Source organism: Shewanella algidipiscicola, from assembly GCF_003605125.1.
Lineage (GTDB): Bacteria > Pseudomonadota > Gammaproteobacteria > Enterobacterales > Shewanellaceae > Shewanella > Shewanella algidipiscicola.
Map to the genome: position 1 here is coordinate 1 of NZ_QPQT01000021.1, position 57671 is coordinate 57671.

Sequence of the window (57671 nt, forward strand, 5' to 3'; positions counted from 1 at the left end):
TGGTAGTGTGGGGTCTCCCCATGTGAGAGTAGGTCATTTCCAGACGCCTAATACGACAAAGCCCGTTGCTAATGCAACGGGCTTTTTTCGTTTAACCGCTATTGAAATTATCACTCGAAAATGGGGAAATAAAAGTCCGAACGTGGTGAGGCTCAAAACCATGTGGAGGTCGATAAATGTTCCAGACAATATCGACACTTCCGTCATCCTTGGCGGTCGTAGGGGGCAGCGTCTGCGCTTATTATACCAATTGAAGTAAATATATGATCTAATTGGTGCCCCATTATCAATTAGGTATCTATATGTCTGTAGCTGAATTAGAGCACTTAGCAAAAAAAGAAAAACGCAGTCGTATTAAAGTTCGCTATCTTGCCATCTGCCATTTTCTTGAAGGCAAATCACGAACTGAGATTGCAAGGTACCTAAGGGTAGCGAGAGGCAGTGTAAATAAGTGGGTCACCCTCTACTTGACGGACGGAATTGATAGTTTGAAGGATACGCCTAATCCTGGTCGGCCATCTAGATTAACACCGCAACAGCTAGAATCTGTCGCAGCTTTTGTGAAGGAAAGAAGTTCTTCTACTTATGGCGGACGGCTTCAAGCAAAAGACGTTGGTGAGTTTATACACACTCAATTTGGTGTTGAATATGAGGGCAGAAATGTCTATAGGCTGCTTCATCAATTAGGCTTTTCGTGGATAACAAGCCGCTCTAAGCATCCGAAACAAAATGAAGAGGCTCAACGCCTTTTTAAAAACCTTCCTCATGGAAACGATCCTTAACACCCCAGGCCATTTACCGCTTGATAGGATCGATGTGTGGTTCCAAGATGAGGCCAGATTTGGCCAGCAAAACACGACGACTCGAGTTTGGGCGCTAAAAGGCTCAAGACCAAGAGCAATTAAGCAACAACAATTCGAATATGCCTACTTGTTCGGCGCAGTCTGTCCCAGCAACGGTAAAACAGAGGCATTGATCACGCCATGTAGTAACAAAGAAGTCATGATAGAGCACTTGTCATTGATCTCTCAAACAACTCCTTTAGGGCGACATGCAGTCGTTATTATGGATGGAGCAGGCTGGCACCAACTGTCTTTAGCTGACGAGTTTGACAACCTTACCATTATCAAGTTGCCACCGTATTCCCCAGAACTCAATCCTGTCGAGCAAGTATGGCAATGGATGAGACAAAATGAGCTAGCCAACCGTTGTTTTGATGGATATGACGATATAGTGAATCAATGTACTAAAGCATGGAATAGTTTTAGGAGCGAGCGAAGCCGCGTAAAAAGAATATGTGATAGAGATTGGATTAACCTGGTCAGTTAATTAATTAATTCAATTGGTATTAAGCGCAGCTTGATGCTGGAGCTGAACGCGGAGAGCTAGCTCGAAGCTGACCATGACAAGTGCCTAATACTTTTCGTAAAGAGTCATGGATAAGCCACCAGAAGCTATGCCTACTCCCGATGTCGCTCCGCCGCTGAGCAGGCTTCAGCTTAGTGATAAAGAAGCTGAACGCTAGGGATCCAAGACGCTACTCTTCCGTCCTCGTACGTTCCAATTGGGTATAATAAGAGTAGGCGACATGGTCAAAAGTTGTTTTAGGCTGTTGCTATATTCCCTATACCCAGGTGGATCAGCGCGCAATTGACCATGACATTCGAAATAAAGTCGAACGCCTATCGTCTTTTTAGTTTGTGTCGCTTAACCATATGACGCTTGGGCGTTCAGACATCATTTAGTTTTTGATACACAATCTGAATCGCACTGTGATCTTAATGACTAACATGCTACGTAAATAGAGGTATAATGCCGTATGAATTGTCGTTTAGGATGTGGTGCATGCTGTATTGCGCCTTCTATAACCAGCCCAATACCAGGAATGCCTCACGGTAAGCCTGCTGGTGTGCGTTGTATCCAACTCAATGATGATAATCTTTGTCAAATTTTCGGTCAGGCTGAGCGGCCTGAGCTTTGCGCTCGGTTTGCGGCAACGGAAGATGTCTGCGGCAATACAAACGAAGAGGCTCTTTGGCTTATCACTTCATTAGAAGCAGCGACACAATCGTAGAAGGTTATTTATGCAGTTAACTCGTTATACAGATTTTGGTATCCGCACTTTGATGTACCTGGCTTTGTCTCCAGAAAGAGAGCAACTGTTTAGGATAGCTGAAATTACAGAGGTGTTTGATCTCTCACCTAATCATGTATCAAAGATTGTGCATCACTTAGGTAAAGAAGGTTATTTGCATACCATTCGAGGCAAGAGTGGTGGTTTTAGGTTAGGTAAACCAGCTGAAGACATTAATATTGGTCAGTTGGTTAGGGTGTTAGAAAACTCTTTAGCCCCAATTGATTGTAGCAAACCCTATTGTCTTTTTAGTCCCTCATGCCAATTAAAAGGCGTACTAGCCGAAGCTGTCGCGGCTTACCTTGCAGTGTTAGATCGTTACACACTCGCTGATATTGTGAGCAATCGTCAAGAGCTAAAGGCCTTGTTATCTGACGTCTCCATCCCTGTATTAGAATTATAAAGCCGCTAATATATCGGCCTTATCAGGCTCATATTCATTATCTTAAGTGTGTAGAGCTTGTGGTTGATTTCATGTCGGGTTGCTGTGCCAAACGGTAAGGAAGCAACGCCGATGTTGATACTAGGCTAATACCTTCCCGTTGTAGTCTACGCAAATTGTGCTGCAAAAAATGAATCGTTTCCGGGTAAGGGTGTGCAATTGCAACCAAGCTTCCTTGGCTATTAGCTAGTTGGATAAGCTGTTGAAATTGATTTTCTAATGCTCTGTCACTGACATCATTATCGAGAAACAGTTGCCTTCTTAGCAGTGGGATGCCGAGTTTGTTAGCATTATTAGCAGCCTTACTGTAGCGGGTTGTTACACTATCAACAAAGTAGTTATCTTGTTCTTTTAAGCTTTCCATTAGCCATAACATGGGCTTATCCATCTGGGTTAGCAAGCTGCCCATATGATTATTAACCCCTTTTACGTGGGGAACACTGCTAAAAGCGGTGGCTATTGTCTGTTTAAAAGTTCGCTCATCCATATCGTTTGTTAATCCCCCCGGGCCAAGCCTTTTGCCATTGAGTGCCTGCATCGGAATGTGCAGCATGATCTCGTGGCCTTTGTGGTGGGCGGCAATGGCAATTTTTTTGCCTAACGGGGTGTTAGGCAATACTGATAGGGTGATCTCTTTGGGCAGAGATAGTACGGCCTCATCGGTTTGACGATATCCAATATCGTCAATGATGATAGAAACTTGAGCTGCTTTGGCAGAGTTAGCGATAAAGGTAACTAACAATAAAAGTAATAAGCGCACTAGGGTTTTATGCTTTTTAGCTGTTGGTTTTTATCCATGTGACAGCCGAATATATGACTCTGTCCTGAGCAATATCATCATGGGGCGATAACTCAGCGATTATAGGCATACTTTTTATCTCAGTCATAGCATCTGTCGTGATATTTATATCAGGTTCAATACCAATCGTATTGATATCTCTACCTTTTGGGGTTGTGTAATGGCCAATGGTAAGTTTGATAGCATGACCATCGATAAGGGTTGGAATAAGGCTTTGAACCGTGCCTTTACCAAAACTTTTTTTACCGATCAAAATCGCTCGTTGGTTTTCTTGTAGTGCGGCAGCTAAAACCTCAGATGCAGATGCAGAACCTTTATTGATGAGTACTATTATGGGAAGTTTGGAAAACATATTTTGCGGCGAGGCGAAGTAGTCACTATTGGCATCAAAAAATCGTCCTCGAGTCGATACTATGCGGCCTTTAGCTAAAAACAGGTCGGCTATTTTTATCGCTTGATCCAGTAAGCCACCAGGGTTGTTACGCACATCTAAAATTAACCCTCTCATAGGCAGGTCCTGCCATTGGTTGAGCTGGTTAACCATATCGCGAGTAGAATCATCTTGAAAGCTGCTGAGCTTGATGTACCCAATACCCCCATCGAGTAGCGTAGCGCTAACGGAGTTTACGTCAATAATTGAAGGCTTGAGGGTGACGTTGACTAGGTTTTCTGAATTTTGTCGACGTAATGACAAGTGGATAGCCAGATTATGTTTGCTATGGTGTTTTATCTGCCGTAGCACCTTATCTAGTTGCCTGGGATCGATTGCTTGATCATTTACTTTAATTATTTTGTCGCCAGGTAATATGCCAGCCGCCGCAGCTGGAGAATGGGGGAAGGGGCTGATAATGGTGACTTGATCTTCCTCGGTAGCGATTTCGATACCAAAGCCAAAGTATTCCCCACTATTGGCATTTTTTATATCAGAGAAAGCTTCTGCGTCGAGAAAATTAGAATAAGAGTCCAGCGAATTAAATACCCCATCAATAGCTGCCTGTATTAAAGTTTCTTGGGGGATCTTGTCGATATAATAGCTTTCTATGGTACTAATAACGTCGATCAGCAATGGATAATTGAGCTTCGGCTGATGCTGTGCTGTGTGCTCTGTGCCTGATAGGGTGATGGATAAGCCGAGAGTTAATCCTAAGATAACGCAGGCAAAGTAACGAATAAATTTAATCATAAACAACCCTCTATGAAAGGGTTGCTCTTGCTCTAGCGCTTACAGTAGAGTGCCGGATCGATAGCTTGCCCTTTGTGCCTTACCTCAAAGTATAGGCCAGGTTCGGTTTGTCCACCCGAGCGCCCAACTAGGGCTATGGTTTCGCCTTTGTCGACCGTATCACCGGCGTTTTTGAGTAAGGTCTGGGCATGACCATATAGGCTCATATAGCCTTTGCCATGGTCAACGACCATCACCATACCAAAGCCACGTAACCAGTCGGCATAGATCACTTTACCAGGAGCAATAGCACTAACAGATTGCCCTTCTGGAGCGGCTACTATCACCCCTTTCCATTTGACTTCACCCGAACGTTGGCTACCAAAGCCTGAGCGAATGCGGCCTTGGGTAGGCCAGTTGAGCTTATGTTGGCGTGATAACCCTTCCATTACAGGGCTGTCTTTCATCGCCTTTAACGCTTGTTCTACCACACGCTTTAAACTGGCTTCTTCAATTTGTAACTGTTCAAGTTTGGCGCCATGAGAGTTAAGCGTGCGCTGCAGTTGTGTGAGCGTTTGTTGCCGTTGAGCTTGCTCTTGAGTTAGATTTTTGGCTTGCAGCTGTTGTTCGAGCACCAGTTGATTGAGACGGATTTGTTTTTGCTTTTGCTCTGCTTCAACGCTGTCTAATTCGGTGATAGTTTGCTGCAACTTATTGATCGAGTCGATGCGAGCCTTATTCAGGTATTGGTAGTAAGCCAGCAGGCGCTCTATGGTTGCTGGGCTCTGCTGATTAAGTAGCATTTTGGTGTAATCATGATTGCCAGCAAGGTAGGCACTGGCCAACTGATTTGATAGGGTTTGCTGTTGAATTTTTTTCAGTTTATCGAGTGTGACTCGGCGAGATTCTAGCGCTGCGAGTTGTTTATCGGTTGTCGCCAAGGAGGCCTTAGTGTTATTGACCTTTTTAGCCGCATTTGCGATAGCCTGCTCATCTTTTTTTAGCAGTTTGATCAGTTTTTCATGTTGCGAGCTAGTATCTTTGAGCGCCGACTGTTGGCTGCTGATCTGCTGTTGTATTGCCTCTAACTGCGATTGACGCTGTGTCAGATCGGAAGCCTGCACAGTAAAAGACAACATGATAAAGCCAGCAATTATGCTGGCTTTATGAAAACCGTATCGCTTAAGCAATGAATCGTTACTCGCTTAGTTGGTTGTTAGGGTGATGAGAGAGCGTCCTGTCATCTCGGGTGGAACCGTCTGATTCATCAAGGTTAACATGGTTGGTGCTATATCGCTTAATCTTCCGTTGCCGGCGATTGTTGCTGGACGGCCCACATAGATAAATGGCACTAACTCGCTGGTATGTGCGGTATGTGCTTGACCGGTTTGCTCGTCGGTCATCTGTTCGGCATTACCATGGTCGGCAGTAATTAAACACTCGCCATCCACTTTAGCTAAGGCTTCGACCACGCGGCCAATACAAGCATCTACCGCCTCACAGGCCTTAACGGCGGCTTCAAAGTTACCCGTATGCCCTACCATGTCACCATTTGGGTAGTTACAGATAATCACGTCATACTTCGTTGACTCAATAGCTGCGACCAATTTATCGGTTAACTCGGCAGAATTCATCTCTGGCTGTAGATCATAGGTGGCCACTTTAGGTGATTGCACCAAAATACGGTCTTCACCTTCAAATGGTTCCTCTTTTCCGCCATTGAAGAAGAAGGTGACATGAGCATATTTTTCGGTTTCAGAGATACGTAACTGGGTTTTACCGCTGTTTTGTAACACTTCACCTAAGGTATTGACCAAGTCTACCGAAGGGTAAGCGATAGGCGCCTTAATGTCGGCGGCGTATTCAGTCAGGGTGACAAAGTTGACCTTAGGCATGACCTCGCGGGTAAAGCCATCAAAATCAGCATTGATAAAGCTGCGAGTAATTTGGCGGGCACGATCGGCGCGGAAATTCATGAAGATCAATGCATCGTCGTCGTTAAGGGTTGCCACTTGCCCCTGCGCGTCGGTGATCGCCGAACTGGCGACAAACTCATCATTTTCATCACGCGCATAAGCGGCGGCCAAGGCATCGACAGCATCTGCAAACTGGTATTGTGCTTTACCTTGAGTGATCAACTCATAAGCCTGAGAGACTCTATCCCAGCGGTTGTCTCTGTCCATGGCGTAGTAGCGACCAATGATAGAGGCGATACGGCCAGCGCCTAAGGTGTTAAACAGTTCATTGAAATGGGCAAGGCTCGATTTTGCGCTGCGTGGTGGGGTGTCGCGGCCATCGAGAAAAGCATGTAAATAAACATGTTTTGCGCCGCGCTTAACCGCCATCTTACACATGGCTTCGATATGACTTTCGTGGCTGTGCACACCACCTGGTGATAATAGCCCCATGATATGCACCGCCCCATTGGCCGCGATAGCTTTATCTACGGCTTCGACGAGGGCTGGGTTGGTGTCAAACTTACCGTCTTCGATAGCCTTGCCGATACGGGTCAATTCTTGATAAACCACACGGCCAGAGCCGATATTGATATGGCCCACTTCCGAGTTACCCATTTGGCCATCGGGTAGCCCGACATCTAGGCCTGAGCCTGAAATTAAGCTGTTTGGATATTGCTGATAAAGTCTGTCGAGCACTGGAGTGTTGGCGTGATAAACCGCATTGTTATGGGTGTCTTCACGATAACCCCAGCCATCAAGGATCAGCAGTGCCAGAGGGCGTTTGCGTGTCGTCATGGTGGTACCTTTAAGTTTAAGAAACAAAGATTACAATCCGAAATTGGTTAAATATTACTACGTACGCAGGCGATCAAAAAGCGATTTACTCCGATAAGGGTTATCGAACACTTGGTAAAGGGCGCGTTTGTCGCTGTCTGCCCGCCCATCATGGGTTAACAACTTGCTGCAATCTGCAGTGACAATCGGTTATACTCTTGGCCCTGACAGAACCTCAAGCCACAGAAGTAGGCCGTAAACTATGCAAGAATATATCGAATTTTTAAAAGCCAATCCTATGCTTAGCCTTGCTTGGATTGGTTTACTTGTTGCGCTTTTAGTGAGCGTTTTTAAGTCTAGTTTTTCTAAAGTGAAAACCGTTGATCATCAACAAGCAACCTTATTAATCAATAAGCAAAATGCCAAAGTTGTCGACGTGCGCTCTAAAGAAGAGTTCAAAAAAGGTCATATTGTTGATGCAGTTAACATCCCGTTAGCTGAAATTAAAAATAATCAGTTAAGTGCACTTGAAAACGCTAAAGCCAGTCCCATTATATTAATATGCAACGCAGGAATGACCTCGTCGCAAGCGGCTCAGTTGATGATAAAAGCAGGTTTTGAGTCTGTGTATAATCTCAAAGGTGGTATGAGCGAATGGCAACAAAGTAATTTACCCGTTGTCAAAAGTAAGCGATAAACCCCATGCAAGATTTGCTTTTTTAAAGCAACTTTGATTAGAGTGTCATCTCTTAAAAAAATGGCCTGAGGGATCACCGAGTAATGCCTCAGGGAAAACGAAAACCGGGATGGTGGCTGAGGTCTTATTGGGACTCGAGTAACAAAAGCCCTAAAGATGATTCTTCCGTTTGGAAAATCACATCAATTGATTAGGTAGGAAATTATGGCTGAAGTAGCAAACAACGAACAACAGGGTCCACAGTTCAACATTCAACGTGTTTACACTAAAGATATCTCTTTTGAAACTCCAAACAGCCCAGCTGTTTTCCAAAAAGAGTGGAGCCCTGAAGTTAAGCTAGATCTAGATACTCGCAGCGCTAAATTGGCTGACGACGTTTATGAAGTGGTACTTTCGCTAACCGTTACCGCTAAAAACGGTGAAGAAACCGCTTTCTTATGTGAAGTGCAGCAAGCGGGTATTTTTGCTATCAGCGGCCTGACAGAGCAGCAGCTGGCTCACTCTCTAGGTGCATACTGCCCTAACGTACTATTTCCATACGCGCGTGAAACCGTTGGCAGCCTAGTGGCTCGTGGTACTTTCCCACAGCTAAACCTAGCACCAGTTAACTTTGATGCGCTATTTGCACAATATGTGCAACAGCGTCAAGCCGCTGCAGAAGCCGCTCCTGAAGCAGCAGAAGAAGCGAACGCTTAATCACGCATGAAAAATACTGCCGATATTACGGTACTGGGGGCGGGCTCTTATGGCACCGCCCTTGCTATTTCTTTAGCCAGTAACGGTCATAAAACATTGCTTTGGGGTCATGATCCTGAACATATAGAAAACCTTAAGCGCGATCGCGCCAATGAAGCGTTTTTGCCCGGTATTGCATTACCCGATTTACTCATTCCCGAGTCTGATTTAGCCACGGCGTTAGCCGCGTCTAACAATGTGTTAGTGGTTGTTCCAAGCCATGTATTTGGTCAAGTGTTGAAGCAGGCTAAACCTTTACTGCGCCATGATGCGCGTATTGTTTGGGCGACTAAAGGCTTAGAGCCTGAAACTGGCCGCTTGCTACAAGAAGTCGCACGTGAAGTCTTGGGTGAGCAATATCCGCTGGCAGTGTTGTCTGGGCCTACATTTGCTAAAGAGCTCGCTGCGGGCATGCCTACAGCCATTTCAGTGGCGGGCACAGATGACACCTTTACTAACGATCTGGTCGAACTGCTTCACAGCCCGAGTCGTTTGCGTGTCTATGCCAACGATGACTTTATCGGGTTGCAGTTGGGGGGGGCGGTTAAAAACGTGATCGCCATCAGCGCTGGTATGTCTGACGGTATCGGTTTTGGTGCCAACGCCCGAACCGCGCTTATTACGCGCGGGCTTGTTGAGCTCACGCGCCTAGGCGAAGCCATAGGGGCCCAAGGTTCAACCTTTATGGGGATGGCGGGCCTTGGTGACTTAGTGTTGACCTGTACCGATAACCAGTCGCGTAATCGTCGCTTTGGCTTGGCATTAGGCCAAGGTAAAGATGTCGACACGGCGCAAGCTGAGATTGGCCAAGTGGTTGAAGGCTACCGCAATACGAAAGAGGTCTACACCTTAGCGAAACGCTTAGGGGTTGAAATGCCAATCACCGAGCAAGTCTATCGCGTCTTGTATCAGGGTGGCACTCCTCACGAAGCGGCAAAAGCTTTGCTGGGTAGAGAGAAAAAATCAGAGACGGCAGAAAGCGATTAAAGCCTAGGCTGTGTGATACTAAATAATAAAAGGGTGCTAAAATAGCGCCCTTTTTTATGCAGTAAGTATTTACCCCCGAAACGCATGGATGGCCGTGAAGGGAGTGATGATGGGGCAAAAATGATTCATACATTTTTGCCATTTATGCCCCATGCAACTCGTAACCATGACTCAAAGTAAGAGGTAATCTAAGTGGAACATCATGATGTGATCATTATCGGCGCAGGCGCAGCGGGGCTTATGTGTGCGGCTACTGCAGGATATCGAGGTCGTGATGTCTTAGTTATCGATAATGCTAAGCAGGCGGGACGTAAAATTCTGATCAGTGGCGGTGGGCGCTGCAATTTCACCAATCAAAAGGTTGAGCCCGCTAACTTTATCTGCCGAAATCCACATTTTGTAAAATCGGCATTGGCTCGCTATCGCTCGCAAGACTTTATTGAGCTAGTTGAACGTCATGGCATTGAATACCATGAGCGCGATCATGGTCAGCTATTTTGCAACGATTCGGCTAAAGAGATAGTCACCATGCTACTGACCGAGTGTGAATGGGCCGGCGCGCGCATCCAGCTGCGTACCGACATCATCTCTGTAAGCAAAAATGACAGCGGCCTATTTGTATTACACACCTCTAAAGGCGAATACAGTTGTGACTCGTTAGTCGTGGCCACCGGCGGATTGTCTATGCCTAAATTGGGCGCGACGCCATTGGGTTATCAGCTGGCCGAACAGTTTGGCCTTAAAGTACTCCCTACCTGCGCAGGGTTGGTGCCTTTTACTTGGCACAGTGAGCAAAAGCAAAAGTTTGAGCCATTATCTGGCATCGCAGTGCCATCTACCATCACCGCTCAGGATGGCACACAATTTAGTGAAGCGTTGCTGTTTACCCATCGGGGGCTTTCAGGGCCTGCAGTGCTGCAAATATCGAATTACTGGAGGCCGGGCGAAACCATTTCTATCAATCTGTTACCGCACATGGATGCGGCGCAGGGTTTGTCTGAGGCCCTCGAGCTGCACCCGAAACAAAGTCTGCGCAATACCTTAAGCCAGTGGTTACCTAAACGTCTGATCGAGGTGTTATTCGATGAGGCGTTACTCAATATGGCACTAAATCAATTGGTGCATGCTCAGCGTGATAAAGTGGTTGCCGACTTGCATCGCTGGGAATTGTTGATGAACGGGACCGAAGGTTACCGCACGGCAGAAGTGACCCTTGGCGGTGTCGATACCGACGAGTTATCGTCTAAAGATATGCAAAGTAAAAAGGTCGCAGGGTTATTTTTTGTCGGTGAAGTCATGGACGTCAGCGGCTGGCTCGGTGGGTTTAATTTCCAGTGGGCATGGTCATCTGGGGTGGCCGCCGGTCTTGCGGTGTAATGGTATTTTGGGTGATATCAGCTGGTAGCTAGGCCTGCGACTAAGGCCTAGCGGTATTGGAACATTTAGCGGTTTAAAAGGGGCAAGGGCATTGACCATGGCAGGGTTCGCCACGAGTTGGATGCTCAAAATACAGGTCACTGGCGTGTAATTGTAAGCGCTCTGCCAGTTGTTCACTTTGGTTGCTGTTATACAGATCGCACCCAAGAATGGGGTGGCCCATGGTCAAGCTGTGTATTCGCAGTTGGTGCGTACGGCCAGTAACTGGGGTAAATTGCACTAAGGTGCGACAGGGCTGCTCAAGGCGCTGTAAGACAATGTATTCACTGATGGCCGCCTTGCCTGTGGTGGAGCAAATTTTGACTCGTGGAAAGTAGTTCCTATCTTTTGCTATTGGCGCGGTGATCTGGCCATTATCATCTGTAACCCAACCTTGTAGTAGTGCCATGTAGCGCTTGTGAATGGTGTGCGCTTGAAACTGTTTATTGAGGTGTCGGGTCGACTCTGCATGCAGCCCCACAACCATGATGCCTGACGTGCCAAAGTCTAATCTATGTGGCAATTTGGCCTCAGGAAATGCCGGGCTGACTCCTGCTTGACCATGGACTAAGCGGTAGTGTACTGAATCTTGGTTAAGAGGGTGCTTGCCTGACAAACTCAGTAAACCACTGGGCTTATTGATCAATAAGATATCATCGTCTTGATATAAAATCGTGACCACATCATCGCACTTAGGGGCGATAAAATCGTCAACGCGGGTATCAGTCGGCGAGCCGATATTGGGCATGGGACGTTCCTGTGATTGATATAGATATTGCCTGCTTATTATGCTCGAGCCTGCGTTGCATCACGATAATCATCTTGTATTATACGCGGCTATCTTGCTGGCAGCGGTGGACAAGGGCGCTAGTTTACACGGTTTCTCACTCCAAATTGTCTCAGGTACCATTTAAATTGATTTTAAGGTGATTGCCATCGGGTAATATGGGGGCTGATTGTTGTTTTATTTGCACTTTTTTATCTCTAACTTTGAATGATAGCGCATCTGCTACACTGTTAAATTGAGGCTATCCATTTGAATAGTCTACTGGTGAAGGCTAGGTGAAAGTATGGAAGCGCTTTCTGTTGTGCTAGTGGTAGATGATGTAAAAACGAATGTGCTCATCATGAGGCAATGTTTAAAAGGACAGCATCAAGTGTGGGCCGCGGCAAGTGGCAAAGAGTGTTTAGCTTTGGCTAAGCAACAGCCGGACTTGATCTTGTTAGCGACAGACATGCCCGATATGAATGGTTATGAGGTGTGTCAGCAGTTGAAGATGGATACCGAGACGGCGCACATTCCGGTTATTCTCGTTACCGCTAAAGATGCCAATGACGACGAGCAAAAAGGCCTTGCATTGGGCGCTGTCGACTACATTACTAAACCCATCCGCCCCGCGATTGTACGTGCTCGGGTTGCGACTCATCTGCAATTAAAATCTCACCGCAGTAAATTACAATTTATGGCGCTGCACGATCAATTGACCGGACTCTACAATCGTCACTTTTTGGCCGAATGGGCCGCTCAACATTTATCGAGTATGGCTCGCCATCAAACTGAGCTGTCAGTGGTGATGTTAGATTTGGATGATTTCAAAAAAATTAATGACTTTAATGGTCACCATGTTGGCGACAAAATCTTGCAGGCTGTGTCTAAGTGTCTACAAGACAGCTTTCGCAAGGAGGACATGGTGGCACGGATAGGGGGGGAAGAGTTTATTATTTTGATGGAATCAGGCATGACGGAGGCTCGTGAGAAAGCAGAAGGTGTTCGCCAACGTCTACAGCAGTTAAAACCTATGGGAATTACTGTGACGGGGAGCTTTGGTTTATTGGTCGCCAATGCGCAAATGACCGACTTTTCTCACCTATTGGTATTAGCCGAAGAGGCCGTGTATAAAGCCAAGGCCGATGGGCGTAACTGCCTCGTTTATTATGATAACGGGCAATACATTACCGTCGGGTAAGGAGTTTAGCGTATTGGATTCAGGTGCTAGCATTCGGAGTCTCAATTTGATGCAATAGATGCCAAGGGCTACCTAAAATATGTTATTTTAGCTGGTAAACGAGAGTGGTTAGCATTCTCTCAATAGACTGCGCTAAAAGAGGAAAGTGTAATGGCAATAGCAAAAATTGGCATAGTGACCGTAAGTGACCGAGCGAGTGCGGGCGTGTATGAAGATATTTCTGGTAAGGCCATTATTGAGGTGCTAAACCAATACCTGACCTCTGAGTGGGAACCGGTTTATGAGGTGATCCCCGACGAGCAGGATGTGATTGAAGCGACCCTAATTAAGATGGCCGATGAGCAAAATTGTAGCCTTATCGTCACCACTGGCGGTACTGGCCCAGCAAAGCGCGATGTGACGCCAGAAGCCACCGAAGCTGTGTGTGATCGCATGATGCCAGGCTTTGGTGAGTTGATGCGCGCCGAATCATTAAAATTTGTGCCCACCGCGATTTTATCGCGTCAAACCGCCGGCCTGCGCGGTGATTCATTGATAGTTAATTTACCCGGCAAGCCAAAATCGATTCGTGAATGTCTCGATGCGGTATTCCCCGCTATCCCTTATTGTATCGATTTGATGGACGGGCCTTTCTTAGAGTGTGATGAAACTGTGATTAAGCCATTTAGACCCAAAGCCAAATAAGCCATATCGGTCGTCCCTCCCACAGAGGTAAAAAGAGCGCATATTAGGCGCTCTTTTTAATTACTCTGTATTTTTCATTCCACGTATCCTTACCTATTAAAAAATATAATTTTTTATTTATAAGCTTATATTTCATAGGGTTGTTTTATAGTTTTTTATAATGTTTTTGGCCAATCTTGTGATTTAAGCTTATTTAATTATCAACTGTGGGCTTATTCTGTTGTGCCAAAGTTAGCCACACTTGTATGTGGCTTGGCATTGAAAAAACATATTAAGGTAAGCAATGAAATTTCTTTCTTCAATAACGATTAGGCATAAATTAATGGCGGCCATGGCGGTGTTTTGCCTCTCAGGCTTCATTATTATTGTAACAGTATTGGTCAGTACTGACATAGTTGAGGATAGGTTTGTTGAATATGATCAGGCGGGTGTTAATGGGCAAAAATATATTCTGTCTATTAATCGAGATATGAATTACTGTTCACGGCTCACTAGAAATATCATGTTGGGTGACGATTATGACAAAAACTTTACCTTATTAGAGCAGCGCGTTAAGACGATTTATACTCATTTTGATAACCTCGATATGGCCATCAATTTGATTACAGATGCCAAGGTAAAAGCGGATTTACTCCGCCTTAGCCAAGAGTCAAAAGTGACGACCCAAGACTTTCTGGAAGATAGTAAGGGACGCATGGCCGCCTTAGGTAATCAACAGCGCTCGCCACAAATGCTGCAACAAGCGTGGACCGAATATAGTCAACAATCCTCTCCGTTTGCGAATAAAGCTCGAATCAGCTTTAACGCGTTAATTAAAGCAGAGCAACAAGCTCGAGCAGATATACAAGATAGCGCTATTGATGCTATGTCATCAATGAAGCGTGAGTTGGTGTTGATAAGCGCTGCGTCAGTATTGCTGGTGGGGTTATTATTATTTTTGGTGACGCGCTCGATTATGTTGGGCGTCAATGCGTTGCAATTGTCGATTAATCAAATTGAGCAAGATGCAGATTTAACGCAACGAATAACCATAGTGGCGAATGATGAGTTGGGGCGCGTATCGGGTTCGTTCAACGTAATGTTGGATAAGTTTCAAAGCAGTATTCAAGGTGTTTTCGACACCGCCACTCAATTAACTTCATCGGCAAATAAAGTGGCCAGCGTGACGGCTCATGCCGCCGAGTCGGTGCAAACACAGCGTCACGAGCTCGACATGGTATCGACGGCTATGAATGAGATGACAGCGACAGTCGTTGAAGTGGCTAAAAATGCAAATGAGGCCGCCGATGCCGCGAATCAAACCGATCGTCAATCTCAAACCGGCTTAGTGGTCGTTAATGAAACGGTAAAGAGTATCGAAGGCTTTGCTTATGAAATTAAGCGTGCCGCAGAGGTGATTAATGCCGTAGAGGCTGACAGTAATGAGATCGGCTCGATTTTGGGGGTGATTAAAGATATTGCCGAGCAAACCAATTTACTGGCACTTAATGCTGCGATTGAAGCGGCTCGTGCTGGAGAGCAAGGCCGAGGTTTTGCCGTAGTTGCTGATGAGGTCAGAACATTAGCGAGTCGGACTCAGGCGTCAACCGAACAGATTCAAATGATGATTGATAAGCTGCAAGGGGGAGCCAAAGAGGCGGTTGAAGTGATGATGCAAAGCAGTCGTGATGCCGATAACTGTGTCAATCATGCAAATTCAACTGGTGAAGCGCTGCAAGTTATTGCCGCCGCTGTTGCAACGATAACGGATATGAATGCCCAAATTGCCGCCGCTGCAGAAGAGCAAAGTGCTGTATCGGAAGAGATTAATAACAATATCGTTAATATTAGTCATGCAGCAGAAGCGACGGCCGAAGGGGCGAAAACCACTTCAAATGAAAGCGAAAACTTGGCTAGGATGGCGCACCAACTTTCACAATTAGTACAAGCCTTTAAAATATGAGGCATCATAAGTGTGAGACTTTTTCGTCTAGTATCCTGCTAAATTCTATTTAGCTAAAATGAGGCTCTCTGTATTTAATCAGAGAGCCTTTTTGCATTATAAGCCAAAGACGATTTTTTCACTCTTGAGTGAGCGCTCCATGCCAAACATGAGAGCCAGGGTGATAGCTAAGGTCGTAGCACTCGACAGTAGCAGCTGCATTTGCGGTATCTCTTTGCCTTTAATAAAGGCGATAAGCGCCTGCATCTGTCCCGACACGGGTAGCCACTGCAAGGTGTCTGGCGCTATGTTGTAACTGGCCGCCATCGACAGCATCATGGGCACGATGAGCACTATCGTTAGATAAGACTGAGCCTCTTTAAATGACTTTGCCATAAATGACACAAACAATTGTAATGAGGCGGCCATAAGCGCGATAGGTAAGCCGATAACTAGCATTAACCCAATAAAGTCAGGGGTGATATTGACGCTAAAGCCCAGCTCTTGCCAAGGCACAAAGCCGTAAGCAATTTTAGAGATGATTAAGGTCAATATTAATCCCAGCATGGCAAAAATGGTGACCGCGGTGACTTTGGCTAACACTATGTCACGGGTCGACACCGGATGACTCAGCAGCAACGCCAGTGAGTTGCGTTCGCGCTCTCCGGCACTGGTGTCGATGGCTAGGTTCATGCCCGAAATAAATACAGCATAGACCATCATAAATATCGCAATGCCTAAGATCATGCCACCTTTTGAATCGCTGGTGGCTTGATCTTCTATCGTGACCTTAATTGGCTGCACCACTTTAGGGTCAATCCCGCGGGCAATCAGGCGTAGACTCCCCATTTCGGCGCTGTATTGTTGCAGGCTTTTTTCGATGCGCCGAATAGATGATTGCAACTTTTCGTTGGAATTATCGGCAATAAGGGTTAATTCGGCCGCGCGGCTTTTGGCCATGTTGCTGGCGTAATCTTGACTAATTATCAGCTCTATCTCTTTGCGATCGGCTTTATCGCCTTGGCTGATATCGTCACTGGCAAGAAACTTAACCAGATCGGGGGCGCGTTCGCCATGGGTGATCGTAATGTTAAGCGCTTCGGGGCTAGTGATCTGGCCTATTAGCAGCATAAACATGCCGCACATCATCAGCGGTGCGCCGATGGCATAATAGAGGCCGGCCATGACCGAGCGTTTATCGCGGGCGGCGTCGATCAGCTCTTTTCGAACCATAGCAATAATGGTATTGATCATGCTGCAATCCCCTCGTCGGTGCCGATTAGTTCGATAAAGGCATCTTCTAATGATGCCTTGCCTGTTTGTTGGCACAGCTGTTCTGGACTGCCAATGGCAACTACCTTGCCTTGCGCCATCACTATCACCCTGTCGCACAGGGCCGCGACCTCTTGCATCACGTGGCTAGAAAACAATACGCAGTGGCCGGCCGCTTTCAGGTCTTTCAGCAGATCGCGCAGCACTCGCGTGCTCATCACATCTAGGCCTCGGGTAGGCTCATCGAGAATGATGTTGGTGGGTTCGTGCACTATGGCCTGCGCTAAGGCGGTTTTCATTCGTTGTCCCTGAGAAAAGCCTTTGCATTTACGGTCGGCAATATCATCCATATGTAACTTGTTGAGCACGCTGGCCGCCGCTGCTTTAGCCTGTGCACGCGGTAACCCGTTGAGCTCGGCAAAATAGCTCACGTATTCTCTGGGGGTTAGGCGTTCATACAAGCCAAAGGGATCGGGAAATAACCCCAGTTGCTGCTTGGCTTCAACCGGAAATTTAGCCACATCGATACCGTCAATTTCGGCGGTGCCGTTATCGGGTTTGAGTAAACCAAATACTGTGCGTAAACAGGTGGTTTTACCCGCACCATTGGGGCCGAGCAGTCCGGTTATCTGGCCATCGAGCGCCTCAAAACTCAGGTCATTAAGCGCCTGTACATCACCAATACGCTTAGATAGATTAGCGACTTTAATCATGATTCACTCCTTGTGCCTCGGTATGGGATGTCGATGAAAGGGCTTGTTTGGCTGCAGGGAGCGCTTCGACAGTGTTCGCGTTGAGGTAAAAATTACGCCTAACATCTTTGCTTAGGCAATCATCAGATAAACCATCAAGGCTGTTGTTGCTGACCAGTTGGGCGATGAGATCGTTGCCACAGGATTGATAGGCCACTCCATGGGTGGCATAGGGGGCAATAAAATGTTTGGCATTACTCAGTTGCGCCATCGCCATCTCACCCCAACTCGGAGGCGTGGCGGGATCTAACTGTCCCGATAACACTAAGGTGGGGATGTTGCTGGTAATCGGGGCCGAAAACTCGGCATCAACCGCGGGTACGTTCCAAATTGGGCAGGAGAGATCGAAGGCATCGACCATTTCGCGAGTGAAGTAGTTTTGTTCGGCTTGCTGACGCTCGACTTGGCTAAAGCGCTGCCAATCTTCACCACACACTACAGATGAGTGCATGCCAGCAGCAATGCCTGTGCTGTCTATCGTCAGAGCATATAAGCCCATAATGGCTTGGAAGTTATCTTGCGCGGCTTGATGAATAGCGTGGGGCAGTAGCGCTCTGATATTAGGGGTGTACATGGCCATACGCAGTGCCCCCATAAACTTAGCGCGGGTCATCACTAGTGTGAGTGGCTCGTTGGTTAACGGGTCGCGAACTTGGCTACTCACTGGGGCTTGGGCGAGACGAGTATTCACCTGCTGCAAGTCTTGTTCAAGGTCGGCAAACTGCCCATGGCATAAGGCATTACTGCTGCAGTCATCGAGCAGTAAGCCGATGGCTCTGTCTATCGCATCACCAATATGCAACACACTTTGCTGCATCGGCACTACGCCGTCTAATGTGACTGTGGCCAAGACTTGCGGGTAATGACGCATGTACAGTTGCGCCATACGCGTACCGTATGAAATGCCATAGACATGGAGTTTGTCGTAACCTAAGTGGGCTCGAACTGCTTCGAAATCTTTTAACGCGATTTCGCTGCCATATTGGCTGACATCGGCATCGAGTCCGTCGAGGCACTTTTGAGTTTCGCTCGCAATATCTAAATCATCCTCGTTGAGTGATAACGCTCCTTCAAAGCCTTCGCCCTCGCATTGTAATAGGTTGGACTGCCCTGTACCTCTTTGGTCTATCAGCAGAATATCGCGCTGCTGGCGGACTTTACTTAACATGCGATCGAACGTCGGCGCGTTTTCAATTGCCGATTGCCCTGGGCCGCCGGCAATGGCGAGCAAGGCTTCTTTAGTAAAGCTCGGTTTTATTGCTGGCAGTACCGCGTAATGAATGTTGAGCTGCCGACCTTCGGGGTGAGCGTAATTTTCAGGCACTGTGACAAAGCCGCAGCGCAGCCTATCTGGCAGACCGTCGACATAACAAGTGTCGTTGGTGGGGGCGGTATCTGTCTCGGCGTGGCCGGCAAGAGAAAATAGCATGGCAGCCAGCGGCAGTAGCAGCCAGAGCGCTAACTGAGTCTGACGTTCCTTATCGCTTGCCGTGTGCATAATGTTGGCTTGTGGCATGATATTCATCCCTTGAATGCGCATATTGCGACAATGTTAATTCAGTTTTTTATCAATGGGTTAATAAGCTGTTAAGAGGCTAATGCGAGAACGATATTATGTCAACAGATGGATAAGTTGTCGCGACTAGCACTCTGCATGAAGTCGACACAAAGGATTTTATTAATAGGTGGTCTGATGAGTTGGGGTTTTCTCTTTAATTTACTGTAACCAAAGATAAATATAATAACTTTAGTCGCTGATTCCTACGTCATGCCACGCGGTTTTGTGCGCCAATTAACAGTGTTGGAGCAAAAGCTCTTATTTTTTAGGCAAGGTTAAAGTAAAATGCGCTAAAAGAGGTACACCTGTACGCTAAAAAGGTTATAAAACTTATGTCGCTCGAGCAATATCATCCAATACGCCTGATCCAGGAGCAGAGCCTTAAACGGGGCGATGCCATTGCGCTTGAGGGCTATGGTAGTGCAGCACCTTGGCATCAGATCAGCTGGTCTGCATTTGATAATATCAGTGATGCTATCGCTAAGGCGCTGATCCGTTTCGATTTAGCGTTACAAGATAGAGTCGTTATCTTGTCACAAAACTCTCCACAATGGGCCTGCGCCGATGTCGGGGCCTTAAAAGCCAAAACGGTTGTGGTGCCTATATATCCCACTAGCACCATAGATCAGGCGGCTTACATCATAGATGATGCGCAGGCAAAGCTGATTTTTGTGGGCGATGCGGCGCAATACCTGATGGCTTGCGAGCTCACCAAGCGCTGCGCCACGCTGACTCAGATTGTGGTATTTGATTCAGATGTGACCCTGATTGACCAAGCACACTATCATTTCGACAGCTTGCTCAATCCTATGGTGGATCCCGCGATTGAAGCCGAGTTGTTGCAGCGACTGAGCCAGACCTCTCTTGATGATCTGTTAACCCTTATCTATACCTCTGGCACCACGGGTGACCCTAAAGGGGTGATGCTCGATTATCGCAATATCGCCTCGGTTATCCGCCAACATGACGCCATCTTACCTTTTACTCCTGGGGATGTGTCACTGGCATTTTTACCATTGAGTCATGTATTTGAACGCGGCTGGAGCTTCTACGTGTTGTGCCGTGGCGGTCACAACGTTTACCTGCAAAACCCCATGATGGTCAAAGAGGCCATTGCCGATGTGAAGCCCCATACCCTGTGTGTGGTGCCGCGTTTCCTCGAAAAAGTCTATAGCGCAGTACAAGACAAAGTGGCGAAAGCTCCAGCGGCAAGGCAAAAACTGTTTGCGTGGGCGATGTCAGTCGGTGAGCGTCAGTTTGAAGTCAGCCAAGGGCGCGCTAAAGGCTCGATGTGGTTAGGTTTACAGCATAAACTGGCGCAAAAATTAGTGTTTAGCAAGTTGCAGCAAGTACTGGGTGGGCGCTTAAAGTTTATGCCTTGTGGGGGCGCAGCGCTCGACAAAACGGTAACGAGCTTTTTCCATGCTATTGATATTCCTGTTTTATGTGGCTATGGCATGACAGAAACCACGGCAACCGTTACCTGTAATACCTTAGCTAATCGCTTGGCGGGCTCTAACGGTAAGGTGCTGCCTGAAGTGGAGATCAAGTTAGGTAAAGATGATGAGATCTTAGTTCGCGGCGATACTGTGATGCGTGGCTATTACAATCGCCCGCAAGAGACTGAAGCCAGTTTTGAAGATGGTTGGTTAAAAACCGGAGATGCAGGTTATATCGACGAGCAAGGTAATCTGTTTATTACCGATCGCATTAAAGAGTTGATGAAAACCTCAAATGGTAAATATATTGCGCCGCAACGTGTCGAAGGCAAGGTGGGTTGTTGTCCTTATATCGAACAGGTGGCCATTATTGCCGATGCTAAAAACTATGTGACCGCCTTAATTGTGCCGGCATTTGCCTCGCTCGAAGCTTGGGCCAAAGACAAAGGGCTGCATTATGAGTCGCCTATTGAGCTGTTGCGTCATAGTCATGTGATTGAGCATTTTGAACAACGCTTAAAGCATTTGCAGGTTGAGTTGGCAGGGTTTGAGCAGATCAAAAAGTTTACTCTGTTACCCGAGGCATTTTCTATGGAAGCAGGGCTTATCACCCCCACCATGAAACTACGCCGTAAGATGATTTATCATAAATACTCCACCGAAATTAATGCCATGTACGGTAAATAATCACTGCTCACAATAGGCGCGATCAACACTTTATTGTGTCTTGATTGCGAGAGACCAATCACCAACTCAAAAAAGTTGGTGATTTTTTTTGCTTATCGTCATGTGTTAAACATCTGTCGCTGCTGCTTATCAGGGTTTAGGTATATAATCGCCGGCTTTCTTGCCTCACATGGGGCGCGTTGTTGGAAGTATTTATCTATGTCGGGTGTATTGCCTAAAAAGTTTCGTTATGACATTAACGGGCTGAGAGCTTGGGCTGTTGTTGCAGTCATTCTATTTCATTTCGGTGTGCCAGGTTTTGCTGGTGGATTTGCGGGAGTCGATATCTTTTTTGTGATTTCGGGACTCCTAATGACACAGATTATTGTGACCGGTTTAGAAAGTAATAGCTTCTCGTTTGGCCGTTTTATGTTCGCGAGAGCTAAACGAATCTTCCCTACGTTAGCCGCATTATGTTTAGTGTTATTGGTTTTTGGTTGGTTCTGGTTACCCACACTCGATTATCAAAAATTGGGTACCCATATTGTTGGTGCTGCATTATTTATCTCTAATCATAAGTTTTATAGTGAAGCTGGTTATTTCGATGCGGCTTCCTATGAAAAATGGTTGCTACACAGCTGGTCATTGTCGGTTGAGTGGCAGTTTTATCTGTTATTGCCGCTGGTATTGATGTTGGCCTGGCGTTGGCGTGGTAAACAGGCTGTATTATTCTCTCTGCTGGCCATTGCTTTCGTTTCCTTCGTGTTATCTGTGTATGCCGTTGAGACTAACCCTAGTGCGGCATTCTATCTGTTGCCCTTTAGGGCATGGGAGATGGTATCGGGTGGGCTTGTTTGGTGGGTGATGAGGCATCAAAGGCTGAGTCAGACGGCCAGTAAAGTCATCGAGTTGTGCGGGTTTGGGTTAATATTAACGGCTATTTTTGGTTTTAATGGCGCAACGCCCTGGCCGGGTGGGTATGCTTTAGTGCCTGTGCTTGGTGCTATATTGGTGCTCGCAGCTAACCGTCAAGTTTCTCCTCTAACGGCAAATCCACTGCTTGCCCGTGTGGGATTGATCTCTTATTCACTCTATTTATGGCACTGGCCTATCGTTGTGTTTCTTGCCTATGCGGGTGAGCAAAGCAATCCTATCTGGATCGTTGCCGGCATCTTGCTTACGTTGATATTGGGTGAGTTATCGTATCGGTTTATCGAGATGCGTTGCAGCAATTGGCTGGGCCAATTTAGCCTTAAAAAGGCGGCATGGGTATTATTTGGCATGCTGTTATTCGTTGAGTTATCGGCGGTGGCCACGCGGCATATGGATATTGAGGGGCGATTACCTCAGGTCGTAGAGCAAGCTAGCCAAGAGTCGTTTGACCGTCACCCGAGATTGGAGGAGTGCCTTTTAAGTTCTGAACGAAATGTTACAGATCCAAGCTGTATACATGGTAATGGAGAGGTACAAGCTGTGGTTGTGGGTGATAGCCATGCTAATGCGGTGATATCGAGTGTGGCGTTAGCCGCGGCCGATAAAGGTAGCGTGGTGGAGATGACCTATAATGGTTGCTCCACCGTAATCGGTGCTAAGAGCCGCGTTCATGCTTCTCAGTGTGAGCAGTTTAATCAACACGTGCTTGATACTTTATCGACGCCAAGTGAGATACCCGTTATTTTAATCTCTCGGTTAACGGGTAGCGTTTTTGGCTATAACGAACCGCATGCTTTTCATAACACACCAGTGATCTACTTTGGCGAAAACACGGAGCAAACTCGTGACGATGTTTATCGAGATTTTGTGATAAAGCAGACAGAGACTGTGTGTCAATTAAGCCAATATCGGCCCGTTTACCTAGTGCGTCCCTTCCCTGAGATGGATGTTGATGTGCCCAAGGTTCGCGCTCGACATTTAATGTTTGCTAAGTCAGAGCGAGATATTTTTATTACCGAGCAAGCCTATATGCGGCGCCACGCCCCTATTTGGCAAGCGCAGGACCAAGCGGCGGTCGCTTGCGGTGCTAAGGTGCTTAATCCATTGCCTTATCTTTGCTCCAATGGGCAATGTATGGGGACTAAGGATGGGCATTCGCTTTATTATGATTCTAATCATATAAGTGAATACGGTAATAAGTTACTGACCCCGATGTTTAAACCCTTATTTCAATAATAAGGTCAATTCATCGCCCCTAGTTGGAATACACATGGGCTAGAATGAGATTAAGCGCATTATATCTATTTGATGTCATGCGCTTTTCACATTGTGGCCATTGGCTGGTAAGGTATGCGCTATCTATGATGACATAATAAGGATATTTTTGTGGCTGAGACATTTTTTAGCGCAACCCTCAACCCACGTTTCAATGAAACCGATGGTTTGGGGCATATCAACAATACTGTGATCCCCATTTGGTTTGAGGTGGGGCGTGAGCCTATTTTTAGCTTGTTTAATCCTAGCTTGAATCTTGAAGAGTGGAACTTGATTGTGGCGGGCTTCACCATAGCGTATACCTTGCCTACCTTCTTCGGTCAGCCTGTTGAGGTAAAAACATGGGTGAGCCGTATTGGTAACAGTAGTTTTGAGGTGACACAGCAGTGCTGGCAGGCGGGGAAAATGACCGCTGAAGCTCAAACCACCTTGGTGCATTATGATTATGGTGCTAATCAGAGCGTGCCGATCCCCGACATGGTTAAGCAGGCCTTAGCGCAGCGCAGCGGAGATTAAGCGATTTTAATCGCCGTTGCGATCAACGAGTGTGCTGGGGGATGTGGTCACGACGGCAATGTATCATCAGTAGGTTAGCGCAAGAATTTTTGTACATACCAGCAACTGGCACTGATGGTGAGCTGTTGTGCCTTGGCCCATTTTAGCCCATGGCGCACTAAACGTTCGGCTAGTCCTCGCCCTCTCAACGCGTCGGGTACGTAAGTACGATTAAAATCAATATGCTCGTCCTCAATCTGGTATTCAAGCAGTGCTTGCTGGTCATCGATTAAAATCACAAATCTCTGTTTGTCGGCCTGATGTAAAATGGTTGACTGGCTCATGTGTATTCCCTTGATATCTTGGCTCTGCTGACGTTAGCACGTTTAGTGCTGTGATGCCTGCGTTGTGCTTATCAATCTGTGTCATGGGAGCCTTGGTTGTATTTATCGATCGGGCTATGTAATCTGAACTTGGGATAGCCAAGGTATCTCTAATCGCCGTTATAAATTTTAAGTTTTTGTATTAAAAATAAATACATAGTTTCTGTGCGTGAGTTCGTCTCGTTAGTCGCATCAAGGATAAATGTGAGATGTCATCACTGTGCTGCGGCTACTTTATCTAAGGTTATGCTATCTCTTACCATGGTGCTGGTTCATTAAGCAGGCGCCTGAGAGCAACATCTCATCAATGGAAAGTGATATGGCGTTGGATGTTGACGAGGTGCAATTGATTCATCGATGGTTAATTGGGGGCATTATGTTGCGTTGCTTAACGACGCTCGGTTTGGTTTTGATCGGATGGAGTCTCTCGGCATCGGAGGTTGAGGAGGCTGTGCGCAGGGTTGTCGAGGCGAAGGTGAGTGGCGATGTGACGAGTGCGATTGTACTCACGGATGCGAACTTGATCACCTTAGGTATTGTCGACTTTGATCCTAATGCATTTATCGATGTAGGGGCGATTGGCGATATTAATGTCGGTGATGCCGATTCTTTGCGTCGGCGCAGTCAGTTACGCAACTATTCTTTGCCCTGGGAAAGTCAGCCCCGTGAGCTCGATCGCGACTGGCTGGTATCGAGTGCTGTGCAGTTCTCCTATGTTCATTCCAATGACAATATCATAGGTATTGATGATCCGTCGTTGATCAGCCCAATAGAAGATACTATTTATCTGTTAGCGGCTGAGTATCGCTGGCGCTATCATCTCTCGCCTCGTTGGCAGGTGGTTTTTGGCGCTGGTGGGCAGCTGTTGTGGCTAGAAAATAACTTAGAATATCGCGACCCTATCTTGGCTTCGCAGCGGGCGCTGCTAGATGGCATCATAGTGAATACTCGTTATGGTGCGGTGATGGTCGATCCCAATGTTGAATTTACCTATACCAGTGAGCTGTTTGGCCACAAATGGGAATTTATCAGCGCGTTTCGTTATGCCTATGGCCGCACAGTGTTGACCGATAATGGTGCGCAGTCTGTTTCACCCGAGGTGAGTCGCTTTAGCAATACACTGATATTTCATTACGGGCTACCCAGCGTATGGTCTCGACGTAATGAGTTAATTTTACAGGTTAAGCGAGTCGATTTAAGTGGTGATGTGGTCGACCCGATGGGGACGCGTTATTACTATGAGTTGGGGGCTGGCTGGATAATCGAAACTCCTTCATTGGCCGCTTGGATAGAGAATATTGGCCTAGGCATTACACTCAACATTAACAGTGGCTTAAGTGGTGGTGGTTTGGTATTGCTGTTTAACGAGCCGTTATAAAGTTTGCATATCGATTATCGGGTCATGCTTGATGGCTAACAATGGGCCTGTATTGTGGCCAATGTTATTAGCCTGACTCATTATCGTTCCTGTCACCTTGTGCTAACTCATACTGTTGGCCTCACACTGACCAAATTGGATGAGCATCAACGGCTCATTTAATCCCGGGGCACCTAATTCAACATCGTGACCAAGGCGCCTGTGGTTATGTTATGCGTCTTGTTGGTGCTCACGCAACACAGCAAGTAACTCAGGGGCTCGCTTAACTTGAGCTCGGCTTTAGTTTGTGAAAATGAAACTAACGTTGCGACCGAGGCGCCTGTGGTTATGTTATGCGTCTTGTTGGTGCTCACGCAACACGGCAAGTAACTCAGGGGCTCGCTTAACTTGAGCTCGGCTTTAGTTTGTGAAAATGAAACGAACGTTGCGACCGAGGCGCCTGTGGTTATGTTATGCGTCTTGTTGGTGCTCATGCAATACAGCAAGTAACTCAGGGGCTCGCTTAACTTGAGCTCGGCTTTAGTTTGTGAAAATGAAACTAACGTTGCGACCGAGGCGCCTGTGGTTATGTTATGCGTCTTGTTGATGTTCATGCAATACAGCAAGTAACTCAGGGGTTAGCTCGGCTTTAGTTTGACTATGAAAATTAAACATCACAGCGACTGAAGATCCCGTAGTCGTAATCGCTTGTTGTTGCTCGCTGTAAATATGGTAATGCATGGTAAACCTATCGCTTTGTATATCGCTAATGCTCACACCAACATGCAAGGTGTCGGGAAAGGTCACCGGCCGCTTATAGCGTGCGCTATTGTCGCTGATCACAGGTCCAACACCCGATTTATACATCTCATCGAGCGGGAAAAAGCGATTAAAAAAGTTGATTCGAGCGATTTCGAAATAGCGGAAATAAACCACATTATTAACGTGTTGCAGTGCATCCATCTCTCCCCAGGCGACATTGATTTGGCTGCGAATGGGGTACCGCTTGATAAATTGTTCCACTTGGCTTACTTCCTGTTGCTGTTATTGGGACTCAAATTAAAACGCATGTTTAATTGAGCATAACAGTATGTTTCGTCAGCAACAAGGGGGGATGAATGGATCAAAAAAGGCATCGTTAACGATGCCTTTTGCTGGGTAAAATCACTGTTTAGTCTTGCAGTTTTAGCTCGGAAAAGCTGGTGATTTGTGGGTATTCACCAGTGCGCTGGGTAGTGTCGCGTACCATCTGTACCGTGCGCAGCCCCGCTTGTTCGGCGGCTTTTAACTCCTCTAACAAATCAGAGATAAACAGCACTTGCTTGGGTTTTAAGCTGATGGTGTTGATGATATTGCTATAGGCCTGCTTAAAGAGCTTATGGCCTGTACGAGTGTCGAAATGGCCATTGAAATATTCGGTCAAATCGCCGCCATCACTATGACTAAAAAGCAATTTTTGTGCATCTACCGAGGCAGAGGAGAAGCTGTAAACGCGCAGGTTTTCGGCTTTAAATTGCTTAATGGCATCGATAAAGTCAGGAAATATATGGCCCTTAAACTCGCCTTTATCGTAACCCTGTTTCCAGATTAAGCCTTGCAGGGTTTTGAGCGGCGTTGCTTTACGGTCTTCATCTATCCATTGCTGTAAAATTTCGACGACACGATCCAGAGATGCTTCTGGTTCTAGGGCGATATCTTTTACATCGCTAATGCAGTTATCAACTAACACATTGTTTTGATTTTCTTTAATAAAATCGGGAAGCGCCTTCGCAGAATAAGAGAAAAGGATGTCTTTAATAAAGTTAAGATCGGTTGTTGTACCCGCGGTATCTACAACTATGGCTCTAATACCCATAATGTTGGCTTACTCCACATTGCATTAAAATTAATCGCCTCAATAGCTACCCCGATCCTAAGCTGATTTCCCCAATTTGGCTAGCTTATTTGGCCAGCGCTGCGAGTCCAAGAGGTAAAATCAGCTTGCAGTGTAAGTCATTGACCCACTTAGTTCGCAGCGACAAAACCTTTGGGCTGTGCTCGGCGTCAATTGCTCATTTTTCTCTTAGTGGTCAGCGAGGCTGCATCTATTAATGATGCCCCACTTTGGTGCGAACGAGCTCAGTCGGTGCGTTTCGATGAGTGGTATAGCCGTTATTAGTGGGGGGTTGATGAGAGGCCGCGCTTTGGCTAGCGTCGACCCAATCGGAGATTATGGCCGCTGCTTTGTCATTGGCGTCATAGTTGCAAGGCCTTGCTTATGGGCATTATTGGAGCAAGCTATGGCAGCCATGAGCTATTTGAGTGTAATAGAGCGATACCATGAACATGAACAGCTGGTGAAAGAGCTGCTGGAATCGATTTTAGTGGGGATTAGCGATCCTGTGATGCTGTCGGACCCAGGGATGCGGGTGCGGGCTATGGCCGAAATGGCCAACAGCTACCCCTTTATCGAGTTGCTGTATATCTTAGATGCCGATGGAGTGCAGATCAGTGATAACGTCGCCATTGTTAATCGAGTCGTGCAGGCTATTCCCGTGGGGCGTAACTTAAACCGCAGTCATCGGCCCTATTTTTCAAAGGCGCAACCACTCCAGACGTTGAATATCACCCATCCTTACTTGTCGAATGCCAGTGGTAAATTATGTTTGTCGGCCTCCTACCGAATTGGCGATAATGGCGAGCAAGGTTATATCGTGGTCGATGTGAATCTGACTCAATTGATCGAATTTATGATGGGCGATAGCGCTCGTCGTAAGGCGACCCCTTTATTTAAAAGTGTCTACTGCGCCTTGGTGCTGGGACTGTTTATTATGGTGATGGTGCTGATCAGTATGGCTGCGGTGGACATTGCCTCGCTGTTAGCTGACGGGCGAGTGCCCAGTGGCTCAATTAAACCCTTTGGCATTATTATCTTTATCACCTTGGCGCTGGCGGTATTTGATTTGGGCAAAACCATATTGGAAGAGGAGGTGTTGATGCACAAAGATATCTTCCGTCATAGCTCGACGCGGCGCACCATCACCCGTTTTATCTCCACCATCTTAATTGCTATTTCTATCGAGGCCTTGCTGACCATGTTTAAGGCATCGTTGGGTGAGATGAAATATGTTCAACCCGCTATCTGGATGATGTTTGCTGTGGTTGGTTTGCTGGTGGGGCTGGGGATTTATGTGTACCTAGGGGCTAAGGCCGAGCTATTGCTCAAGCAAGGTAGCGCTAAGCCTTAAGCGTTGTTAACGTTAAGCTGGCAACACATAGTGTTTAGTGAGTTGGGGACTTGCCGCCCACGCAGGCTTTGTTAAGCTGACGTGGGCGGCGAGCTTGGTTTAGCACAGGGTGCCCGTGTGCGTTATGGGCATTATCCAGTAGCGGCATGGATTGTGTTTGCATACCAAGGTAATAGCCGCCAATAGTGCCTCTTGTTGCTCGTTGGGATGCATAATTTCAAACTTACAAAACTCCCGATAACCTTCCACCTGCTCCTTAATATTAAAGTGGCTGTGTTCGCGACTAAAACCGCAGATAGTGCCCAAACTAAAACCGGATAAAAAATCGAGTTCAATCAAGGTATCAACGATATCGTCTTTTATCTCGTTTTGGGCGATCAGCACTAACATCTGCTTCGGGCTCATTGACGTTTCTCCAGCCAGTAATAGAGGATTGGTAATAGGTATAAGGTGGTGATCGTCGAGGTGAGCAAGCCACCAATCACCACTATGGCTAAGGGTTTTTGAATTTCAGCGCCGGGCCCAGAGGCAAACACTAATGGCATTAAGCCAAACATAGCAGTCGTTGCCGTCATCAAGATCGGGCGTAAGCGCCGCGCTGCGCCTTGCTCTACTCGCACTAACAGACTGCTAAATTGGTGTTTGGTTTGCTCATAATAACTGACCATCACGACCCCGTTGAGCACCGCCACCCCCAGCAGCGCGATAAAGCCAACCGAGGCGGGTACCGACAGGTATTCCCCCGACAGATACAGGCTGACAATACCGCCCATCATGGCAAACGGCACGTTAGCGAGGATCAAGCCCGATTTTGCCAATGAGCCAAAGGTGGTAAATAAAATTAAGGTGATCAAGGCGATTGCAATGGGGATCACCAGTAATAAGTTGTTGGTGGCACGTTGCTGGTTTTCAAACTCACCACCAAAGCTGACGCTGTAGCCGCTGGGAAGTTTAACCTGTTCGGCGATTTTAGCGTCCAGCTCTTCGACAAAGCTGACAATATCGCGACCTTGTACATTGGTGGTGATCACCGAAAAGCGATCGCCTTGCTCGCGTTCAATTAAAATGGGCCCCTCTTTGTAACTTAGTGTCGCCACATCGGTCAGGCGTCTAAGCGAATGATCTGGCATCACCAATAGCTGATTTTGCAACTCATTAATGCTGCTTAAACTGCTTTGATTATTGGCCATCAACACTGGAGTGCGTTTTTTACCTTGCAGCACTTCGGTCACGATAACCCCCTCGAGCTGGCTCTTAAGGTAGCGCGCAAACTCCATGGTGCTCATGCCGAAGCCTCGGGCCAATTCGTTGTCTAAGGTCAGGTTGATAAAGGGGCTGCCCTCAATCATCGACATTTTGACATCTATGCTGCCGTTGGTGGCGCTGACTAACTGCTCAATTTGACCGGTTAGCTGGCCAAGTGTGTCGATATCACTGCCAAAGACCTTAATTGCCACATCGCCAATGCTGCCGGTCAGCATTTCAGATACCCGCATCTGAATGGGCTGGGTAAAGTTAAAGTTTACCCCGGGGTAATTGAGTAGTTCGCTGCGAATAGCATCAATAAGTTGCTCTTTGGTGTCAAAGCGCCACTCGCTGCGCGGCGCTAGCTCTAAAAACACATCGGTCTCGTTAAGCCCCATAGGGTCCAAACCTATCTCATCGGCACCAGTACGGGCCACCATCTGCTTGATCTCGGGTACCTTGGCTAGCAGGGTGTGCTCTATCTGTTTATCGATATTGATAGAGGCCTCGAGCGAAATCGACGGTGATTTTTCTAACTGTAAGATGATGTCACCCTCATCTAGGGTCGGCATAAAGGTTTTACCAACCAGACTAAACAGACCTAGGCTGATGATGAGTAAGCTAAAAGCGACAATCATAAAGGGCTTTTGGTAGACAATCGTGCTCTTAAGGCTGGCAAGATAAGCCGCTTTGAGCTTTTCGATCGCCTTGGGCTCCTGCGCCGCTTTTTCGTTAACTAAGTAAGAGGCGATAACCGGGATCACTGTGAGCGACAAGACCAGCGCCGAGAGCATGGCAAACACTATGGTGACAGCCACTGGAGTGAAGAGTTTACCTTCAAGCCCCGTAAGAGTGAGCAGCGGCGAGAAGACGATCATCACGATAACCGTTCCTGACACCACTGGGATCGCCACATCTTTGGTGGCACGAAAGATGAGGTGCAGCCGAGGTAAACGCTGTTTGGTGGCGATAAGGTTGACCATGTTTTCGACCACCACCACAGAGGAGTCGACTAACATACCGATGGCGATCACTAAGCCGCCTAAGCTCATTAGGTTGGCTGATAGGTTGAAAAAGTCCATCATCAAGAAGGTCATTAAAGCCGCAAGTGGCAAAGATAGCGACACGACAAGCGCGGCGCGCACATTACCTAAAAATAGCGCCAGCAACACAATCACTAAAATGACCGCCTCGAACAGTGCGTTAGAAATGGTATCGATAGCGGTGTTGATCAGGTTGGCGCGATCATAGAAGGTGTTGATCTCGCTCCCTTCGGGCAAACTGGCACTGATCTGCTCCAGCTTAGCTTTGATATTGTTGACCACGTCGGCGGTGTTAGTGTCTTTTAGTGCGATGATCAGCGCTTCTGCCGTTTCTTCACCATCTTTGGTCACTGCGCCATAGCGGGCAAGGTGACCTATCTGAATATCGGCTAAATCCTGTAGGCGATAAACCTTGGCATCGTCGGCCTTAATCACCAGTTGTGCCAGTTCGTCGATATCGTCGATACGCCCTTCGGCACGCACAATAATGGTGTCTGTGCCTATGGTAAGCTTACCCGCACCTTCATTATGGTTGTTATCGATAATCGCCTGCTGCAGGGCGGCAAAGCTGACTCCTGCTGCTGCCATCGCCGCAGGATTGGGGTTGACGCTAAAGCTTTTAGCATATCCGCCCAGAATATTCACATCGGCCACGCCTGCCACAGTGCGCAGTAGCGGACGCACTTCCCACTCAAGCAGTTGTCGGCGTTCCATCAGCGACAGATTCGGATTTTCTAGCGAGAACATAAAAATCTCGCTCAGCGGGGTGCTCATAGGCGCTACGCCGCCAGAGACGCCTTCGGGAAAGCTGTCCCATACCGCGGCAAGGCGCTCGCTCACCTGTTGGCGTGCCCAGTAGATATCGGTACCTTCGGTGAAATCTAGGGTGATATCGCTGATGGCATATTTGGTGGTCGAACGTAAGATCGCCTGATTAGGAATACCCAATAACTCGGTTTCAATGGGCACGGTGATCTGCGCTTCTATCTCCTCAGGTGTCATGCCTGGCGCTTTGAGGATAATTTTGACCTGGGTCGGCGAGATATCGGGAAAAGCATCGAGCGGAATGGCAAACCAGGCGCGAGCACCGGCTAACATTAAGATCAGCGCCACAATCAGCACAAACAGGCGCTGAGTCAGCGAAAAACGGATCACAGAGGTCAGCATATTATTCGCCTCCTAGGCCGAGCATTATGCCTTTTACTGCGGCAACCGACTGAGATAACACTTGGATTTGGCTCAAGTCTTGGTCGCTGGCGACTATGTATTGCTGTGGGGTTGAGCCTAATATATCGATATTGATGGCCGTGAGTGTCTCTGCCGTTTGGGTAAACACTTGGGTCTCTTGCTGCCAGCTAAATACGCTGTTTTTCGGCAGTAAATATACCGCTTTTTGATACTCGGGTATCACAGTGATTTGTTGGCCTAACAGCAGGTTACACTCTTTTGGTACCGGCATTGACCATGCGCCCACAAATGCACCGTCGGCGATGGCTGACATCGAATCGATGGCGATATGGCACTGGTTAATATTGATGGCCGAGAGTGACGTCGACTGGCTCATCGGTACATTAACTTGTACACGAATGCTGTCTGCTGGCACCAGTGAAAACAGCTGTGAGTCAGCCATATAGGGACTGTTGAGTGTGTTTAGTTTAACGATACCGGCCACGGGGGCGCTGATCACTAACGACTCGGTAGTGGCATCTTTACTGTGCACCATCTCCATAAAGTGTTGCATATGCTCAAATTCGAGGTGGCTGCTAAAGTAATCTTGGCTGATCTCACGCCACTTTTCGGCGCTGATACTGCCATTTTTTAATAGCGGCTTATTACGGTCATAGCGCTGCTTAGCCAACTGATACAGACTGCTGGTGGCCTCAAATTGTGCAAGATAATGAAACACTTCTGGCCCTGTTAACCTGACAATCTCTTGTCCTTTGGTGACAATCTGTCCCTGACCGACCAAGAAAGTGACCTGCTGGATATTTTCAGGGGTGCTCACCCAGTAATCGTTACCCGGTAAACGGTCAACTTGTGCGGGTAGTGGGCTACCTTCATAGCTCGCGACCTTTTGCGGTTGGGTATAGCTCAGTTCTAAGTTGCCTAAAGCCGCTAGGGCTAACGATTCGGCTTGTACCAAGCTGGTGGATAGGCAGGCAGATAAACATAACAGGCTTGCGCCATACTTGGCGATCATAATGAAATTCCTAAGGCTTGCAGTTGCTGAGAATGAAGTTGTTGTTGCATCACTTGGTTGAGCGTTAAGCGTGACTCAGTATCGAGAGCGTCCACATAACGGCGCAGCCAGATCTCGTAGCTCACCTGATCTTGGTCTTTTACTTTGGCGAGCTCTTCGGTAATGGTGCGGCTTAATGACAAGCCACGGCTTAAAAGGGCGTGTTGCTGTTGTAAATTACCTTGCTGCTGGGTGAGCTTGTCGATTTGGGTCGTTAACTCTAGGTAGGTGCGATCGCGAGCCAGATTTTGCTCTGTGTGTGCTTGCTGCCATTGTGATAGCTCACCTTGTGACAGCGCCGAACTAAAGCCCAGTGGCACTGTAATACCTAACCCCAATTGCTGGTCATCGACTTGATCGTCAGACGTGTTTTTTGCCGTAAGCGACACAGTCCAAGGGTCTTGTTCACCCGCTTGCTGGCTTTTGATGATCAACAGCTGTTGCTGCTGTTGTAACGTTTGCAGTTGCCATAGAGGATGCTGGGCTAAATCTGAATTGCCATTGGCTAGTGGGCGCTGGCTTTCGGCTATCTGGGTGGGAACCTCATCTTGTCCTGTCAGTTGGCGATAGAGGGCATGGGCTTCATCTTGTTGCTGCTGAATATCAATTTGCTCAAGCTCAATATCAACCAGCTCGCGCTCAAGCAGTAGCAGATTCGCCAGCGGTAACTCGCCCACATCGGTAAGCCGTTTTTGCTGGGCGTGTAACTTTTGCAGTAAGTTTGTTTTTCGCGCTAACTGCTTAAGCTTTACAGAGGCAATGCGATGCGCCCACAGGCTTTGCCTGAGTAATCCCGATAGGTACAAACTTTGTAAGGCTGATTGCTGGCTCTGAATCGCTTGGCTCAGCTGCGTTAAGCGTTTATCACTTCCGTGTTGGCCCGGTGATTTAAGGGGTAAGTTGAGCGACACTTCTTGCTCGTAACTGTTACCATTATCTAGGCTGCCCAAGTGGCTCAAGCTGATGCTAGGTAGGCCGCTTAGCCAAGAAGATGCGCTTAATTCAAGTGCGCGCTCATCATTAAGCGTTGTGCTATTGAGCTGTGACGCTTGTAATCTGGTTTGGCTTAACTGGAGCAGAGGAGACAATGGGCGCTCAGGTGGGGTATCGCCTGTGGCCGCATGGCCGAGAATACTCGTGCAACTTAACACGCTTAACAGACATATCTTGATACAAGACTTTACAACAGACATACGCGATTTCTTTGCTTTTAAAGTGTGCTGTTAGTCTAAGGCTTGGTACACTGATGTCTTGGGGGAGATGTATCATAAAAATGCTTATGGTACATATGTCCCATAAGTTAATTTTATGATTTTATTTGTTTTTCCTTGTGGTGCCCAAATTGCGTCGATAAGGCACTTGGTTATCATCATAGGCCTCATTATGCTGCTGGTAGGTTGAAAGTTGTACAGCTCGTAGCGAAATAGAGCCTAAATAGATGTGATATCAAATCAACTTATTAGGTGTCATTGATCTTGCTGATGGAGTAGAAGTTCCCATGAAAAAGGATGTCGTCATTATTGTGTTGTTGGTGCTAATCATGCTGTTTAAATTGCTTGATATTGTCGCCGACTTTCAGCTTGATATCCCTGCTTGGCATATAGCTCAAGAGGGGGTTTTGGTGTTGCTTACTGTCATCGCGACCGTTTACTTAAGTCATGACTTGATGCGCCGTTCGCGGCAGGTGAAAATCTTAGCCCAGCGGCTAGCCAAAGCCGATAAGCAGATAGATAACATGACCAGCCAGATGCGCTCTGCTCGGCAAGAATATAGCCAGGCAGTCTCTAGTCAGTTTGCGACCTGGGGGTTCACTAAGAGCGAGCAACAGGTTGCCTTTCTCTTGTTAAAAGGCTTAAGTTTTAAAGAGATTGCCGAGGTGAGGCAAACCAAAGAGAAAACCGTACGCCAGCAGGCTTCCTCTATTTACAGCAAGGCCGATGTCGATGGTCGCCACACCTTCTGTGCCTGGTTTATGGAAGATTTTATCCAAGAGCATAACCAAGATGTTGCGACCAAAGCCCCAGCCAATGAAGCGGCCTAGCGGCGCGTCCCCAAGTTGACACTTACATATTGCAGACCATACCTAGACGTTTTGCCTAGTAGGTCGTATAGCTCCTAGCACTATCTAGCTGACCCAAGACAGTTTTAAGTAGGTTGTCCTTCTGCGAAAGCTCCGGATCCATAGGTTCCAATTGCTTTAACATAGAGGCTGGGAGGTTGTCGTACAGGATTAGATAGGCTCTATCTAGTTTTAACATAGGTAGCGCCTTGGCCAGCAGTTGGTTAGAAGCTGTAAATTGGCTGGTGTTCTTCGTCCATTGTGCCGTTAGCTTAGGCCAAAGCGGCTGACTGTTTAATGTGAGCAGGTAGGCTTCAGCATCCGGTTTGCTGAGAAAGACTTGTTGCTGAGAATCGTATACATAGAGTGCCGGAAATTTATGTTTTTGTTTAGCGGCCACCGTTTCTAACATTAAGGATTTGTTTTGTTGACCCAGAGCGATTAATTGGGATGAGTTGGCACTAACATTAATAGACATGAACATAAGGATTAATATAAATATGATACGCATAGTTGTCTCTAATTTAAGGTGAGTAGGGGACGATGTCCTCTACTTATTTTTATTTAGCCAAGAGAGTCTACGCACTCTAGAACCTCGTCTTTTACGCTGCAGAAAATACTGCCACCGCCACCATCTTCTCAAATGTTATGGCATGAGGCCATCACATTATAAGAACTAAAGACGAGAGTTAAGAAAAGTAAGATAGTTTTATACATCTTTTTCATCCTTGATTAAATGATTAAATGATTAAATGATTAAATGATTAAATGATTAAATGATTAAATGATTAAATGTTAGGAGTACATCCATATCTCCAGCTTATAACGCTATTTTATGTTAACTGTTGTGTCAACTGTTTTTACTATTGTCATTCTGGATAATTACTCGTATTGTTGAGGGGAACAATAGCATTAAATGGAATTTAATTATGTTTGAAATCCCTAAGGATAGAAGCCGTTTAAATAAAGCCAGCTGGTTTTTTTTTGCCGCAGTTGGGATCTCATCCGTTTTTATCCTGATTTTTTTAGCCAGTCGTCAGGCCTTCTCTTCCGATAACACCAATAGTCATTTTCCAGTCGCAGTCGTTATCAATTCTCCTCTAAATGTTACCGTTTCTGGTTATGGTAAGTTTGTTCCAAGAGTTCAGCGTGGCATTAATGCACTCAGTGGTGGGCATATAATAGAGGTATTTAAAAAACCGGGCAGTTTAGTTGCTGAAGGCGAAGTAATATTGAGCCTCAATAACCCTAAATTGCTGCGTTTAATGGAAACGAGTGAGTTGGCGTTATTAGAAGAGCAGGCTAATCAGCGAAGAGTAGAGGCTGAGTCAGCGCAGGCGTTAGAGGATCAACGCGGCAACATTCGGCTCGCCAAGGTGAAGTTGGCTTTGGCGGATGCAGAATTGGTGGCCCATAGAAGGCTAAAGGATAATCAGGTCATTTCGACGCTGGACTTACACAAGGCGCAGGTTGCATGGGAGCAAGAGGACGCCATGTTGCAAATGGAATTAAGTCGCTTTCAGACGCTACAAAAAACACGAAAAGCGATTGAGGATTCTACTCGGTATCGATTAGAGAAAGCCATTAAAGAGAGAGAGTTACTGGTATCTGAAGTCGAACAGCTTAATGTCCGAGCGAGTATGACGGGAATGTTAACTGAGTTAGCCGATGGCTTAGAGATAGGTCGGCATGTCGAAGAGGGCCAAGCGGTCGGCATGATTGCGGATCTTTCTTCTTACTATGCTCGTATTAATATTACCGCTGCTGATGCCGAATATGTTAATCCAGGCTTGCTCACCAAGGTTCAGTTTAAGGGGGTTGAAATCATCGGCGAGGTTTCTCGCGTCGATCCCACGGTTAATAATGGTAGTGTTGAGTTGGATATCGGTTTTAGCGTTAATCTGCCTATGGCGGTAAGGCCAAATATCGATGTAACGGCTAAGATTGCTATTGCCGAGTATCAACATACGCTAGTGGTTGATAGACCTATTGGCGTCGTTCGGGCTCACCGTGAATATCCTATCTTTGTACTCGATGAGGTAAACGCTATATTTCAACAGCGTAATGTCACTATCGGTGATATTGCAGGGGATAAGATGCAGGTATTAGATGGTGTATTCCAAGGGGAGAAGATTTTACTCAAAGTACCTAAACACCTCGCAAATTCCTCCGAAATTTTGATGGCCGATCTTTATGAATGATAGTGTAATGAAACTGACGGGCTTGAATAAGTCATTTATTAATGGAGCAGGAAATAATCATGTTTTAAAGCAGGTCGACTTTTCAGTCTATAGCGGAGAGATGGTTGCTATTCTAGGGCAATCTGGTAGTGGTAAATCTACTTTGCTTTCTATTATGGGCTTATTAGATAAGGCTGATTCTGGGCAGTATTTTCTCTGTGACCACGATGTGAATACCTTATCAGATTATCAACTTAGCCTGCTTAGAAATAAGCATATAGGCTGGGTCTTTCAAAACTTTAATTTAATTGCCGACATGACGGTAGGCGAGAATCTCTCGGTTCCCTTACGTTTTAATAAGTCAATTAGTCGCGTTGACTATGAAGTAAGGATTGATGATGTATTGCGCCAGGTTGGACTACAGGATAAAAAATTGTTTTACCCTGCAGAACTGTCGGGTGGGCAACAACAGCGGGTCGCGATAGCCAGAGCATTGATCTGCCAACCCGATATTATATTATGCGATGAGCCTACGGGTAATCTAGATTCGACAAATTCAGATAATGTAATGGAGCTACTTAGTGCGCTAAATCGAGAGGGGAAAACGGTACTGATCATCACCCATGATCCTGCCGTTGCTGCATGTTGCCAGAAGGCATATAAAATTCATGATGGGGAAGTCGCCTCCATGTCTCCTATGGAGTTTAAACATGCTGTTTGATCTCGTCTATGGTTGGCGAAAGTGGCGTGGTCAGCGTGGGGTTTGGAGCCTATTAATTGCAAGTCTATGCCTGTTCTGTAGCTTAATTGGTTTTGTGTTCAATCTATTCTGGTTACTGAGTAGCGATCGCCCCATGTGGGTTGGCAGTCAGCAGCCTATGATGACCATTGCAAGTCAAGATCTTGGTGGCAACCTACAACCGACCTCGGGCTACGACATAGATTTAGTCGCCCGACTTGCGGGTGTCGATAGCGTCGCCAGTATAGCGATTCAATCGAGTGTGGTGACTATAGGGCTAAAAGAACTACCAAGGTTAACTATTGGCTTTTACTCACAAAATACCATTGAGTTGCTTGGATTACCTCAACCTTTCACGATGCAAAATTTTGAATCAAAGAAAGGCATAGTGTCAAAACGATTTTGGCAACAACATGTTGAGCCGAATGCTTCGCTAAGCGACAGTCGTTTATATTACCGTGATGCGGCTTTTCTTATTGCAGGAATAGCACCCACGGCTATGGAGCAACTGGGGGATTTTGGCGTCGATATCTGGCTACCGGATACCTATTTACAGTTGGGCGTCCCAGATATGTTTGCTGACAATCCTGCGCTCTTCTTGAAGACGAAAAACAATCGCTATGGCTTTGCACTGTTGGCACAAAAGACAGATATTGAGTCACTCCAAGAAGCCTATATCAATTTAAGATTGCAAACACCTAGGCCTGAAGGTGGATTTGTCGATAAGCACTATCGCCCTTGGTTGATCAGCGGTATAGAGCTCAACCCTAATAGTCGTGATATTTTGCAGAGACAGGCATGGATACTCCTGCTACTGCTGCTTGGTTTCGGTTTTATTATATTTAGCGGTATCGTGTCTGCGTATACTCAGCAGGGCATAACGCGTCGTGCCGAGATGAGTTTAAAGTTGGCGTTAGGGGGCAGCAAAATTGCGCTAATGGGGCAGTTATTGAGGGAGAGTATACCCGCATTAGTCTTGGTGGCGGCGCTAAGCCCTTTGCTAGGGGGCATAGTGACTCACTATGTTGGTACAATCGGTGTGTATCAGGATTATTTTATTGGCGGGGTTAAGTTTAACATCTGGCTTTGGCTGCTTGCCATTTTCTGCTCTCTCACACTATTTGTTTGCTGTGCATTACTGCCGTTAAGTGGCTCAATAACCACGATGTTTTCTCGAGGTAGGCAGGGACATATGAGCAAGGTGCAACGGCGTGCTAGCCAGGTAATACTCGTATTGCAGCTTGCCGTTATTATGGGTGTTATGGTGATCTCTTTAAGCCTAATGCATCAGGAACTACGCAAGTATTCATCTGTGGTCATTGCTCAAGACGTTAAAAGTTACCAGCCTGATGTTGACGGTCGTTTAAGTATAGCTTTAACCTCAGAGCAGCTTGACGGTGAGTGGAGCCTTGGTGGGACACCGGTCGCACTCTCTTCCCGTCACTTCACTCAAGTCGGTGCTCCATCGCTAAAATATCAATCAGAAACTGGGGTGGGGCTCGAAAAACCCATCAACGGTCTATATGTTTCTCATAACTTTTTTAGTCTGTTGGGTATTCCCGTTTTAGCACGAGGAGTGTTGGCTGAAAATGCGGTAATGATAAACCACGCAATGGCATCACAACTCGCTGTTGAATTAGGTTTAAGTCATTGGAAGGCTGCCAAAGGGTTAGCGCTAAGATTGTCTGGTTTTTACTATGAAAAGCATGTTCGCGTAGCTGGTATTGTGGGGGATTCTCCTCATTTTGGTATAGCAGCCAAACCTAAGCCTTTAGTTTACCTGAGCTTAAAAGATCAAAATCCACTTTTTGCCAGCCGAATAGCCCCTGTGTTTTACAGTAAAAGCAGCAATAAGGATGTGATTGCATCTCACTTGAATGATTGGGCCTCGTTGCAATCACCAAGGCTGACTTATGCTGACGGGCGAAGCTTAGTGCAGCAAATTGAAGATACGGACGTTGCCGGCAAACTACTGTTCATAACCTCCTGCGCCATGGCTTCACTCATCATCTTTCTAGTGATATTTACGCTTTATAATAAATTTTGTTATAGCCTAAAAAGCGAGCAGATGAAGTGGGGAGTAATGTTAGCCGTTGGGGCGAGAAAAGAGACGCTGATGGCGAAAATGGTATGGGGTAATATGCTATTAACCCTTATCGCTACTGTGCTGACGCTGGGGGCTTTTCTGCTATTAGAGCACCACAGTCAGACGTTGATGGGGGTGTCTCTATTTCAACCTATAGTGTGGCTCTTTTGTATCACCTTGAGTGTATTTTTCATTACTTCGATTAGTCTGTGGGCGGCAAGGGGGCTATTAAGACAAAATATCAGCGTACTAGTTAGTGGCTGAGGCTTAGCTCTATGTTCGCCGATTCAGTAAGGAAGTGGCTGTTGTCAGGGAAAAGGCTAACAGACTCAGTTGCTAGTTGCGGTCTGATTGCTGTGAGGCAATAGGCCGCGAAGGAGTGGGCTGACTCTCAACACTTTTAGACATACCTGACTGCAATTATATTGGCTTAGATGTATGCGGGCCTTTCCTTCATCGATGTTAATCGCCTGTAGCGGGCTTATGTGCAGGTATGTTCATCGTCTCTTCGATTAACCCTTTTGGGTTAATGCCGCCAAATAAATATTGTGGGTATCGGTGCATGTCAATGTATCGGCGAAGCTAGATGCGTGGGTTATGAGCCTGTGTGTTTATAGATAAATGACTAATTTATCTTATTTTATTCTATGTTCTGTTTCATGAGATCAGGGGGGCGTTGAGGTCGAGAACGTTGGTTTGTTAAAAAGCACTAGCAGAAATTTCATAAAAATCAGTGTCGAAGTTAGAAATCATTGCCATTGATTCTTTTTTGGTCTTAATCTTACTGTCAGCCTAAATAGTGAACAGGGTTATGTATAGATACATGCAATCTGCGTTTTTCTTATCGTTATGCGATTCACTGTATCACGTTGATTTAATAATTTAAAAGTTCAATATAAAAAGGAGTTTTATATGGGATGCGCTTGCTGTGGAGCTAAGTTAAATAGTGGCATGTTGACTAAAATTGATTTCAAAACTGGTCAAAAATTTAAGTCATGTCCGCACTGTTCGGCTGCCAATGGGGGGGAGCATGTGTTTCATCCATATCCTGCTCAATTTGGCAAAACTCCTGCCCGTGTAACGGTAAGAAATCCTGATGGACATCAAAGTTATTGCATTGATTGTCGGGGGTTAGACAAAGGCATTGTTTCAACAGTACACTCGCATGGACGTTCTTGTAGTACTTTTTAGCAGGTATTAATGCAGTTATTTCGTGATGACGCTATAAGTTGGTTATCAACGCTCGCCGATGCGAGCGTTGATCTTATTGTGACTGACCCACCATATGAATCTCTTGAAAAACATAGGAAAATAGGAACCACAACTCGTTTAAAAGTCAGTAATGGTTCGAGTAACCAATGGTTTGATATTTTTCCTAATCAACGCTTTGAGGAGCTGTTCACTGAAATTTATCGTGTATTAAAGAAAAACGCTCATTTTTATCTGTTTTGCGATCAAGAAACTATGTTTTATGTGAAGCCAATAGCTGAGAAAGTTGGTTTTAAATTCTGGAAACCAATAGTTTGGAATAAGCTCGCGATTGGTATGGGCTATCACTATCGAGCTAAATATGAGTTTATTCTTTTTTTTGAGAAGGGTAAGCGTAAGTTAAACGATCTTGGCATACCCGATGTTTTGGAATGTAAAAGAGTGCATCGGGGCTACCCGACTGAAAAGCCTGTCGAGCTGATAGAAATTTTGATAAAGCAAAGTTCTCTCCCCAATGAGTTAATCGCCGACCCATTTTTTGGTTCTGGTTCTGCTTTAATCGCTGCAAAAAATTTGGGGCGAAAGTCGATGGGGTGCGATATTTCAGAGGCAGCACACTCTCATATTCGCCAAAGAGTCAAAATTGATGAGTTGAATTAATCATTAAGTTATTCAAGTGGTGCTAAGTATACTAAATGGTTATGTGCGAAACAAAAAGTCCAATCGAAGAGATTGATGACTAAGTGTAAGCACGCGTTTGGCCTTCGGTGGCATGGCAGCTCTTTGACATATATGTCATCGCTGCATTTGTTAATCCACATCAGATGCTCCCGCAGAGTGCCTAGGGAAGGGCTCGAACAACGTCCCTGTTTAACTGCCAGTTCGTCATCCATGCCTCTCGTTCGTGAGCTAGAAGCTGCGCTTCACTCACCGTGTCGAGGCGGTATCTGCACATGAGGTCGTTCTTTCACGTCCATGTGATCACGACATTGGTATGTCCCTATACTGCACCTGCGGCAAGCAATTGAACACCATAAAGCCATGGTTATTAAATTCGCAGGTTAAGTATCAAATCCCTTTGGGGTAAACAAACCTAAACGATGAGTCAGCCTCATCGCTTAGGTTAAGTGAAAGTTATTGATGCACTAATCGGCCTTTTTTCACCACATCCTTACACACATTAACCCCATAGCTATAGGCCAGTGCGGCTGGGGTGGTGATATCCCAGTGACAGAAGTCGGCTTGCATGCCAGCGCGTAATACGCCGACACTCTCTTCAATACCCAGCGCCTTGGCGGCGTTGCGTGTCATGCCGGCTAAGGCTTCTTCTGGCGTTAAGCGGAACAGGGTGCAACCCATGTTGAGCATCAATAGGCTCGAACACAGCGGTGATGAGCCGGGGTTGTAATCGCTGGCGAGCACCATAGGCACTTGATATTGGCGCAACAAGTCGATAGGAGGCATCTGGGTTTCACGCAGGAAGTAGTATGCGCCGGGGAGCAGGGTGGCACAGGTACCGCTTTCACTGAGGGCTTTTACACCTGCTTCATCTAAGTATTCGATATGATCCACCGATTTAGCGCCCAGCTTGGCGGCCATAGCCGAGCCGCCTAAATTAGATAACTGCTCGGCATGAAGCTTGATATCCAGCCCTGCCGCTTTGGCGGCGCTGAGTACGCGCTCCGTTTGCGCTAGGCTAAAGGCGATATTTTCGCAAAACACATCGACGGCATCGGCAAGGTTTTCAGCTATCACCGCGGGTAGCATCTCGTCGATAACGAGATCCACATAAGCGTCGCTATCATTTTTATACTCTGGCGGGATCGCATGGGCGCCTAAAAAAGTGGTTTTTACATCCACATGATGATGCTTGCCAAGCTCACGGGCAACGCGCAGCAGTTTGAGTTCGGTGTCGGTATCCAGCCCATAGCCTGATTTTATCTCGACCGTGGTCACTCCCTCTTTAGCTAGGGCATTGAGACGTTGCCTTGCAAGGTCAAATAACTCGGCTTCTGAGGCGTCTCGGCAGGCTTTGACTGTCGAGATGATACCGCCGCCCGCCCGCGCAATCTCTTCGTAGCTGGCGCCTTGCAGGCGCAGTTCAAACTCATTGGCACGATTACCTGCGAACACTAAATGAGTGTGGGCATCGATAATGCCCGGGGTCAGCCAGCCACCTTTACCTCTGTAAACTGGGGTTGACAATACGTCAAATTGTGGCAATTCACTGCGTGGGCCAACCCAAGCAATTTTGCCCTCTTTTACCGCCAGAGCCGCATCGGTGATTGCACCGTAAGGCACTGAAATATCTGGATCCATTGTCGCAATGTTGACGTCAATCCAAACCTGATCCCAAGACATAATATTTCCCTCAAGGTGCGACCTAAACATGTCGCGATCATTAATTTGTGTGAGCTAGCTTGTGCTTGCTTGTATATACAAGCTAGGATTATAGCGGTTAATTTAATCACTTTTAAAGTGATATTGCCCTATCACAGTGTGCATCAAGATGATGGGCTCATCACCATAAGCTTAAGGAGCTTAGATGGCTACGCCTAAGTTTGCTGAGATTAAACAATTCATTCTGACCAAGGTTGAAACCGGTGAGTGGCAACAACATAGCCGCGTGCCGTCTGAAAATCAGTTAGCCGAGCAGTTTGAGTGTAGTCGCATGACGGCCAGACGGGCGTTAACAGAGCTCACTGAATCGGGCGTGCTCGAGCGCTCTCAAGGGCTAGGCACTTTTGTGGCTGGGCTAAAGTCGCAGTCGTCGATGCTGGCGATTCGCAATATCGCCGATGAGATCAAAGACCGCGGTCATGGCTATAGGGTGCAGCAACTTGAACTAAAACAGATTCAGGCGCAAGCGCAGACCGCGATAGCCTTGGGGCTCGAAGAGGGTAGCCCTGTATTTTACTCACTGTTAGTGCACTGCGAGCAGGGTGTGCCATTACAGTTGGAGGAGCGCTATGTTAATCCGCAACTGGCGCCTGATTACCTTGAGCAAGATTACACTTTGCAAACGCCTCATGAATACCTGTCATTTGTGGCGCCCTTGACCGAGGCACGTCACACCATCGAGGCGATCCTTGCCAATCCGTCACAGCAACAACAATTGCAGATTGAAGGCAGTGAGCCCTGTTTGCAGATCTTACGTCGCACCTGGTCACGCCAAGGTGTGGTGAGTTTTGCGCGGCTTATCCACCCCGGTAGTCGTTTCCGTTTAGGGGGGCATTTGACCTTTAACCGTTAACGCCTGCCTGATGAAATGAGCGTAACACCAAAAATATTAAATATAACAATCGCGTTAAGCGATGAGATAACACAAATTGAGGAAAACCCATGACCAATAGACACGACCCAAGCCGTCGCATTATCGCGCCCCACGGCACAACATTAAGCTGTAAGAGTTGGCTTACCGAGGCGCCGATGCGCATGTTGATGAACAACCTGCATCCCGATGTGGCCGAACGTCCAGAAGACCTCGTGGTCTATGGTGGCATTGGCCGAGCGGCGCGTGACTGGGCGTGTTATGACAAGATCATCGAAGTACTGCAGCGGCTAGAAGACGATGAAACCTTGTTGGTGCAGTCTGGTAAGCCAGTGGGCGTCTTTAAGACCCACAGCAACGCGCCTCGCGTGATCATCGCCAACTCAAACCTAGTACCGCATTGGGCTAACTGGGAACACTTTAACGAGCTAGATAAAAAAGGTTTGGCTATGTACGGCCAGATGACCGCGGGGTCTTGGATCTATATTGGCTCCCAAGGCATAGTGCAGGGCACCTATGAAACCTTCGTTGCTATGGCTAAGCAGCACTTTGGTGGTGACGCTAAGGGTAAATGGATCTTAACCGGCGGCCTTGGCGGCATGGGCGGAGCCCAACCTTTAGCAGGCACCATGGCGGGCTATTCGGTGCTGGCTTGTGAGGTTGATGAGACGCGTATCGATTTCCGCCTACGTACCCGCTACGTCGATAAAAAGGCCACTAACCTAGATGAAGCGTTAGCTATGATCGATGCAGCGAACAACGCGGGCACTCCCGTATCAGTCGGCTTACTTGCTAATGCTGCCGATGTGTTTGCCGAGTTGGTCGAGCGCGGCATTACCCCTGATGTGGTGACCGATCAAACCTCTGCCCATGACCCACTTAACGGCTATCTACCCCAAGGCTGGACGCTAGAACAGGCTGCTAAGATGCGTCAAAAAGATGAAGCTGCGGTAGTTAAGGCGGCTAAGCAATCGATGGCGGTACAAGTTAAGGCGATGTTAGCGCTACAAGCGGCTGGCGCTGCGACGACCGATTACGGCAATAATATTCGTCAGATGGCGTTCGAAGAGGGCGTAGCGAACGCATTCGATTTCCCCGGTTTCGTGCCTGCCTATGTGCGTCCGCTGTTTTGTGAAGGTATTGGCCCATTCCGTTGGGCGGCACTGTCTGGCGATCCCGAAGATATCTATAAAACCGATGCCAAGGTCAAAGAGCTTATTCCTGATAACCCACAGCTGCATAACTGGCTGGATATGGCGCGCGAGCGCATTGCGTTTCAAGGTTTGCCTGCACGTATATGTTGGGTGGGGCTAAAAGATCGTGCGCGTTTAGCGTTAGCGTTCAACGAGATGGTTAAAAGTGGTGAGCTATCGGCGCCAATTGTGATTGGTCGCGATCACTTAGATTCAGGCTCTGTTGCCAGCCCTAACCGTGAAACCGAATCTATGCTTGATGGCAGCGATGCGGTATCGGATTGGCCCTTGATGAATGCATTGCTCAATACCGCGAGTGGTGCCACTTGGGTCTCCTTGCATCATGGTGGTGGTGTCGGCATGGGCTTTAGTCAGCACTCGGGGGTGGTGATTGTGGCCGATGGTAGCGAGGATGCCGCCGTGCGTTTAGGCCGTGTATTGTGGAACGACCCTGCAACAGGGGTGATGCGTCATGCCGATGCAGGCTACGATATTGCTAAGCAATGCGCCGCCGAGCAGGGCTTAGATCTGCCCATGCTCAATAGATAATCACCATAATAACAATAAGAATAGAGGCGAATAATCATGAGTCATTTAGTGTTAAAACCGGGCACCCTAAGCCTAGAACAACTGCGCGAAATTAGCCGCAGTAAAGTGAGCCTTGAGCTGTGTCCGAGTGCCATTGCCGATATCAATACCAGCGCCGACTTAGTGAAAAGAGTCTTGGATGAAGGTCGCACTGTCTATGGTATCAACACAGGTTTTGGTCTGCTGGCCAACACCAAAATAGGTAATGATGATCTGCAGTTGTTGCAGCGTTCTATCGTGCTGTCTCATGCAGCGGGTACCGGCCAACCTATGCGCGATGCGACTGTGCGCCTGATGATGGTGCTCAAAATTAATTCCCTGAGCCGTGGCTTTTCTGGTATCCGACTTGAGGTGATTAACTTTCTTATCGCCTTGGTCAATGCCGAAGTTTACCCCCGTGTGCCAGAGAAAGGTTCTGTGGGGGCATCAGGTGATTTAGCACCACTGTCACACATGTGTCTGCCGCTGCTTGGTGAGGGCAAGATGAGTTATCGTGGTGAGCTGATTTCAGCTGCTGAAGGTCTTGAGATCGCAGGTCTTAAACCCATTGAGTTGGCGGCCAAAGAAGGTTTAGCGCTACTCAATGGAACACAGGCGTCGACCGCATTAGCACTGGAAGGGTTGTTTAACGCAGAAGATCTATTTGCCGCTAGCTCGGTGATTGGTGCCATGAGTGTCGAAGCGGCCATGGGCAGTCGTAGTCCGTTTGATGCTCGTATTCATGCGGCGCGTGGCCAAAAAGGCCAGATCGACTCGGCCGCAATTTTCCGTCATCTATTAGGTGATGAGTCGGAGATCAGTCTGGCTCATGTTAACTGTGAGAAGGTGCAAGATCCTTACTCACTGCGTTGTCAGCCGCAGGTACTGGGGGCCTGTTTGACCCAAATTCGCCATGCTGCCGACGTGCTGGCGGTTGAAGCCAATGGTGTCACCGATAATCCATTAGTGTTCCAAGATACCGGCGACATTATCTCTGGCGGTAACTTCCACGCCGAACCTGTGGCAATGGCTGCCGATAACTTGGCGATTGCGATTGCCGAGCTGGGGTCGATTGCCGAGCGTCGTATTGCACTGCTGATCGACTCAAATCTGTCAAAACTCCCGCCATTCCTTGTCGAAAATGGCGGAGTCAATTCAGGCTTTATGATAGCGCAAGTGACTGCGGCAGCCTTGGCATCAGAGAACAAGACTTACGCACATCCGGCGTCCGTTGACAGCTTACCGACCTCGGCTAACCAAGAAGATCATGTATCGATGGCCACGTTTGCGGCCCGTCGTCTGCGTGATATGTCAGAGAACACTCGTGGTGTGCTGGCGGTGGAGTTACTCGCTGCGGCGCAGGGGCTTGATTTCCGAGCGCCATTGCAGCCCAGTGTCGCGGTCGCCAAAGCCAAGGCGGAGCTGCGTGAGTTAGTCACCTATTACGATAAAGACCGTTTCTTTGGCCCTGATATCGAGTCGGCCACCGAGTTACTGTTGGCGGCACGTTTTAACGCGTATTTGCCAGCGGGTATTATGGCAAGCTTTTAGAGGTATTTTAGGTGGTTATATGCCGGTGGGTTCGCTCGGTTTGAATCAATTGATGGCGCATAGGCTGTTGGGATTAAGCCTTAAGTTGGTATTGTTCAAGGGGGCGAATCGATATAGCGTGGTGACTCGCTATTACTGTTAGAGGATATGTATAGATGCAGCAAGGAGTCGCGTTTCAGGATGCCTATCCTGATGATTTAAGCCACTGTTATGGCTGTGGTCGTAATAACAGTCAGGGCCATCAATTGAAGAGCTATTGGCGTGGGGATGAGACTGTTGCCCACTTTATGCCCGAACCGTTTCATACAGCCATTCCGGGGTTTGTTTATGGTGGGCTTATTGCCTCGCTTATCGATTGCCATGGTACCGGCAGTGCCAGTGCTGCCGCTCAGCGCGCCTTGCAACAGATGGGGGAGGTGGATATTGAGCCGCCGCGATTTGTGACCGCGGCGCTGAATATTGATTACTTAGCACCTACACCAATGGGCGTAGAGTTAGCGCTTGTTGGTGTGATTAAAGAGGTGAAACCGCGTAAAGTGGTGGTCGACATTACATTGTCTGCTGGCGGAACCCTTTGTGCTAGAGGTCATATGGTAGCGGTTAAGATGCCCGATACCATGATGTAAGTGACTTGCTGTATCGCATCTTAATGTGAAGTGCTAACCAAAGTGGCGCAAGCATGGATGACTGCGCCACTTTGGTCTCATCAATAACTAGACCAGTGATGTTAATTTGAGCGTGAATAAGCTGGCTTAGCGTGAGTTCATCTCTTTCATTTTGAGTGTCAGTAACTGCTTGCTCCACTGAGCTTTATCTACCCCTTCAATCCAAAACGTGTCGCTCTTACGGGTTTGACCTTTGCGAAGATAGGTCTCGGGCATCCTAAAAATGGCCTGCCACACTTCAACCGTCTCCTTCTTGATTAGCTGACCTGAGTCGGCAAATAAGCCTATTTCTAGCTCGATCATCACATAACTTTCTGGGCTGGTGCTGCTAAGTTCGAAGTTAAGTCCTAGGCGCCCCTTACTGTCCCATTGGCTATTTAGGTAGCTAATTTTAACCCCATTTTTTGCCGTAGACTTAAGCAGGTCTGACTGCTCGATGGCGCGATGGCTTAAGCTATTGGCGACCTCGGCGGTGGTGACGGTCGCGACTGTTGCACCTTGCGCCGCAGCATTGAACTCGGGCGTATTTGGTGCTGTGCTTGTAGGCGTATCTTTTGGGGCTTGTGCTGTGGGTTGGTTTTCTAGAAACACATATTCCCAAGTAAAGTCATCATTGAGTTTGACGCTAGCGCCATTTTCAAGGGTGACAATGGCTACTGGCTCTGGCGCCATATCCTTAGCGAGCGTCGATAGCGATATCAGCATCATGGCCAAGGCGGCATAATAGGGTAGTGCTTTATACATGGAGTTAAACCAATTCAATTAGGGTTGCCGAGGAGGCTAGCATAGACAAACTGAGAGAAAATTTATACACCATATCAAGCAACATAGGCTTTTTATGCCTCAGATAGGGTAAGCCACTGCGCGAGTTTAGGTTTTCAGGGCTGAGATTAACGAGTATCGGCTACTGTGTGTCATCTCGCCTTACAGTAAACACCTTCGGCAAGGGTTGTCATGGCGGCAATTCTTATGGCGTAGAAATGGATTGTTGTTCGGCTTTATATTACAGTCGAGCAATAGGATTAAAACAGCTTTAAAAATAAGTATTTGTAATGATTTTGTTAGTAAGCTGATACACATGGATGACCCGCCACAGATATGGCGATGTTAACGGTTTAGCGGCGCGAGACATTTCGCCTCAGGAGATAAATATTTTGGATCAAGAACTACGCATGCATGTGTCGCAATGGCTGGCTCATTTTGGTATCGATACCCCAGCCGATGGCGTCTCTACTGGGATTATGTTGCTAGGGAGCTTACTGATCGCGCTTATCGGTTACCTGATTGTCAAGCGTGGTGTGGTGCAAGCTATGAATCTGGTGATAATGCGCTCTAAGGTCACTTGGGATGACATTTTTATGCGCCATCAGGTGCTAGAGAAGTTTGCCTTGTTGGTTCCGACCTTGATTTTAAGTATCTTACTGCCACTGGCATTAGTGGAGCACCCACTGTTGAGCGGTTTGGTCGACCGTCTGCTAGATGTCGCTGTCGTTATTTTGTTTGTGCGCGGGGTGTATTGTGCTCTGGATGCGCTGAATGAGATTGCCGATGTTAATCTTATCAGTCGACGTTTACCGATTAAGAGCTTTGTGCAGCTGCTAAAGCTGTTTATGTTCTTTGTGGCTATCATCATCTCTATCTCTGTATTGGCCCAGCAGTCTCCGGTGTACTTCCTCAGCGGCTTAGGTGTCGCCACCGGTTTGGTGATGTTGGTGTTTCGTGACACGATTTTAGGTTTTGTTGCGGGGATCCAACTTGCCGCCAACCGTATGGTGAGTCCTGGTGATTGGATCCAGATGGACAAATATGGCGCCGACGGTGCGGTCGAAGAGGTGTCATTAACCACGGTTAAGGTGCGTAATTGGGACCGTACACTCACCATGATCCCCGCTTATGCGCTGGTGTCTGATGCCTTTAAAAACTGGCGTGGCATGCAAGAGTCGGGTGGGCGACGCATTAAACGTGCGGTAAATATCGACATCGATTCGATAGCCTTTCTCAATGAAGAGCAGAAGCAACGCTTAGGTAAAATTAATTTACTAAAAGAGTATCTGGCTCGTAAAGAGGCTGAAATTACCGAGTTTAACGCCAATGTCGAAGATGGTGATATGCCTGTTAACAGCCGTAACCTAACCAATGTGGGCACGTTTAGGGCCTATCTACTGGAATACATGCATAAACACCCAAAAGTGCATCAAGAGATGACGCTGTTAGTGCGTCAATTAGCCCCGACAACCGAAGGCTTACCGATAGAGATCTACATTTTCACCAACGATACCCGCTGGGCTATTTATGAAGATATTCAGGCGGATATATTCGATCATATTTATGCTGTGCTACCGCAATTCAATCTGCGAGCGTTCCAATCACCTACCGGAGGGGATGTCCGTAGCCTAAAGACTGAGCGCCCGCTTTAATCTGTGACGGCTTGAGGGGATTATGCCCTCAAGCTCACTCTCTGGTAACTAAAATGGTGGCGAGGCTAAGAAACACGCCACCACTGACTCTGTCGAACCAATGCAATCGATTACTGGATTTGAGTTTAGGAGCCAGCATATTTGCCATGCTGGCATAGATCATCACAAAGCTAAAATCTATCACCGCCCAGGTGAGCGCCAATATGGCCAGTTGTGGCATTTGGGGCTGATGGATGTCGATAAACTGTGGAAACAGTGCGCCAAAGAAGAGCAGATCTTTGGGGTTACTGATACCCACTAAAAATGCCTCCTTAAACATTTGCTTAGGCGATCCTTTGCCTTTGATATATTGCAGATCTAGCCCTTGGGCGCTGGCCTTGGTCATGATGAGTTTAATGCCAAGAAACAGCAGATAAGCGGCGCCACAATATTTAAGCAGCGCAAAACCATGCTCTGTGGCACTGAGTAGTGCGCCCAGCCCCGCAGCAGAGGCTAACATCAAGAGTAACGCTGAGCTGACGCTGCCTAGCGCCGTCGCCAAGCTGCGGGTTTTACCGAAATGGATGCCGTGGCTCATCGACAGCACAGCCATGGTGCCCGGTGAAATGGCAATCAAGAAGACGGCGAACAGGTACAGTAACCAGGTATCGAAATTCATCGTAAAGCTAGTAGATAAAGTGGGCAGTGGCCGCACTATAACCAGAGCGCTCCGCTTTAGCAAACCTGCCCGTGGCTATTTTTGCGCGCTGTAATCGGGAATGGTTTTAGGGTGGCGCCCCTTGATGGTACGGTAGAAATCTAAGATGGTTCTCATCTCTTGTGCTATGTCACCGCTGACTTTTATGGCGGGTGGGATCACCACGGTTTTATGGGCAAAATCCAGTGCGACCGTCACAATGGGGACATCGGCTGCCAGTGCAATATGGTAGAAGCCAGTTTTCCAGCGCGTGACGGGGCTGCGGGTGCCTTCGGGCGCTAGAGCCAGCTTAAAGTTGGCATCGGCTTTAAACAGCTGTGCCACGGCGTCCACTAGATTGTTATTTTTGCGCCGATCCACTGGCGTGCCGCCAATGGCCTTAAACAACCAGCCCCAAGGTGGAATAAATAGTTGATGTTTACCGAGGAAATGGATGTTGTGCCCCAGAGCGCCACGGGCCAATACACCGATAATAAAGTCCCAGTTACTGGTGTGGGGGGCCACAATGGCAATGTATTGCGGTGTGGTCGGTAAGGCGCCGTCAATTTTCCAGCCCATCAACTTGAGTAGTGTTTTACACAGGGTTTGCAGCATAATTTTAGCTCTTTTAATAATGCAATTGGGTGTTTTTTTGGTTAACTGATAATGTCTTACAGTAGTTTATTATATACTACACCTTAATTTCTCCCGATGGAGTACATCATGGTTAAAAATGCATGGTTAATGCTGGTACTGTTGTTGGTCTTTCCGGCGCAGGCAGTGCCTACCGATGAGATCACTAAGGTGATCACCGAGCAGCAAGACGCTTGGAATCGCGCCGACTTAGATGCGTATATGCAGGGTTATTGGCACAATGACAAGGTGCGGTTTGTCTCGGGGAATAAATTTCGTTATGGCTGGGAAGAGACATTAGCGGCCTATAAGAAAAACTACCCGGATAAGGCGACATTAGGCACGCTAAAATTCACCATTAATGAGATCAAAATGCTCAGCAACTATGCGGCCCTAGTAGTCGGGCGCTGGGAGTTGACGCGGGCAAAAGATCAGCCCAGCGGTGTGTTTACCCTGTTGGTCGAAAAGATCGATGATAAATGGGTGATCACCCATGATCATACCTCTGATTAAGCGGTTATCTCTGGGTTAAGGGTAAAGCGCTGCCGCCCTAGGTTGCGCCCCTTGCCATCGTATCGCACCTCGATAAACTCGCTATTGCCTTGGTTATCTTGCAAGATAATCGAGGTCGAGCGCGTGCCATATTCTGGGTGTTTAATATAGATAGACGACAGCAGTCTTTCCCACTCTAATGCGATGCCGGTTTGTGGCAGTTCGCTGTCTTGAGCTTGGCTTTGGTCGGTCATAATGGCGAGCAGGGCATCGATATTGGGGGGCGTCGTTTGTGACAGCTGTTGCTCCAAGGCGCGAGTGCCTTTAGCCATTTTTGGCCAAATATCATCTAAGGCCCCATTACTGATGGCATGAAAGCCGGGCGTCAGTTGTTTAAGGCTGTTATCTAGGCTGTGGTAACAATAGAGTTGATCGCGGTGGCCAAACAATAGGTTGAATGGGTTGTAGCGCTGATGATGTTCGCTGAGCCAGTCATGGGTGATGCGGCTCGGTTCGTTTAACGCCTTGATCACTAATTCCCCGCGGCTGCGACTATCGGTATGCAGCTGCTCTGGTGCACGAATATTGGTCAGCGCCGCAATATCGCCCTGTTGATTGATGCCTAACCAGCTCCCACCCGCTTGGAGATCTTTGCCTGCCAACACATGATGCTCACCCGGCCAGAGGTGGGCGGGTTCTGTGGGGCGTACATGGAATTCGTCGCGGTTAGCGCAGATGATAACCGGATGGTCAGGATGTACGCCGAGCGCGACAAAGAGAATGCACATTAGCTCAAACTCACAGGATAAATGATGGCTTTAATTTAGCTTTGTCGTGTCATAAAAGCCATCTAAATGGACATCATCGCCTGATTAATGGTGATGATGTTTGTGAGTATGCTGCTCTGTTTTTGCGCTTATGGCGTCACCATTGTGTGCATGAGCCGTATCATCATGGTGATGATCGTGGACTTTGGGTGTCCACAGGGTGATACGCGCCATAAATTTACGGGGTCCTAGCCTAAGCAAGCTGGCGCCAAACAGGAAGGCAATAACGGCTAAGGCTGCGGTATTCAGGTTTTGTGGCAGGGCAATAATGGTGCTCCATTGCGGGATCAGCCAATGGGTGCCTAATAGGCAAATAATAATCAGTCCGGCTAATAGCAATCTTTGGGTCCAGTTCATCAGTTTTAGTTGCGCCAGATTAAATACCGGTGCGGCGAGCAGTGCGACCATGATAGCCTCGATACTCCAGCCACTGTAGGCCAGCGATAAGGCTAATACGGCGCCGCCAAGATTGCAAAAACGCATGGGTAAAAACAGCGCCATTAGCACCAGCACTTGCACCAATGGGTTTTCGAGTGGCACTAATGGGTGGCCGATAAGGTTGGCTAGAATCAAACTGAGGATGATCCACGGCGCGCTTCTATCCACTAAATGGGCGAAGCCAAAACGCCACGCCGAGATAGGTAGCCCTTGATGAGGGTCGGTCAGCTGTACTCTAGTCAGAGTGAGTAGCAGACCGATAAGGGTTAGGCCGATCAGTTGGATCATCGCCAGGCTTGGCCCCAGCAATAGTAAGGTGATCACTAGCGCTTCTGGGCCTGCCAGTCGTTGCAGCCAGCGCTTGCCTAATTGTGGGTGTTGTGGCGATAAACCCAATAGATAGCGCAAGGTGGCGATAACATAGGCCAAAATCAGCACAGGCGCCAAGGTCATTAGCCATTGCATCAGTTGTTCAGTACTGTGGCTGTGATCATGATGTTCGTGTCCACCTGAATCCATGGCGAGCAGAATAAACAGCAAGGCGATACCGAGCAGGCTGCCAATACCGGCCTGGTATTCATATTTACCTTGTTTGTCGCTGATATTGTTACCATGGGGTTGATGCAGTACCACATGCAAAATGGAGCCAGTGACAAAGGCTTGCAGATAAACAGTGTTATCTAGGCTGAGGTGATTAAGCAGTTGTTCGCCCGCGAAGTAGCCGACGCCTGTAAGCAGCATCATGCTAGCCAATACCGCCATCGCCCAGCGGCTGCCTACTTGGGGTTTAAGTAACCACCATATGGCCAAGCCGACCGGCAGCCGGTGCAATATCACCCCCAAGGCCAGTAGCGCCGAGTTGCCCTCTTGTTGGGCTAGTACCATGGCGCCACCATCTGTCATGGTATGTAGCAATAGGCCTGTGATCCCCAGCGTTAGTGTGAGGTTATGGGTCACTTCAGAATAGCGATGGAAGAGGCGCTCACTCAGGGTGGGGCCCCACAAACCTATGATCACAAACACTATGGCTAAGAAGCCACCGTGCTCTAATAGTTCAGGCAGAATATGGATTAACACTAAGCCGCCTAGCGAGACAAAGATAAATCCATCTAAGCCTTTTTGCAGGCCTGTTCCCGTGGTAAAGAAACGGTAGAACAGTGGGCCTAGCAGGAGTGCAATACAACTGGCGACGAGATAGTACATATTTAGTGTTAACAAGGGAGTCTAGAAAGCCAGATAGTATACCAGTGTTATCCTGTCCAATCGAATAATTAGCGCGCAGCATCATTTAATTTACATAGCCAAGGCGATAAGCGTCGCAGCTCATGGGCTAAAGATGTTGTGTAAAACCTGTATTTGTTGTGCTATTTGCTGATAAGTATTGAGAATAAGTTGTACAATGGGGCTTAAATTTTTTTGACCAATATTTGAGTTATGGACATATTTTCTGCTGCGGTAATGTTGTTTCTGATTATGGACCCGCTTGGCAACCTGCCAATTTTTGCCTCCATATTGCGTCATATTGAGCCCAAGAAGCGGCGCCGAGTCCTGATCAGAGAGTTAATCTTTGCGCTGATCATTATGCTGCTGTTTCTGTATGCTGGCGAAGCTATATTGAACTTCCTTAATTTGCGTTCTGAGTCGGTGAGCATCGCTGGCGGTATCATCTTATTTTTGATTGCCATTCGGATGATTTTCCCCCAACCCGGTGGCGTGGTGGGATTAGCTGCAGGCGAAGAACCATTTATCGTGCCAATGGCGATTCCACTCATGGCTGGACCGTCGATATTAGCGGCCTTAATTTTGTTAGCCCATACCGATAGCACCCGCATGATGGATTGGACCCTCGCCTTGTTAGGTGCTTGGGGAGCCAGTGCCGTTATCTTACTCTTCTATAAAGGGTTCACTAAGCTACTGGGTGACAAAGGTCTGACTGCTGTCGAACGCCTAATGGGAATGGTGTTGGTGATGATTTCGGTGCAGATGTTCCTCGATGGTATAGCCAACTATATGGCGCACACGGGGCAAGCTAACTAGATGTAGCATCAAGGCTTGCCTGCAAATGTGGTAAGCCTTGTGTTAACCCGTACCCTAAGCCCTGTGACTATTTAATCCCCTTTTTGTCTATCTAACTCCCTAACCATTGCCATAGCGTCACCGTAGTGGATTGGCTGTGATTGTGATCCTTTTAGTGCCTAGCAGACTAGAATAAACACTATAAACCAATCTATACGGCATATCTGCTGGTGCAGATTAGCTCATGACTGTGGTGATTTATTACCGCTCGGTATGGGGGGATACAATGAAGTATCAGTGTGTTGCAAGAAAACTCTCGGCGTTTTTTTTGGCAGGACTTTTGCTGGCTTCAAGTAGCTTTGCCGCCCCGCAAGTGCGCGGTGGCGATGCTTCTGGGGGATTGGCCGATGCAGGGGTGATCAATCAACAGCGCATTCTCTATTGGCTGGTCAAACGAGGTGAATTGGCCAGTGATGCCACTGACGCCCAGCGCCGTGATGCGCTTGCGGCCTTTACGGCCAGAGCTAAGGGCTACCCGCAGAATACGGCTGTTATCTTGAGCCGCCTTGAGCGCCAGCAAAGATTGCGATCTAAGAGTCTGCCGTCCACTCGCACCATGAGTTTTGCTGCCGCCCGCGCCGACACGGATATAAGTAAAACCGTTAAAGTGCTGGCTATCTTGATTGATTTCCCCGATCTACCCCACGACAACAATCGCTTATCTGCTGGTGATACCAGCATGTATTATCCCAGTTATCCGCAGGCTCATTATCAAGATCTGATGTTTTCCACCTCGGGCTTTGCTGGGCCGCAGGGGCAAAATCTCATCAGTGCTTATCAATATTATCAAGCGGCTTCTGGCGGCAGTTTATTTTTTACGGGTAACGTTAAGGGCTGGTATACCGCTAGCCAAAATGCGGCTTACTATGGTGAAAATGACCCCAATAATAGTGATGACGATCAAGCCGTGCCCGAATTAGTTAAAGAGGCGGTGACGCAGGCCTTAGCTAATATGACTCCAGCCGAAATCGACACCTATGACGTGGAAGACCCATACGATCTCGATGGCGATGGTAATCTTAATGAGGCCGA

The 57671-nt window shown here is 47.4% G+C and carries 51 protein-coding genes (1 of these 51 running past the window's edge); 29 read left to right on the top strand and 22 right to left on the bottom strand.

Annotated elements, in window-relative coordinates; genetic code table 11:
* The 4 genes from DVO77_RS19150 to DVO77_RS17980 all read left to right on the top strand — a co-directional run.
* On the top strand, positions 1-259 hold a 259-nt coding region (locus DVO77_RS19150), incomplete at its 5' end, for a hypothetical protein (protein ID WP_211328832.1).
* 43 nt (positions 260-302) lie between these two features.
* A protein-coding gene (locus DVO77_RS17970; protein WP_119979270.1) for an IS630 family transposase occupies positions 303-1329 on the top strand; the annotation gives its coding sequence in 2 pieces (ribosomal slippage) (positions 303-758 and positions 760-1329; 1026 coding nt in all).
* A gap of 490 nt (positions 1330-1819) precedes the next feature.
* Positions 1820-2074 carry a YkgJ family cysteine cluster protein gene (locus tag DVO77_RS17975; protein ID WP_110456886.1) on the top strand — a complete coding sequence of 85 codons (255 nt, stop codon included), beginning with the start codon at positions 1820-1822 and terminating at the stop codon, positions 2072-2074.
* 10 nt (positions 2075-2084) lie between these two features.
* On the top strand, positions 2085-2537 hold the full coding sequence (locus tag DVO77_RS17980; protein WP_110456885.1) for an Rrf2 family transcriptional regulator: 453 nt from the start codon (positions 2085-2087) through the stop codon (positions 2535-2537).
* 37 nt (positions 2538-2574) lie between these two features.
* Here DVO77_RS17980 and DVO77_RS17985 read toward each other — a convergent pair whose 3' ends face one another.
* The 4 genes from DVO77_RS17985 to gpmM form a co-directional block, all read right to left on the bottom strand.
* Positions 2575-3336, bottom strand: coding sequence for a divergent polysaccharide deacetylase family protein (locus DVO77_RS17985; RefSeq protein ID WP_119979271.1), 762 nt, complete (start codon positions 3334-3336; stop codon positions 2575-2577).
* 16 nt (positions 3337-3352) lie between these two features.
* Positions 3353-4558 carry a S41 family peptidase gene (locus tag DVO77_RS17990; RefSeq protein WP_119979272.1) on the bottom strand — a complete coding sequence of 402 codons (1206 nt, stop codon included), beginning with the start codon at positions 4556-4558 and terminating at the stop codon, positions 3353-3355.
* Positions 4559-4590: 32 nt separating this feature from the next.
* On the bottom strand, positions 4591-5676 hold the full coding sequence (locus DVO77_RS17995; RefSeq protein WP_110456893.1) for a murein hydrolase activator EnvC family protein: 1086 nt from the start codon (positions 5674-5676) through the stop codon (positions 4591-4593).
* A gap of 66 nt (positions 5677-5742) precedes the next feature.
* A complete protein-coding gene (gene gpmM, locus DVO77_RS18000) occupies positions 5743-7290 on the bottom strand; it encodes a 2,3-bisphosphoglycerate-independent phosphoglycerate mutase (RefSeq protein ID WP_119979273.1) in 1548 nt (515 codons plus the stop codon).
* A gap of 241 nt (positions 7291-7531) precedes the next feature.
* On the opposite strand from gpmM, the gene DVO77_RS18005 reads away from it, so the two are divergent.
* The 4 genes from DVO77_RS18005 (at position 7532) to DVO77_RS18020 (ending at position 11065) form a co-directional block, all read left to right on the top strand.
* Complete coding sequence (locus DVO77_RS18005; protein ID WP_110456881.1) at positions 7532-7966, top strand: rhodanese-like domain-containing protein; 435 nt, start codon at positions 7532-7534, stop codon at positions 7964-7966.
* A gap of 204 nt (positions 7967-8170) precedes the next feature.
* Entirely contained in the window at positions 8171-8662 is a 492-nt protein-coding gene (gene secB, locus DVO77_RS18010; RefSeq protein ID WP_110456880.1) for a protein-export chaperone SecB, read from the top strand.
* Between the two features lie 6 nt (positions 8663-8668).
* Positions 8669-9688, top strand: a complete 1020-nt coding sequence (gene gpsA / locus DVO77_RS18015) for an NAD(P)H-dependent glycerol-3-phosphate dehydrogenase (protein ID WP_119979274.1) — start codon at positions 8669-8671, stop codon at positions 9686-9688.
* Positions 9689-9880: 192 nt separating this feature from the next.
* Entirely contained in the window at positions 9881-11065 is a 1185-nt protein-coding gene (locus DVO77_RS18020) for a BaiN/RdsA family NAD(P)/FAD-dependent oxidoreductase (RefSeq protein ID WP_110456878.1), read from the top strand.
* A gap of 73 nt (positions 11066-11138) precedes the next feature.
* On the opposite strand, the gene DVO77_RS18025 is transcribed toward DVO77_RS18020, so the two are convergent.
* The gene (locus DVO77_RS18025) at positions 11139-11852 is read right to left on the bottom strand and encodes an RluA family pseudouridine synthase (RefSeq protein WP_119979275.1); all 714 of its coding nucleotides are present in this window, start codon (positions 11850-11852) and stop codon (positions 11139-11141) included.
* 322 nt (positions 11853-12174) lie between these two features.
* On the opposite strand from DVO77_RS18025, the gene DVO77_RS18030 reads away from it, so the two are divergent.
* The 3 genes from DVO77_RS18030 to DVO77_RS18040 all read left to right on the top strand — a co-directional run bounded on the left by DVO77_RS18030 (position 12175) and on the right by DVO77_RS18040 (position 15697).
* Positions 12175-13071: a GGDEF domain-containing response regulator gene (locus DVO77_RS18030; RefSeq protein ID WP_110456865.1), complete on the top strand. Its 897-nt coding sequence runs from the start codon at positions 12175-12177 to the stop codon at positions 13069-13071.
* Positions 13072-13221: 150 nt separating this feature from the next.
* Positions 13222-13755, top strand: a complete 534-nt coding sequence (gene mog / locus DVO77_RS18035; protein WP_110456864.1) for a molybdopterin adenylyltransferase — start codon at positions 13222-13224, stop codon at positions 13753-13755.
* A 283-nt stretch (positions 13756-14038) separates the two neighbouring features.
* Entirely contained in the window at positions 14039-15697 is a 1659-nt protein-coding gene (locus tag DVO77_RS18040) for a methyl-accepting chemotaxis protein (protein ID WP_119979276.1), read from the top strand.
* Between the two features lie 96 nt (positions 15698-15793).
* On the opposite strand, the gene DVO77_RS18045 is transcribed toward DVO77_RS18040, so the two are convergent.
* From DVO77_RS18045 to DVO77_RS18055, 3 genes are read right to left on the bottom strand one after another with little or no spacing between them, the layout of a single operon-like run.
* The gene (locus DVO77_RS18045) at positions 15794-16927 is read right to left on the bottom strand and encodes an ABC transporter permease (protein WP_119979319.1); all 1134 of its coding nucleotides are present in this window, start codon (positions 16925-16927) and stop codon (positions 15794-15796) included.
* On the bottom strand, positions 16927-17661 hold the full coding sequence (locus DVO77_RS18050; RefSeq protein WP_110456862.1) for an ABC transporter ATP-binding protein: 735 nt from the start codon (positions 17659-17661) through the stop codon (positions 16927-16929). Before DVO77_RS18050 ends, DVO77_RS18045 begins: the two co-directional genes overlap by 1 nt.
* Complete coding sequence (locus DVO77_RS18055; RefSeq protein ID WP_373317400.1) at positions 17654-19216, bottom strand: alpha/beta hydrolase; 1563 nt, start codon at positions 19214-19216, stop codon at positions 17654-17656. The genes DVO77_RS18050 and DVO77_RS18055 overlap by 8 nt, the downstream gene beginning before the upstream one ends.
* Positions 19217-19590: 374 nt before the next feature.
* On the opposite strand from DVO77_RS18055, the gene DVO77_RS18060 reads away from it, so the two are divergent.
* The 3 genes from DVO77_RS18060 (at position 19591) to DVO77_RS18070 (ending at position 24087) form a co-directional block, all read left to right on the top strand.
* Positions 19591-21384 (top strand): AMP-dependent synthetase/ligase, encoded by a 1794-nt coding sequence (locus tag DVO77_RS18060; protein ID WP_119979278.1) that lies wholly within the window; start codon positions 19591-19593, stop codon positions 21382-21384.
* Positions 21385-21582: 198 nt separating this feature from the next.
* On the top strand, positions 21583-23532 hold the full coding sequence (locus tag DVO77_RS18065) for an acyltransferase family protein (protein WP_119979279.1): 1950 nt from the start codon (positions 21583-21585) through the stop codon (positions 23530-23532).
* 150 nt (positions 23533-23682) lie between these two features.
* On the top strand, positions 23683-24087 hold the full coding sequence (locus DVO77_RS18070) for an acyl-CoA thioesterase (protein WP_110456858.1): 405 nt from the start codon (positions 23683-23685) through the stop codon (positions 24085-24087).
* Positions 24088-24161: 74 nt separating this feature from the next.
* Here the strand turns inward: DVO77_RS18070 and DVO77_RS18075 are convergent, their stop codons facing one another.
* Positions 24162-24410 (bottom strand): GNAT family N-acetyltransferase, encoded by a 249-nt coding sequence (locus DVO77_RS18075; protein WP_110456857.1) that lies wholly within the window; start codon positions 24408-24410, stop codon positions 24162-24164.
* Between the two features lie 358 nt (positions 24411-24768).
* Here DVO77_RS18075 and DVO77_RS18080 point away from each other — a divergent pair, with 358 nt between their 5' ends.
* Positions 24769-25827, top strand: coding sequence for a Solitary outer membrane autotransporter beta-barrel domain (locus DVO77_RS18080; RefSeq protein WP_249038211.1), 1059 nt, complete (start codon positions 24769-24771; stop codon positions 25825-25827).
* A gap of 570 nt (positions 25828-26397) precedes the next feature.
* On the opposite strand, the gene DVO77_RS18090 is transcribed toward DVO77_RS18080, so the two are convergent.
* Positions 26398-26829, bottom strand: coding sequence for an acyl-CoA thioesterase (locus DVO77_RS18090; protein ID WP_119979281.1), 432 nt, complete (start codon positions 26827-26829; stop codon positions 26398-26400).
* Positions 26830-26977: 148 nt separating this feature from the next.
* Positions 26978-27661, bottom strand: a complete 684-nt coding sequence (gene mtnC / locus DVO77_RS18095; RefSeq protein ID WP_110456855.1) for an acireductone synthase — start codon at positions 27659-27661, stop codon at positions 26978-26980.
* A 424-nt stretch (positions 27662-28085) separates the two neighbouring features.
* Here mtnC and DVO77_RS18100 point away from each other — a divergent pair, with 424 nt between their 5' ends.
* Positions 28086-29033: a PDC sensor domain-containing protein gene (locus DVO77_RS18100; protein WP_110456891.1), complete on the top strand. Its 948-nt coding sequence runs from the start codon at positions 28086-28088 to the stop codon at positions 29031-29033.
* A gap of 99 nt (positions 29034-29132) precedes the next feature.
* On the opposite strand, the gene DVO77_RS18105 is transcribed toward DVO77_RS18100, so the two are convergent.
* From DVO77_RS18105 to DVO77_RS18120, 4 genes are read right to left on the bottom strand one after another with little or no spacing between them, the layout of a single operon-like run.
* Positions 29133-29438, bottom strand: a complete 306-nt coding sequence (locus tag DVO77_RS18105; protein WP_119979282.1) for a DUF3240 family protein — start codon at positions 29436-29438, stop codon at positions 29133-29135.
* Entirely contained in the window at positions 29435-32488 is a 3054-nt protein-coding gene (locus DVO77_RS18110) for an efflux RND transporter permease subunit (RefSeq protein WP_110456853.1), read from the bottom strand. Before DVO77_RS18110 ends, DVO77_RS18105 begins: the two co-directional genes overlap by 4 nt.
* A gap of 1 nt (position 32489) precedes the next feature.
* The gene (locus DVO77_RS18115) at positions 32490-33521 is read right to left on the bottom strand and encodes an efflux RND transporter periplasmic adaptor subunit (protein WP_119979283.1); all 1032 of its coding nucleotides are present in this window, start codon (positions 33519-33521) and stop codon (positions 32490-32492) included.
* The gene (locus DVO77_RS18120) at positions 33518-34753 is read right to left on the bottom strand and encodes a metal transporter (RefSeq protein ID WP_119979284.1); all 1236 of its coding nucleotides are present in this window, start codon (positions 34751-34753) and stop codon (positions 33518-33520) included. The genes DVO77_RS18115 and DVO77_RS18120 overlap by 4 nt, the downstream gene beginning before the upstream one ends.
* Positions 34754-35058: 305 nt before the next feature.
* Between DVO77_RS18120 and DVO77_RS18125 the strand changes: the two genes are divergently transcribed.
* Positions 35059-35601: a helix-turn-helix transcriptional regulator gene (locus DVO77_RS18125; RefSeq protein WP_119979285.1), complete on the top strand. Its 543-nt coding sequence runs from the start codon at positions 35059-35061 to the stop codon at positions 35599-35601.
* A gap of 55 nt (positions 35602-35656) precedes the next feature.
* On the opposite strand, the gene DVO77_RS18130 is transcribed toward DVO77_RS18125, so the two are convergent.
* Entirely contained in the window at positions 35657-36130 is a 474-nt protein-coding gene (locus DVO77_RS18130) for a hypothetical protein (protein ID WP_119979286.1), read from the bottom strand.
* 418 nt (positions 36131-36548) lie between these two features.
* Here DVO77_RS18130 and DVO77_RS18135 point away from each other — a divergent pair, with 418 nt between their 5' ends.
* From DVO77_RS18135 to DVO77_RS18155, 4 genes are all read left to right on the top strand, one after another.
* A complete protein-coding gene (locus DVO77_RS18135; protein WP_119979287.1) occupies positions 36549-37820 on the top strand; it encodes an efflux RND transporter periplasmic adaptor subunit in 1272 nt (423 codons plus the stop codon).
* A complete protein-coding gene (locus tag DVO77_RS18140; RefSeq protein WP_249038212.1) occupies positions 37813-38520 on the top strand; it encodes an ABC transporter ATP-binding protein in 708 nt (235 codons plus the stop codon). Before DVO77_RS18135 ends, DVO77_RS18140 begins: the two co-directional genes overlap by 8 nt.
* Entirely contained in the window at positions 38510-40888 is a 2379-nt protein-coding gene (locus DVO77_RS18145; RefSeq protein WP_119979289.1) for an FtsX-like permease family protein, read from the top strand. The genes DVO77_RS18140 and DVO77_RS18145 overlap by 11 nt, the downstream gene beginning before the upstream one ends.
* 936 nt (positions 40889-41824) lie before the next feature.
* Positions 41825-42493, top strand: a complete 669-nt coding sequence (locus tag DVO77_RS18155) for a DNA-methyltransferase (protein WP_119979291.1) — start codon at positions 41825-41827, stop codon at positions 42491-42493.
* A 474-nt stretch (positions 42494-42967) separates the two neighbouring features.
* Here the strand turns inward: DVO77_RS18155 and hutI are convergent, their stop codons facing one another.
* Positions 42968-44194 carry an imidazolonepropionase gene (hutI, locus tag DVO77_RS18160; RefSeq protein ID WP_119979292.1) on the bottom strand — a complete coding sequence of 409 codons (1227 nt, stop codon included), beginning with the start codon at positions 44192-44194 and terminating at the stop codon, positions 42968-42970.
* A gap of 184 nt (positions 44195-44378) precedes the next feature.
* Here hutI and hutC point away from each other — a divergent pair, with 184 nt between their 5' ends.
* The 4 genes from hutC (at position 44379) to DVO77_RS18180 (ending at position 49041) form a co-directional block, all read left to right on the top strand.
* Positions 44379-45086, top strand: coding sequence for a histidine utilization transcriptional repressor HutC (hutC, locus tag DVO77_RS18165; RefSeq protein ID WP_119979293.1), 708 nt, complete (start codon positions 44379-44381; stop codon positions 45084-45086).
* Positions 45087-45175: 89 nt separating this feature from the next.
* Complete coding sequence (gene hutU, locus DVO77_RS18170) at positions 45176-46846, top strand: urocanate hydratase (protein ID WP_119979294.1); 1671 nt, start codon at positions 45176-45178, stop codon at positions 46844-46846.
* A 36-nt stretch (positions 46847-46882) separates the two neighbouring features.
* Positions 46883-48415, top strand: a complete 1533-nt coding sequence (hutH, locus tag DVO77_RS18175; RefSeq protein WP_119979295.1) for a histidine ammonia-lyase — start codon at positions 46883-46885, stop codon at positions 48413-48415.
* Positions 48416-48570: 155 nt separating this feature from the next.
* Complete coding sequence (locus DVO77_RS18180; protein ID WP_110456840.1) at positions 48571-49041, top strand: PaaI family thioesterase; 471 nt, start codon at positions 48571-48573, stop codon at positions 49039-49041.
* A gap of 126 nt (positions 49042-49167) precedes the next feature.
* Here the strand turns inward: DVO77_RS18180 and DVO77_RS18185 are convergent, their stop codons facing one another.
* Positions 49168-49824: a DUF3157 family protein gene (locus tag DVO77_RS18185; RefSeq protein WP_119979296.1), complete on the bottom strand. Its 657-nt coding sequence runs from the start codon at positions 49822-49824 to the stop codon at positions 49168-49170.
* A gap of 410 nt (positions 49825-50234) precedes the next feature.
* On the opposite strand from DVO77_RS18185, the gene DVO77_RS18190 reads away from it, so the two are divergent.
* Entirely contained in the window at positions 50235-51497 is a 1263-nt protein-coding gene (locus tag DVO77_RS18190; RefSeq protein ID WP_110456889.1) for a mechanosensitive ion channel family protein, read from the top strand.
* Between the two features lie 34 nt (positions 51498-51531).
* Here the strand turns inward: DVO77_RS18190 and DVO77_RS18195 are convergent, their stop codons facing one another.
* Positions 51532-52155, bottom strand: a complete 624-nt coding sequence (locus tag DVO77_RS18195) for a LysE family translocator (protein ID WP_119979297.1) — start codon at positions 52153-52155, stop codon at positions 51532-51534.
* A 75-nt stretch (positions 52156-52230) separates the two neighbouring features.
* Positions 52231-52788, bottom strand: a complete 558-nt coding sequence (locus DVO77_RS18200) for a lysophospholipid acyltransferase family protein (RefSeq protein ID WP_119979298.1) — start codon at positions 52786-52788, stop codon at positions 52231-52233.
* 108 nt (positions 52789-52896) lie between these two features.
* On the opposite strand from DVO77_RS18200, the gene DVO77_RS18205 reads away from it, so the two are divergent.
* Positions 52897-53319 carry a YybH family protein gene (locus DVO77_RS18205; RefSeq protein ID WP_119979299.1) on the top strand — a complete coding sequence of 141 codons (423 nt, stop codon included), beginning with the start codon at positions 52897-52899 and terminating at the stop codon, positions 53317-53319.
* Here DVO77_RS18205 and DVO77_RS18210 read toward each other — a convergent pair.
* Positions 53316-54086, bottom strand: coding sequence for an NRDE family protein (locus DVO77_RS18210; protein WP_119979300.1), 771 nt, complete (start codon positions 54084-54086; stop codon positions 53316-53318). The genes DVO77_RS18205 and DVO77_RS18210 overlap by 4 nt on opposite strands.
* Before the next feature lie 84 nt (positions 54087-54170).
* Positions 54171-55766, bottom strand: a complete 1596-nt coding sequence (locus DVO77_RS18215; protein WP_119979301.1) for a metal transporter — start codon at positions 55764-55766, stop codon at positions 54171-54173.
* A 231-nt stretch (positions 55767-55997) separates the two neighbouring features.
* Between DVO77_RS18215 and DVO77_RS18220 the strand changes: the two genes are divergently transcribed.
* Both DVO77_RS18220 and DVO77_RS18225 read left to right on the top strand, forming a co-directional pair.
* Entirely contained in the window at positions 55998-56600 is a 603-nt protein-coding gene (locus DVO77_RS18220; RefSeq protein ID WP_119979302.1) for a YhgN family NAAT transporter, read from the top strand.
* Between the two features lie 265 nt (positions 56601-56865).
* On the top strand, positions 56866-57671 hold the start of the coding sequence (locus DVO77_RS18225; RefSeq protein ID WP_119979303.1) for an immune inhibitor A domain-containing protein. It continues 1804 nt past the right edge of the window; the window shows 806 of its 2610 coding nt (coding positions 1-806); the start codon lies at positions 56866-56868; the stop codon falls past the right edge of the window.

Bases quoted from the DNA above. Each gene is read 5' to 3' on its own strand.
- DVO77_RS17990 (WP_119979272.1), bottom strand. From the start codon at position 4,558: ATGATTAAATTTATTCGTTACTTTGCCTGCGTTATCTTAGGATTAACT.
- DVO77_RS18040 (WP_119979276.1), top strand. From the start codon at position 14,039: ATGAAATTTCTTTCTTCAATAACGATTAGGCATAAATTAATGGCGGCC.
- DVO77_RS18180 (WP_110456840.1), top strand. From the start codon at position 48,571: ATGCAGCAAGGAGTCGCGTTTCAGGATGCCTATCCTGATGATTTAAGC.
- DVO77_RS18060 (WP_119979278.1), top strand. From the start codon at position 19,591: ATGTCGCTCGAGCAATATCATCCAATACGCCTGATCCAGGAGCAGAGC.
- mtnC (WP_110456855.1), bottom strand. From the start codon at position 27,661: ATGGGTATTAGAGCCATAGTTGTAGATACCGCGGGTACAACAACCGAT.
- DVO77_RS17980 (WP_110456885.1), top strand. From the start codon at position 2,085: ATGCAGTTAACTCGTTATACAGATTTTGGTATCCGCACTTTGATGTAC.
- DVO77_RS18030 (WP_110456865.1), top strand. From the start codon at position 12,175: ATGGAAGCGCTTTCTGTTGTGCTAGTGGTAGATGATGTAAAAACGAAT.
- DVO77_RS17995 (WP_110456893.1), bottom strand. From the start codon at position 5,676: ATGTTGTCTTTTACTGTGCAGGCTTCCGATCTGACACAGCGTCAATCG.
- hutI (WP_119979292.1), bottom strand. From the start codon at position 44,194: ATGTCTTGGGATCAGGTTTGGATTGACGTCAACATTGCGACAATGGAT.
- DVO77_RS18105 (WP_119979282.1), bottom strand. From the start codon at position 29,438: ATGAGCCCGAAGCAGATGTTAGTGCTGATCGCCCAAAACGAGATAAAA.
- DVO77_RS18210 (WP_119979300.1), bottom strand. From the start codon at position 54,086: ATGTGCATTCTCTTTGTCGCGCTCGGCGTACATCCTGACCATCCGGTT.
- DVO77_RS18120 (WP_119979284.1), bottom strand. From the start codon at position 34,753: ATGTCTGTTGTAAAGTCTTGTATCAAGATATGTCTGTTAAGCGTGTTA.
- DVO77_RS18130 (WP_119979286.1), bottom strand. From the start codon at position 36,130: ATGCGTATCATATTTATATTAATCCTTATGTTCATGTCTATTAATGTT.
- DVO77_RS18135 (WP_119979287.1), top strand. From the start codon at position 36,549: ATGTTTGAAATCCCTAAGGATAGAAGCCGTTTAAATAAAGCCAGCTGG.
- gpmM (WP_119979273.1), bottom strand. From the start codon at position 7,290: ATGACGACACGCAAACGCCCTCTGGCACTGCTGATCCTTGATGGCTGG.
- DVO77_RS18055 (WP_373317400.1), bottom strand. From the start codon at position 19,216: ATGCCACAAGCCAACATTATGCACACGGCAAGCGATAAGGAACGTCAG.
- DVO77_RS18185 (WP_119979296.1), bottom strand. From the start codon at position 49,824: ATGTATAAAGCACTACCCTATTATGCCGCCTTGGCCATGATGCTGATA.
- DVO77_RS18215 (WP_119979301.1), bottom strand. From the start codon at position 55,766: ATGTACTATCTCGTCGCCAGTTGTATTGCACTCCTGCTAGGCCCACTG.
- DVO77_RS18080 (WP_249038211.1), top strand. From the start codon at position 24,769: ATGGCGTTGGATGTTGACGAGGTGCAATTGATTCATCGATGGTTAATT.
- secB (WP_110456880.1), top strand. From the start codon at position 8,171: ATGGCTGAAGTAGCAAACAACGAACAACAGGGTCCACAGTTCAACATT.
- DVO77_RS18220 (WP_119979302.1), top strand. From the start codon at position 55,998: ATGGACATATTTTCTGCTGCGGTAATGTTGTTTCTGATTATGGACCCG.
- DVO77_RS18065 (WP_119979279.1), top strand. From the start codon at position 21,583: ATGTCGGGTGTATTGCCTAAAAAGTTTCGTTATGACATTAACGGGCTG.
- DVO77_RS18125 (WP_119979285.1), top strand. From the start codon at position 35,059: ATGAAAAAGGATGTCGTCATTATTGTGTTGTTGGTGCTAATCATGCTG.
- DVO77_RS18195 (WP_119979297.1), bottom strand. From the start codon at position 52,155: ATGAATTTCGATACCTGGTTACTGTACCTGTTCGCCGTCTTCTTGATT.
- DVO77_RS18025 (WP_119979275.1), bottom strand. From the start codon at position 11,852: ATGCCCAATATCGGCTCGCCGACTGATACCCGCGTTGACGATTTTATC.
- DVO77_RS18205 (WP_119979299.1), top strand. From the start codon at position 52,897: ATGGTTAAAAATGCATGGTTAATGCTGGTACTGTTGTTGGTCTTTCCG.
- DVO77_RS18155 (WP_119979291.1), top strand. From the start codon at position 41,825: ATGCAGTTATTTCGTGATGACGCTATAAGTTGGTTATCAACGCTCGCC.
- DVO77_RS18200 (WP_119979298.1), bottom strand. From the start codon at position 52,788: ATGCTGCAAACCCTGTGTAAAACACTACTCAAGTTGATGGGCTGGAAA.
- mog (WP_110456864.1), top strand. From the start codon at position 13,222: ATGGCAATAGCAAAAATTGGCATAGTGACCGTAAGTGACCGAGCGAGT.
- hutC (WP_119979293.1), top strand. From the start codon at position 44,379: ATGGCTACGCCTAAGTTTGCTGAGATTAAACAATTCATTCTGACCAAG.
- DVO77_RS18100 (WP_110456891.1), top strand. From the start codon at position 28,086: ATGGCAGCCATGAGCTATTTGAGTGTAATAGAGCGATACCATGAACAT.
- DVO77_RS18115 (WP_119979283.1), bottom strand. From the start codon at position 33,521: ATGATCGCCAAGTATGGCGCAAGCCTGTTATGTTTATCTGCCTGCCTA.
- DVO77_RS18110 (WP_110456853.1), bottom strand. From the start codon at position 32,488: ATGCTGACCTCTGTGATCCGTTTTTCGCTGACTCAGCGCCTGTTTGTG.
- hutU (WP_119979294.1), top strand. From the start codon at position 45,176: ATGACCAATAGACACGACCCAAGCCGTCGCATTATCGCGCCCCACGGC.
- gpsA (WP_119979274.1), top strand. From the start codon at position 8,669: ATGAAAAATACTGCCGATATTACGGTACTGGGGGCGGGCTCTTATGGC.
- DVO77_RS18050 (WP_110456862.1), bottom strand. From the start codon at position 17,661: ATGATTAAAGTCGCTAATCTATCTAAGCGTATTGGTGATGTACAGGCG.
- DVO77_RS18075 (WP_110456857.1), bottom strand. From the start codon at position 24,410: ATGAGCCAGTCAACCATTTTACATCAGGCCGACAAACAGAGATTTGTG.
- DVO77_RS18140 (WP_249038212.1), top strand. From the start codon at position 37,813: ATGAATGATAGTGTAATGAAACTGACGGGCTTGAATAAGTCATTTATT.
- DVO77_RS17975 (WP_110456886.1), top strand. From the start codon at position 1,820: ATGAATTGTCGTTTAGGATGTGGTGCATGCTGTATTGCGCCTTCTATA.
- hutH (WP_119979295.1), top strand. From the start codon at position 46,883: ATGAGTCATTTAGTGTTAAAACCGGGCACCCTAAGCCTAGAACAACTG.
- DVO77_RS18145 (WP_119979289.1), top strand. From the start codon at position 38,510: ATGCTGTTTGATCTCGTCTATGGTTGGCGAAAGTGGCGTGGTCAGCGT.
- DVO77_RS18005 (WP_110456881.1), top strand. From the start codon at position 7,532: ATGCAAGAATATATCGAATTTTTAAAAGCCAATCCTATGCTTAGCCTT.